At 68.7% G+C, this 55309-nt stretch carries 49 protein-coding genes and 1 other RNA gene (2 of these 50 only partly in view); 17 read left to right on the forward strand and 33 right to left on the reverse strand.

The genetic code is table 11. The features are described 5' to 3' along the window. From EOD73_RS00280 to grpE, 4 genes are all read right to left on the reverse strand, one after another. On the reverse strand, window positions 1-391 hold the start of the coding sequence (locus EOD73_RS00280; protein ID WP_127679736.1) for a response regulator. It extends 1241 nt beyond the left edge of the window; the window shows 391 of its 1632 coding nt (coding positions 1-391); it begins with the start codon at window positions 389-391; its stop codon lies off the left edge, out of view. 112 nt (window positions 392-503) lie between these two features. Beyond that, window positions 504-1649, reverse strand: a complete 1146-nt coding sequence (gene dnaJ / locus EOD73_RS00285) for a molecular chaperone DnaJ (RefSeq protein ID WP_127679738.1) — start codon at window positions 1647-1649, stop codon at window positions 504-506. 71 nt (window positions 1650-1720) lie between these two features. Beyond that, complete coding sequence (gene dnaK / locus EOD73_RS00290; RefSeq protein WP_127679740.1) at window positions 1721-3685, reverse strand: molecular chaperone DnaK; 1965 nt, start codon at window positions 3683-3685, stop codon at window positions 1721-1723. An 80-nt stretch (window positions 3686-3765) separates the two neighbouring features. Next, window positions 3766-4290 (reverse strand): nucleotide exchange factor GrpE, encoded by a 525-nt coding sequence (gene grpE / locus EOD73_RS00295; protein ID WP_127679742.1) that lies wholly within the window; start codon window positions 4288-4290, stop codon window positions 3766-3768. 116 nt (window positions 4291-4406) lie between these two features. On the opposite strand from grpE, the gene EOD73_RS00300 reads away from it, so the two are divergent. Next, window positions 4407-5207 carry a transporter substrate-binding domain-containing protein gene (locus EOD73_RS00300; RefSeq protein WP_127679744.1) on the forward strand — a complete coding sequence of 267 codons (801 nt, stop codon included), beginning with the start codon at window positions 4407-4409 and terminating at the stop codon, window positions 5205-5207. A gap of 24 nt (window positions 5208-5231) precedes the next feature. Here EOD73_RS00300 and EOD73_RS00305 read toward each other — a convergent pair whose 3' ends face one another. From EOD73_RS00305 to argA, 9 genes are all read right to left on the reverse strand, one after another. Beyond that, window positions 5232-5678: an RNA-binding S4 domain-containing protein gene (locus tag EOD73_RS00305; protein ID WP_127679746.1), complete on the reverse strand. Its 447-nt coding sequence runs from the start codon at window positions 5676-5678 to the stop codon at window positions 5232-5234. After that, complete coding sequence (gene hemH, locus EOD73_RS00310) at window positions 5675-6760, reverse strand: ferrochelatase (protein WP_127679748.1); 1086 nt, start codon at window positions 6758-6760, stop codon at window positions 5675-5677. Before hemH ends, EOD73_RS00305 begins: the two co-directional genes overlap by 4 nt. A 1-nt stretch (window position 6761) precedes the next feature. Then, on the reverse strand, window positions 6762-7709 hold the full coding sequence (locus EOD73_RS00315; protein ID WP_127679750.1) for an adenylate/guanylate cyclase domain-containing protein: 948 nt from the start codon (window positions 7707-7709) through the stop codon (window positions 6762-6764). A 109-nt stretch (window positions 7710-7818) separates the two neighbouring features. Beyond that, complete coding sequence (gene rpoD / locus EOD73_RS00320; RefSeq protein ID WP_127679752.1) at window positions 7819-10032, reverse strand: RNA polymerase sigma factor RpoD; 2214 nt, start codon at window positions 10030-10032, stop codon at window positions 7819-7821. Between the two features lie 102 nt (window positions 10033-10134). Continuing rightward, the gene (gene dnaG, locus EOD73_RS00325; protein ID WP_127679754.1) at window positions 10135-11898 is read right to left on the reverse strand and encodes a DNA primase; all 1764 of its coding nucleotides are present in this window, start codon (window positions 11896-11898) and stop codon (window positions 10135-10137) included. Between the two features lie 70 nt (window positions 11899-11968). Next, entirely contained in the window at window positions 11969-12268 is a 300-nt protein-coding gene (locus tag EOD73_RS00330; RefSeq protein ID WP_127679756.1) for an H-NS histone family protein, read from the reverse strand. 89 nt (window positions 12269-12357) lie between these two features. After that, the gene (locus EOD73_RS00335; protein ID WP_127679758.1) at window positions 12358-13407 is read right to left on the reverse strand and encodes an extracellular solute-binding protein; all 1050 of its coding nucleotides are present in this window, start codon (window positions 13405-13407) and stop codon (window positions 12358-12360) included. Between the two features lie 70 nt (window positions 13408-13477). After that, complete coding sequence (locus tag EOD73_RS00340) at window positions 13478-13750, reverse strand: oxidative damage protection protein (protein ID WP_127679760.1); 273 nt, start codon at window positions 13748-13750, stop codon at window positions 13478-13480. 50 nt (window positions 13751-13800) lie between these two features. Continuing rightward, entirely contained in the window at window positions 13801-15144 is a 1344-nt protein-coding gene (argA, locus tag EOD73_RS00345) for an amino-acid N-acetyltransferase (protein WP_127679762.1), read from the reverse strand. 49 nt (window positions 15145-15193) lie between these two features. Between argA and hrpA the strand changes: the two genes are divergently transcribed. The 3 genes from hrpA to EOD73_RS00360 all read left to right on the forward strand — a co-directional run bounded on the left by hrpA (window position 15194) and on the right by EOD73_RS00360 (window position 23240). Next, window positions 15194-19051 (forward strand): ATP-dependent RNA helicase HrpA, encoded by a 3858-nt coding sequence (hrpA, locus tag EOD73_RS00350; RefSeq protein WP_127679764.1) that lies wholly within the window; start codon window positions 15194-15196, stop codon window positions 19049-19051. A gap of 95 nt (window positions 19052-19146) precedes the next feature. Next, on the forward strand, window positions 19147-20853 hold the full coding sequence (locus EOD73_RS00355; RefSeq protein ID WP_127679766.1) for an HDOD domain-containing protein: 1707 nt from the start codon (window positions 19147-19149) through the stop codon (window positions 20851-20853). Next, window positions 20850-23240, forward strand: a complete 2391-nt coding sequence (locus tag EOD73_RS00360; RefSeq protein ID WP_127679768.1) for a protein kinase domain-containing protein — start codon at window positions 20850-20852, stop codon at window positions 23238-23240. The genes EOD73_RS00355 and EOD73_RS00360 overlap by 4 nt, the downstream gene beginning before the upstream one ends. 65 nt (window positions 23241-23305) lie before the next feature. Here EOD73_RS00360 and ffs read toward each other — a convergent pair. From ffs to EOD73_RS00375, 3 genes are all read right to left on the reverse strand, one after another. After that, an RNA gene (ffs, locus tag EOD73_RS00365) (signal recognition particle sRNA small type) lies at window positions 23306-23402 on the reverse strand. Between the two features lie 35 nt (window positions 23403-23437). Beyond that, window positions 23438-24547: an AIR synthase-related protein gene (locus EOD73_RS00370; RefSeq protein WP_127679770.1), complete on the reverse strand. Its 1110-nt coding sequence runs from the start codon at window positions 24545-24547 to the stop codon at window positions 23438-23440. Next, a complete protein-coding gene (locus EOD73_RS00375; RefSeq protein ID WP_127679772.1) occupies window positions 24544-26571 on the reverse strand; it encodes a S46 family peptidase in 2028 nt (675 codons plus the stop codon). The genes EOD73_RS00370 and EOD73_RS00375 overlap by 4 nt, the downstream gene beginning before the upstream one ends. Before the next feature lie 55 nt (window positions 26572-26626). Between EOD73_RS00375 and dnaX the strand changes: the two genes are divergently transcribed. From dnaX to EOD73_RS00400, 5 genes are all read left to right on the forward strand, one after another. Further along, window positions 26627-28588: a DNA polymerase III subunit gamma/tau gene (gene dnaX / locus EOD73_RS00380; protein WP_127679774.1), complete on the forward strand. Its 1962-nt coding sequence runs from the start codon at window positions 26627-26629 to the stop codon at window positions 28586-28588. A gap of 21 nt (window positions 28589-28609) precedes the next feature. Next, on the forward strand, window positions 28610-28936 hold the full coding sequence (locus EOD73_RS00385) for a YbaB/EbfC family nucleoid-associated protein (protein ID WP_127679776.1): 327 nt from the start codon (window positions 28610-28612) through the stop codon (window positions 28934-28936). Window positions 28937-29069: 133 nt separating this feature from the next. Further along, window positions 29070-29651, forward strand: coding sequence for a recombination mediator RecR (gene recR / locus EOD73_RS00390; protein ID WP_127679778.1), 582 nt, complete (start codon window positions 29070-29072; stop codon window positions 29649-29651). Continuing rightward, window positions 29648-30172, forward strand: coding sequence for a GNAT family N-acetyltransferase (locus EOD73_RS00395; protein ID WP_127679780.1), 525 nt, complete (start codon window positions 29648-29650; stop codon window positions 30170-30172). Before recR ends, EOD73_RS00395 begins: the two co-directional genes overlap by 4 nt. 40 nt (window positions 30173-30212) lie before the next feature. After that, a complete protein-coding gene (locus EOD73_RS00400) occupies window positions 30213-30605 on the forward strand; it encodes an MAPEG family protein (protein ID WP_127679782.1) in 393 nt (130 codons plus the stop codon). Between the two features lie 37 nt (window positions 30606-30642). Here EOD73_RS00400 and EOD73_RS00405 read toward each other — a convergent pair whose 3' ends face one another. Continuing rightward, on the reverse strand, window positions 30643-32220 hold the full coding sequence (locus tag EOD73_RS00405) for a transglycosylase SLT domain-containing protein (protein ID WP_127679784.1): 1578 nt from the start codon (window positions 32218-32220) through the stop codon (window positions 30643-30645). A 14-nt stretch (window positions 32221-32234) separates the two neighbouring features. Next, complete coding sequence (gene gloB / locus EOD73_RS00410; protein ID WP_205702389.1) at window positions 32235-33047, reverse strand: hydroxyacylglutathione hydrolase; 813 nt, start codon at window positions 33045-33047, stop codon at window positions 32235-32237. Here gloB and EOD73_RS00415 point away from each other — a divergent pair. The 4 genes from EOD73_RS00415 (at window position 33046) to EOD73_RS00430 (ending at window position 35339) form a co-directional block, all read left to right on the forward strand. Continuing rightward, window positions 33046-33804 carry a class I SAM-dependent methyltransferase gene (locus EOD73_RS00415; protein WP_240660539.1) on the forward strand — a complete coding sequence of 253 codons (759 nt, stop codon included), beginning with the start codon at window positions 33046-33048 and terminating at the stop codon, window positions 33802-33804. The two genes, gloB and EOD73_RS00415, sit on opposite strands and share 2 nt — an antisense overlap. 29 nt (window positions 33805-33833) lie before the next feature. Then, window positions 33834-34295, forward strand: coding sequence for a ribonuclease HI (rnhA, locus tag EOD73_RS00420; RefSeq protein WP_127679786.1), 462 nt, complete (start codon window positions 33834-33836; stop codon window positions 34293-34295). A 53-nt stretch (window positions 34296-34348) separates the two neighbouring features. Next, window positions 34349-34915 (forward strand): dCTP deaminase, encoded by a 567-nt coding sequence (dcd, locus tag EOD73_RS00425; protein ID WP_127679788.1) that lies wholly within the window; start codon window positions 34349-34351, stop codon window positions 34913-34915. Window positions 34916-35000: 85 nt separating this feature from the next. After that, on the forward strand, window positions 35001-35339 hold the full coding sequence (locus EOD73_RS00430) for a hypothetical protein (RefSeq protein ID WP_127679790.1): 339 nt from the start codon (window positions 35001-35003) through the stop codon (window positions 35337-35339). Here EOD73_RS00430 and EOD73_RS00435 read toward each other — a convergent pair whose 3' ends face one another. From EOD73_RS00435 to EOD73_RS00465, 7 genes are all read right to left on the reverse strand, one after another. Further along, the gene (locus EOD73_RS00435; RefSeq protein ID WP_164845904.1) at window positions 35340-36488 is read right to left on the reverse strand and encodes a HupE/UreJ family protein; all 1149 of its coding nucleotides are present in this window, start codon (window positions 36486-36488) and stop codon (window positions 35340-35342) included. Continuing rightward, complete coding sequence (locus EOD73_RS00440; protein WP_127679794.1) at window positions 36466-37602, reverse strand: tetratricopeptide repeat protein; 1137 nt, start codon at window positions 37600-37602, stop codon at window positions 36466-36468. Before EOD73_RS00440 ends, EOD73_RS00435 begins: the two co-directional genes overlap by 23 nt. Beyond that, on the reverse strand, window positions 37599-37868 hold the full coding sequence (locus EOD73_RS00445; protein ID WP_127679796.1) for a hypothetical protein: 270 nt from the start codon (window positions 37866-37868) through the stop codon (window positions 37599-37601). The genes EOD73_RS00440 and EOD73_RS00445 overlap by 4 nt, the downstream gene beginning before the upstream one ends. An 11-nt stretch (window positions 37869-37879) precedes the next feature. Continuing rightward, window positions 37880-39457, reverse strand: a complete 1578-nt coding sequence (locus EOD73_RS00450) for a DUF4331 domain-containing protein (RefSeq protein WP_127679798.1) — start codon at window positions 39455-39457, stop codon at window positions 37880-37882. A 196-nt stretch (window positions 39458-39653) separates the two neighbouring features. Further along, entirely contained in the window at window positions 39654-40475 is an 822-nt protein-coding gene (locus tag EOD73_RS00455) for an anti-sigma factor (protein ID WP_127679800.1), read from the reverse strand. Then, on the reverse strand, window positions 40472-41083 hold the full coding sequence (locus EOD73_RS00460; RefSeq protein ID WP_205702390.1) for a sigma-70 family RNA polymerase sigma factor: 612 nt from the start codon (window positions 41081-41083) through the stop codon (window positions 40472-40474). The genes EOD73_RS00455 and EOD73_RS00460 overlap by 4 nt, the downstream gene beginning before the upstream one ends. Window positions 41084-41131: 48 nt before the next feature. Beyond that, complete coding sequence (locus tag EOD73_RS00465; protein WP_164845905.1) at window positions 41132-43033, reverse strand: hypothetical protein; 1902 nt, start codon at window positions 43031-43033, stop codon at window positions 41132-41134. A gap of 123 nt (window positions 43034-43156) precedes the next feature. Here EOD73_RS00465 and EOD73_RS00470 point away from each other — a divergent pair, with 123 nt between their 5' ends. Continuing rightward, window positions 43157-43720, forward strand: a complete 564-nt coding sequence (locus EOD73_RS00470; RefSeq protein WP_127679806.1) for a YaeQ family protein — start codon at window positions 43157-43159, stop codon at window positions 43718-43720. A gap of 94 nt (window positions 43721-43814) precedes the next feature. Further along, on the forward strand, window positions 43815-45986 hold the full coding sequence (locus tag EOD73_RS00475; RefSeq protein ID WP_240660540.1) for a S46 family peptidase: 2172 nt from the start codon (window positions 43815-43817) through the stop codon (window positions 45984-45986). Between the two features lie 77 nt (window positions 45987-46063). Here EOD73_RS00475 and EOD73_RS00480 read toward each other — a convergent pair whose 3' ends face one another. Beyond that, the gene (locus EOD73_RS00480) at window positions 46064-47209 is read right to left on the reverse strand and encodes an alpha-hydroxy acid oxidase (RefSeq protein ID WP_127679808.1); all 1146 of its coding nucleotides are present in this window, start codon (window positions 47207-47209) and stop codon (window positions 46064-46066) included. On the opposite strand from EOD73_RS00480, the gene EOD73_RS00485 reads away from it, so the two are divergent. After that, the gene (locus EOD73_RS00485; RefSeq protein WP_240660541.1) at window positions 47190-47648 is read left to right on the forward strand and encodes a YbaN family protein; all 459 of its coding nucleotides are present in this window, start codon (window positions 47190-47192) and stop codon (window positions 47646-47648) included. The two genes, EOD73_RS00480 and EOD73_RS00485, sit on opposite strands and share 20 nt — an antisense overlap. Continuing rightward, a complete protein-coding gene (gene rraA / locus EOD73_RS00490) occupies window positions 47645-48136 on the forward strand; it encodes a ribonuclease E activity regulator RraA (RefSeq protein ID WP_127679810.1) in 492 nt (163 codons plus the stop codon). Before EOD73_RS00485 ends, rraA begins: the two co-directional genes overlap by 4 nt. Before the next feature lie 9 nt (window positions 48137-48145). On the opposite strand, the gene EOD73_RS00495 is transcribed toward rraA, so the two are convergent. The 7 genes from EOD73_RS00495 to mfd form a co-directional block, all read right to left on the reverse strand. Beyond that, a complete protein-coding gene (locus tag EOD73_RS00495; protein WP_127679812.1) occupies window positions 48146-48913 on the reverse strand; it encodes a substrate-binding periplasmic protein in 768 nt (255 codons plus the stop codon). A gap of 31 nt (window positions 48914-48944) precedes the next feature. Continuing rightward, entirely contained in the window at window positions 48945-49739 is a 795-nt protein-coding gene (locus tag EOD73_RS00500; RefSeq protein WP_127679814.1) for a head GIN domain-containing protein, read from the reverse strand. Beyond that, complete coding sequence (locus EOD73_RS00505) at window positions 49736-50485, reverse strand: LytR/AlgR family response regulator transcription factor (protein ID WP_127679816.1); 750 nt, start codon at window positions 50483-50485, stop codon at window positions 49736-49738. Before EOD73_RS00505 ends, EOD73_RS00500 begins: the two co-directional genes overlap by 4 nt. 4 nt (window positions 50486-50489) lie before the next feature. After that, a complete protein-coding gene (locus EOD73_RS00510) occupies window positions 50490-51584 on the reverse strand; it encodes a sensor histidine kinase (RefSeq protein ID WP_164845906.1) in 1095 nt (364 codons plus the stop codon). A gap of 78 nt (window positions 51585-51662) precedes the next feature. Next, the gene (serB, locus tag EOD73_RS00515) at window positions 51663-52370 is read right to left on the reverse strand and encodes a phosphoserine phosphatase SerB (protein WP_127679820.1); all 708 of its coding nucleotides are present in this window, start codon (window positions 52368-52370) and stop codon (window positions 51663-51665) included. After that, window positions 52370-52756 (reverse strand): hypothetical protein, encoded by a 387-nt coding sequence (locus EOD73_RS00520; RefSeq protein ID WP_127679822.1) that lies wholly within the window; start codon window positions 52754-52756, stop codon window positions 52370-52372. Before EOD73_RS00520 ends, serB begins: the two co-directional genes overlap by 1 nt. Beyond that, window positions 52753-55309, reverse strand: partial view of a transcription-repair coupling factor gene (gene mfd / locus EOD73_RS00525; RefSeq protein WP_127679824.1) — the 3' portion only. It continues 908 nt past the right edge of the window; only the last 2557 of its 3465 coding nucleotides appear in the window; the start codon falls outside the window, past its right edge; the stop codon is at window positions 52753-52755. The genes EOD73_RS00520 and mfd overlap by 4 nt, the downstream gene beginning before the upstream one ends.

The raw sequence follows: 55309 nt of genomic DNA on the forward strand, positions 1-55309 counted from the left end.
GGGCGGTCTGGATTCGCTCGGCCAGAGACGCCAGCGTGTAAGGCTTGATCAAGTAGCCGTCGAGCGCGGCCTCCGCGGCTTCAGCCACCTTGGCGTAAGTCGCCTCGGCCGTGATCATCATGAACACCGTCGCGTAGGGCAGCAGCCCTTCGCGACGGAGTTCGTCCAGCAGGTCCTGACCCGATTCGTCGCTGCCGTCGAAGTGGTAATCGCACAGGACGAGGTCGTACGGAGCGTTCTCCAGCACGATCCGCGCTTCTTTGACCCGCGCCACCGAGCGCACGAAGCCGCAGCCCAACTCCCGCAACTGCGCCGTGATCAAGCTGCGCGCATTGGCATTGCTGTCAATGATGAGCGCGTTGGCTTTGTGGAAGGTGGCGTCGATCGACATGCCCTGGGGGTGCAGCGCCGTGAAACACAAACAGCCGGATGATCGGCCGGCTGCTGTGATTTCTTGAGAGGGTTGGCCCGCGCTCTGTTGCCATCGCGCCGCAGCCTGTGACTTATTTGAACAAGTCCTTCACCCGGTCGGTCCAACTCTTGCTGCTGGGCGAGTGCTTGTCTCCAGCGTCCCGAAAGCTCTTGTCCAGTTCCTTCAGCAGCTTGCGTTGGTGCTCCGTGATCTTCACGGGCGTTTCGACGCTGACATGGCAATACAGGTCGCCGGGGTAGCTGCTGCGCAGCCCCTTGATGCCTTTGCCCTTGAGCCGGAAAGTCTTGCCGTGCTGGGTGCCCTCTGGCAGGTCGATCTCGGCCTTGCCGCCCAGCGTGGGCACCTCGATGCTGCCGCCCAAGGCGGCCGTGGTCAGCAGCACGGGCACGGTGCAGTGCAGATCGTCCCCGTCGCGCTCGAAGATCTCGTGCTGTTTGAGGTGGATTTCGATGTACAGGTCGCCCGACGGGCCGCCGTTCACGCCAGGCTCGCCGTTGCCCGCCGAGCGAATGCGCATGCCCTCGTTGATGCCGGCGGGGATCTTGACCTCCAGGGTCTTCTGCTTCTTGAGCTTGCCAGCGCCGTGGCAGTTGCCGCAGGGGTCGGGAATGATCTTGCCGCTGCCGTGGCAGTGCGGGCAGGTCTGCTGGATGCTGAAGAAGCCTTGGCGCAGGTGCACCGTGCCGCTGCCGTTGCAATGCCCGCAGGTCTTGGCGCTGGTGCCGGGTTTGGCGCCGGTGCCATTGCAGGTGCCGCAGCTTTCCCAGGTGGGGATGCGGATCTGCGTGTCGGTGCCGCGTGCCGCTTCTTCCAGCGTGATCTCGAGCGAGTAGGACAGGTCGGCCCCGCGGTACACGCGTTGACCCCCGCCGCCGCCCCGCCGCTGGCCGCCAAAGATGTCGTTGAAGACGTCGCCGAACGCATCGGCAAAGCCACCGAAGCCCTCGGGGCCACCTCGGCCGCCGCCCATGTTCGGGTCGACCCCGGCGTGGCCGTACTGGTCGTAGGCCGCGCGCTTTTGCGGGTCGCTGAGCATCTCGTAGGCCTCTTTGGCCTCCTTGAACTTCTCTTCGGCCTTCTTGGCGTCAGCGTCCTCACCCTGGTTGCGGTCCGGGTGGTACTTCATGGCCAGCTTGCGGTAGGCCTTCTTGATGGCGTCGTCGTCGGCGTTCTTGGCGACGCCGAGCACTTCGTAGAAATCTCGCTTGGTGGCCATGGCGGGATGCTCAGATGAAAGTCAAAAGCCCGGGCAGGCGTGCCCGGGCCGTGAGGGAGCCCAGGCGGGGCTTACTTGCTGTCCTTGACTTCCTTGAACTCGGCGTCCACCACGTTGTCGTCGGCCGGCTTGGCGCGGGCGCCTTCGTGGGCTTCCTGCGCGTCGGCGCCGGCCGCAGCGCCCTGGGCGGCTTGCGCCGCTTGGGCTTGCTCGTACACCTTCTCGCCCAGCTTTTGGCTGGCCTTCATCAAGGCCTCGGTCTTGGCTTCGATGGCGGCCTTGTCATCGCTGTCCTTCAAGGTCTCTTCCAAGTCCTTGATGGCGGCTTCGATCTTGGCCTTCTCCTCGGCCTCCAGCTTGTCGCCGAACTCGCCCAGCGACTTCTTGACCGAGTGCACCATGGCGTCGCCCTGGTTCTTGGCCTGGACCAGCTCGACCTTCTTCTTGTCTTCGGCGGCGTTGGCCTCGGCGTCCTTGACCATCTTCTCGATCTCGGCCTCGCTCAAGCCCGAGTTCGCCTTGATGGTGATCTTGTTTTCCTTGCCCGTGCCCTTGTCCTTGGCATTCACGTGCAGGATGCCATTGGCGTCGATGTCGAAGGTGACTTCGATCTGCGGCACGCCGCGCGGTGCGGACGGGATGCCTTCCAGGTTGAACTCGCCCAGGCTCTTGTTGCCATGCACCAGCTCGCGCTCGCCTTGGTAGACCTTGATGGTCACGGCCGGCTGGTTGTCTTCGGCCGTGGAGAAGGTCTGCGAGAACTTGGTCGGGATGGTCGTGTTCTTCTTGATCATCTTCGTCATCACGCCGCCCTGGGTTTCGATACCCAGGCTCAGCGGGGTGACGTCGAGCAACAGCACGTCCTTGCGGTCGCCGCTCAGAACCGAACCCTGGATGGCGGCGCCGACCGCTACCGCCTCGTCGGGGTTGACGTCCTTGCGGGGCTCTTTGCCGAAGAAGGCCTTCACCGCCTCTTGGACCTTGGGCATGCGCGTCATGCCGCCGACCAAGATCACGTCATCGATCTCGCCCACGCTCACTCCGGCATCCTTGATGGCCGTGCGGCAGGGGGCGATGGTGCGCTCGATCAACTCGTCGACCAGGCTCTCCAGCTTGGCGCGGGTAAGCTTGACGTTCAAGTGTTTCGGGCCCGAGGCGTCGGCGGTGATGTAGGGCAGGTTGACATCGGTGCTGGCGGCACTGGACAACTCGATCTTGGCCTTCTCAGCGGCCTCCTTCAGGCGCTGCAGGGCCAGCACGTCCTTCGTCAGGTCGACGCCCTGTTCCTTCTTGAACTCGGTGACGATGTAGTCGATGACGCGCTGGTCGAAGTCTTCACCGCCCAGGAAGGTGTCGCCATTGGTGCTCAGCACTTCGAACTGCTTCTCGCCGTCCACGTCGGCGATCTCGATGATCGAGATGTCGAAGGTGCCCCCGCCCAGGTCGTACACGGCGATCTTGCGGTCGCCCTTGTGGCCCGCGCCGGCCTTGTCCAGGCCGAAGGCCAGGGCCGCGGCGGTGGGCTCGTTGATGATGCGCTTGACTTCCAGTCCAGCGATGCGACCGGCGTCCTTGGTGGCCTGGCGCTGGCTGTCGTTGAAGTACGCGGGCACCGTGATCACGGCCTCGGTCACTTCTTCGCCGAGGAAGTCCTCGGCGGTCTTCTTCATCTTGCGCAGCACCTCGGCGCTGACTTGCGGCGGCGCCATCTTCTTCCCGCGCACTTCCACCCAGGCGTCGCCGTTGTCGGCGGCGGCGATGGTGTAAGGCATCAGGTCGATGTCCTTTTGCACTTCCTTCTCGGTGAACTTGCGACCGATCAGGCGCTTGACGGCGTACAGGGTGTTGCGCGGGTTGGTGACGGCTTGGCGTTTGGCCGGCGCGCCGACCAGCACTTCGCCATCCTCCATGTAGGCAATGATGGACGGGGTGGTGCGTGCGCCTTCCGCGTTTTCAATCACGCGGGTGTTGCTGCCGTCGAGGATGGCGACGCAGCTGTTGGTGGTGCCGAGGTCGATGCCGATGATCTTGCCCATGGAAAGCTCCTGATATCTGGGGGAATGCGAAGGATTTGGGGGAGGGCGCTGGGGATTCAAGACCCCGAGCGCGCCGGGGATTAACGCGGGGCGGAGACGGTGACCAAGGCGGGTCGCAGCACCCGGTCGGCAATCAGGTAACCCTTTTGCAGCACGGCCACCACGGTGTTGGGCTCTTGCTCCACGCCGGGCGCCAGGGGCACGACCGAGATGGCTTGGTGTTGGTGCGGGTCGAACTTGGCCGCGGCAGCCGGGTTGATCTCCAAGACCTTGTTGCGCTCCAGGGCCTGCACCAGCTGGCGGCGGGTGGCGTGCACGCCCTCCAAGAGCTGTTCGGGGGTGGCGTCAGGGCGAGCGATCGCGGCCTCCAGGCTGTCCAGCACGGGCAGCATGGCTTCGGCGAAGCCCTCCACCGCGAACTTGCGGGCCTTGGCAACGTCTTCGTCGGCGCGGCGGCGGGCGTTCTCGGCCTCGGCCTTGGCGCGCAAGTAGGCATCGCTCATCTCGGCCAATCGCGCTTCCAAGGCGACCACCGCGTCGGCTTTGGGTTCGTCGGCGGAGGAGGGCTCTTGCGGCGGCAGGTCCGCGGCTTGTTCGGTCGTCATGGTCGGTGTCAGAAAAAAGGGCCCGCCACCGGGCCGTTGCACGGCCAAATGGGGTCAGCCCAGGGCATTTCAAGGGGGAGAACGGCATTGTCGCTGGCGACCCGCACAATCCAGCCATGTTGTTGATGCGTGCTTGCTTGCTGGGGGCGCTGTGGATCACGGCAGCGCACGCCGCGCCGGGTGGGAGCGCATGCCCCACACCTTTCCGGGTCGCGTTCCTCGACAAGCCCATCCCGGGCATGTTGGCCGGGGAGGGCGCCCAGTTCGCCGACCCGCCGGGCCGCTTCGTGGACTGGTTGGACCAAGCGATGGCCCGACTGGGCTGCAAGGCCGAACGGGTCCGCGTGCCCCAGCGGCGGCTGATGGCCGACACAGCCTCCGACGACACCCAAGTGACCTTCTACTTGGCGCACACCCCCGAGCGGGCGGGCCAACTGGTGTACCCGCAACGGTCGGACGGCGCGCCCGACCGCCGCTTGGCCCTGGCCGAGACCCATTTGGCGCTGTTCGTGCGGGCCGACCGCCGGGACCGGGTGCGCTGGGACGGACGCACCTTGCTGCCGGCGGGGCTGACGGTGGGCATCGTCGGCGGCGGGGTGGAGGAGCCTTTGGCGAAAGCCGCAGGCTGGACGCTGGACCGGGCCTTGAGCCACGCGGGCAGCATCGCCAAACTGCGTTTGGGCCGGGTGGACGTGGCCGTGCTGCCGGCCCTGAGCTTCAGCCCCGACGCTTTGTCGACCCCGCCAGCGCTGGTGGCTTTGGATCCCCCATTGCAGCGCATCGCGTTTTTTGCGCCAGTGAGCCCCGCGCTTTGGGCCAAGCACCCGCAGTTCGTGCGGCGCTTTTGGGTCGCGGTGTGCGAGGCGGCCCGCGACAACCCCGTCAGTTCCGGCCCGTCGCCCACCTGCCAGCCCTGACAGGGCCCCATCGGGCGATTGGGCTCAGCGAGAGGGGCCGCCGCGCCACTCCACGCTCCACCGTTGCCACTCGGGCGATCCGGGGTCTTGCCAGGCGTCGAGTTGGCGTCGATCGCGTTTGGTTGGGCGTCCTTGGTCGCGAGCCGTCGCCGGCTCGGGCGCCAAGCGCCGCTGTTCGGCCGCCGCGGCCGCAGTGAGCAGGCTTTGGGGGGTGTCCCGGTACAAGGTCTGTGCCACCGGGGCCGGACCGCGTTGGGCCGAGAGGCCCAGCACTTCGACTTCGCGCACCCAGCCGGGTTGGGCAATCTGAAGGCGATCCCCAACGCGGACGTCGCGCGAGGGTTTGACCGGTTGGTCGTGCATTCGCACGCGGTGCCGCTCGATCGCTTCGACGGCGAGCGCCCGCGTCTTGAAGAACCGCGCGGCCCACAGCCATTTGTCCAGCCGCAGGGTTTGCAGCGGCTCGCTCAAGCGGGAGCGCCCAGTTCGCGAGCCCGTTGGGCTCGCAGGGCAAGCGCCGGAGCGCTGGGGGTGTCCTGCGTCGGCCAGCCCTGGAGGTGCGACTCCGCGATGTCGGTCATCGCCCGCATGCCCTCGGGACTGTCGTTCAGGCATGGGATGTAGCGCAGCGTGCCGCCACCGGCCTCGCGGAAAGTCTCTTGCCCTTCCATGGCAATTTCTTCCAGGGTCTCGAGGCAATCGGCGGCGAAACCCGGGCACATCACGTCGACGTCCTGGACGCCTTGCGAACCCAGGCGCTTCAACACCGACTCGGTCGAGGGCTCCAGCCATTTCGCGCGCCCAAAGCGGCTCTGGAATGCGATGTGAACGTCTTGCGGCTTCAGCCCCAGGGCCTCGGTCAGCAGGCGCGCCGTCTTGTGGCATTCGCAGAAATAGGGATCCCCCAGGTGCAGCGTGCGCTCTGGCATGCCGTGGAAGCTCAACACCAGGGCCTGCCCGCGACCATGGCGCTGCCAATGCGAGTGCGCGCTGTGGACCAGGGCCTGGAGGTAGGACGGGTGGTCCGGGTAGTGGTTGACGACCCGCAACTCGGGCAGCCATCGCTGTCGCTGCAGCCAAGCGCTGACCTCGTCCATGACGCTGGCCACCGTGGCGGCGCAGTACTGGGGGTACGCGTTGAATACCAGGATGCGCCGCGCGCCTTGCGACTTCAGCACGTCCAGTTGCGAGGCGATGCTGGGATTGCCGTAGCGCATGGCCCAGCGCACTTGGACCCGGTGCCCTCGCTCGCCCAGCCATCCCTGCAATTGCTTGGCTTGCCGTTCGGTATGGACTTTCAGGGGCGCGCCTTCCGGCATCCAAACGCTGGCGTACTTGGCCGCGCTTTTGGCGGGCCGGACTCGAAGGATGATGCCGTGAAGGATGGGCCACCACAGCCACCGCGGAATTTCGACCACGCGTCGGTCACTGAGGAACTGCGCCAAGTAGCGGCGCACGGCAGGCGCGGTGGGGGCGTCGGGGCTGCCGAGGTTGCACAGCAAGATGCCCACCGCAGGGCCTGTGTCTTGCCCGTGTTGGAAGGAGGCGCTCATCTCAGTCTTGGGCTTGGGTTTCGGCGAAGTGAAGCACTTCGAAGCGCACCACGGGCGTGTCCAGTTGGGCGGGTGAACTGCCCAGCCCAATCACGCCGCTGCCATGCAATGGACAACTGGTCCGCCGCAGGGCCAGCACCTCGGTGTTGCCGGAAAAGCGAACGTAGCTGCCGTTGAAGCTCAGATCGGTCAGGTTGAAGCGACCACCGTCCCAGTCGATGCGGGCGTGCTGACGGCTGACCCGGCCATCGGTGATGCAAAACGCCGCTTGCACGCTGCGGCCCAGCACGATGGGGAGCAGGCGGGTGTCGAACATCCGGTCCAGGTCCAGCCAAGTCAGCCGAATGCCATCGGGCTCGGAGGGCGCGAACGAGGGGGCACCGAACTGGGTGGCCACGGCATCGCTGCCGGCTGGGCGCTCGAGCACGTACACCCGCACGGGTTCCACCCGTCCGCGCACGTTGATGCCATCCAGGTTGCGGAACCTTGCCTTGATCGCGTTGGGCAACGCGTCGCGGGCCTCGGCCGTGAACAGGGTTTCGTTGTCGCCGGCGTGGTCCAACAGGCGGGCCGCGACGTTGACCGCGTCGCCAAAGCAGTCCCCCGACATCTCAACGACTTCGCCCAGCGACACCGCCACCTGCAAGCGCAGGGCGCGCGGCCCGCTGACCTGTTCGGCGCGCACGCGTCCTTGCACCAACAGCAGGTCCAATTCGGCGTGCATGAGCACGGCCGCCTCGAAGGCCTGGGCCGGATCGCTGAAAACGGCCATCAAGCCATCCCCCAAGGTCTTGACCGTGCGTCCTTCCGCACGCTGCACTGCATGGCGCACGAGCGCCACCGTTTGCGTGACCACCGCGGTGGCTTCGGCATTGCCCAGGGTCTCGAACAGCGAAGTGCTGCCGCGAAGGTCGGCAAAAAGCACGGTTCTCTGGACGATTTGGGGCATGAAGTGCTGGACAAACGAGGCGGCGCGAGTGTACTTGCGCCCCCGTGGGGCCAAGAAAAAGCCGGGCACATGGCCCGGCTCTCTCGGCTGGATTCCGCCTTGGGGCGGATCAGAGGTTTTCCAAGTACGTGCGGAGCTTGTCGCTGCGGCTCGGGTGCTTGAGCTTGCGGATGGCCTTGGCCTCGATCTGGCGGATGCGCTCGCGCGTCACGTCGAACTGCTTGCCCACTTCCTCGAGCGTGTGGTCGCTCTGCATCTCGATGCCGAAGCGCATGCGCAGCACCTTGGCCTCGCGCGGGGTCAGGCTGTCGAGGATGTCTTTCACCACATCGCGCAAGCCGGCCTGCATGGCGGCTTCCACCGGGGCCACGTTGTTCGTGTCCTCGATGAAGTCGCCCAAGTGGCTGTCGTCGTCGTCGCCGATCGGCGTTTCCATGGAGATCGGCTCTTTGGCGATCTTCATGATCTTGCGGATCTTGTCCTCCGGCATCTCCATTTTCTCGGCCAGCGTGGGCGCGTCCGGCTCGTAGCCGAACTCTTGCAGGTGCTGGCGCGACAAGCGGTTCATCTTGTTGATCGTTTCGATCATGTGAACCGGGATGCGGATGGTGCGGGCTTGGTCGGCAATCGAGCGCGTGATGGCCTGGCGGATCCACCACGTGGCGTAGGTCGAGAACTTGTAGCCTCGGCGGTACTCGAACTTGTCGACCGCCTTCATCAGGCCGATGTTGCCTTCCTGAATCAGGTCGAGGAACTGCAGACCGCGGTTGGTGTACTTCTTGGCGATCGAGATGACCAAGCGCAAGTTCGCTTCGATCATCTCCTTCTTGGCGTCGCGGCTGGCCCGCTCGCCGGCGTTCATGTTCTTGTTGATTTCCTTCAGGTCTTCCAGCGGCACGACGGCCTTGGCCTGGATGTCGATCAGCTTTTGCTGGAGTTCCTGAATGGCCGGCAGGTTGCGGCCCATGACGGCGCTGTAGGACTTGTTGCCCGCAATTTCCTTCTCGGCCCACTTCAAGTTCAGGGCGTTGGGCGGAAAGACCTTGATGAAGTGCTCTTGAGGCATGCCGCAGCGGTCCACCACGATGCGGCGCAGCTCGCGCTCGAAGCGACGGACGTCATCGACCTGACTGCGCAGGATGTCGCACAGGCGCTCGATGGTCTTGACCGTGAAGCGCAAGGTCATCATTTCGGCACTGATGGCCGCCTGTGCCTTGTTGTAAGACGGGCTCTTGTAGCCGTCCTTCTCGAAGGCCTTGCGCATCTTGTCGAAGTTGCTCGACAGCGAGTCGAACTTCACCAGCGCGGCGTTCTTCAGCTCTTCGAGCTTCTTGGTCAGCGCCTTGCTGCCGCCGTTGCCGTCGTCGTCGTCTTCCTCGTCGAATTCGTCGAAGTCCTCTTCGGCCACGTAGTCGTCGGCCTCGTCGGCGGCCACGAAGCCGTCAACGACGTCGGAGATTTGCATCTCGCCCGCACGAATCTTGTCGGCCAGGGCCAGGATCTCGGCGATGGTGGTCGGGCTGGCGCTGATGGCCAGCATCATGGCCTGCAAACCGCCTTCGATGCGCTTGGCGATTTCGATTTCGCCTTCGCGCGTCAGCAGTTCGACCGAGCCCATTTCGCGCATGTACATGCGGACGGGGTCGGTGGTGCGGCCGAACTCGCTGTCGACGGTCGACAGTGCGGCTTCGGCGGCTTCTTCGGCTTCTTCTTCCGAGGCGGCGGCCGTGCTCTGGCCGCTGATCAACAGCGTGGCGGCGTCAGGTGCCTGCTCGTACACCGCGATGCCCATGTCGTTGAGCATCGAGACGATGGCCTCGAGGATTTCCTCGTTGATCAGCTTCTCGGGCAAGTGGTCGTTGATTTCCTGGTGCGTCAGGAAACCCCGCGTCTTGCCCATCTTGATCAGGGTCTTCAGCTCGTGGCGGCGCTTGGCCACTTCCTCTTCGGTGAGCTGGGTGTCGTCCAGGCCGAATTCGCGCATCAGGGCGCGCTCTTTGGCGCGGCTGACCTTCATGCGCAGGGGCTTGGCGGCCTCTTCCGTGCTGGCTTCCACCGCCGCTTCGGGTTCGGCTTCGCCTTCCAACTCCGCGTCGATGTCGGTCAGGTCGACGTCTTCTTCCACCGTGGCGGCCTTCTTGCCCTTCGGGGCCTCGGCCGCCGCCTTGGGCTTGCGACCGCGCTTGGGCTTGTCGTCGTCGGCTGCCGAGGAGGCCTTGGCCGCCGTCTTGCTGGCCTTGCTGGCTTTCGTTTCGGCCTCGGCCGCGGCTTTCGAGGCGGCGGGTTTGGCGGGAGCGGGGGCGGCGGCTTTCTTGGCGGGCATGCAATTCCTTGGTGCTGAACTGCTCCATGAGCAGCGGCGAACCCGCTATTTTACCTTTTTCGCTCTGATTTTCAGGCCGAGGGCCTGGTCGGTGGGCGCGATTCAGGGGTCGAGGACGGGGCGGCGCGGGGGGGCCTGGAAGAAGCCCGTGCGTCCCAAGTTGTCGATGAGCACGTCCAAGTCGGACACCGGGGACTCCAACTGCGCCTGGTGGTCCAGCGTCTCAAGGTCGATGCGCGGCAGTTTGGCCAGGGCCTCCATGGCCTGCGAGTCTTCGGCCAACAACGGTCGCAAGCTGGCCCAGGCCAGCGGACCATGGTCGACGATGGTTCGGTCCAGCCAGCCCAACAACTGGGCATGGGGCGTGTTGCGCTGTAGCAATCGGTCGTGTTGTTCGGCCGACAAGCGCTCCCACCAAGCGGCGTTCACCAACAAAAGGCGGAGCAATTGGTCCTCGGGCGAGGGGGCGACCAAAGGACCTCGAGGACGCGGCGCCTCGTTGAACTTCCGACGTCGTGGCGATTCCTCGTTGCCAGGGTTGACCGATCTGGTGGCACGGGGCGCGGGTGCGGGAGCGCCGCCCAGGACCTCGTGATCTTCGACGCGGGCCAGTCGGGCGAGTTCCCCCACGATCTGGCGCTGCAGGAGCCCGGCGGGCAGCAATTCAAGCAAGGGCTTGGCCTGCGCCAAAAGCCGCGCGCGACCCTCCGGCGTGTCGAGCCGACACCCGTCGGACACCACCTCCAGCAAATGGGCTGAAAGCGGTTTGGCGGCTTCGACCACGCTTTCAAAGGCTGCGGCCCCATGCTCTCTGACATAGGAGTCGGGATCGTGCTCCGCCGGCAGGAACAAGAAGCGAGCGCTGCGGCGTTCGGTCAGGTGCGGAAGTGTGGACTGCAAGGCCCGTGCCGCCGCACGCCGTCCTGCCTTGTCCCCGTCAAAGCTAAAAACCACCTGCTCCGTGAACCGAAACAGCTTGCCCACTTGCTCGGCGGTGCAGGCAGTTCCCAACGTGGCAACGGCGTGGCCGACACCGTGCTGCGCCAGGGCCACCACGTCCATGTAGCCTTCCACCACCAGGGCCATGCCCCGCTGACGAATGGCCGTGCGCGCTTCGTACAGGCCGTACAACTCGGTGCCCTTGCTGAACACCGGCGTTTCAGGGGAATTCAGGTATTTCGGTTCTCCGCCATCGAGAACGCGACCACCGAATCCGATCACGTCCCCCCCCACGTTTCGGATGGGGAACATGATCCGGTCGCGGAAGCGGTCGTAGCGCTTGTCGCTTTGCCCTTCGCCTTGCCCCTGAACGATCAGTCCCGCGGTTTCCAAATCGGGGTCGTCGTACTCCGGGAAACAGCGCGCCAAGGACCGCCAGCCTTCTGGGGCGTATCCCAGCCCAAAGGTCGCCGCAATGCGCCCCGTCAGGCCTCGCCGTTTGAGGTAATCGATGGCCTTGGGCGATTGCTTCAACTGGGCACGGTAATGCGAAGCAGCTTTGGCCAGCAGTTCGCTCAAACTTGATTTCTTGAGTTTGGCGGCTTCGGCTTGCTCCCGTTGCTCGGGCGTTCGCGGATCGCTGGGCACTTCAAGCCCGGCTCGACGGGCCAATTCCTGAACCGCATCGACAAAGCCCAGCCCCTGATGCTCCATCATGAATCGCAGGGCATCGCCATGCGCGCCGCAACCGAAGCAGTGGTAGGTCTGACGCGACGGTGTAACGAAAAACGAGGGTGATTTTTCCCCATGAAATGGGCACAGGCCCTTCAAGCTGGCGCCGGACTTTTTCAAGTCAACGTGGGCACCCACCACGTCAACGATGTCCACGCGTTGAAGCAGTTGGGGAATGAACTCGTTGGGGATCACCTGGGCAGTCTACGCGCCACCAAACAAAACGCCCGGCCAAGGCCGGGCGCTGTGGTGGGAGAGGACCGCCTCAGACGGCGAAATCTTGGAGCTTGGCGCCGGAAGCCAAAGCGGCTTTCAGCCATTTGGGTTGCAATCCCCGACCACTCCAGGTTTCGCCGGTGGCCGCATTGCGGTACTTGGCGGGGACCTTGCCGGTCGGTTTGGCTGCGCCCTTGGTACGCCCGGTCAAGTCCGACACGCTGAGGCCGTATTCCGCCATCAAGGACCGGACCTTGGCCACCGCCGCCGAACGATCTCGGTTCTTGGTTTCTTCAATTTGTTGGTCAAGCGCCGCGCGCTGTGCCATCAGCTCTTGCAAACTGGCCATGAGTCACCTCGATTTGTATGGGATGGTTGCGCCGCTAGGCAGCAGGCAACCAGATCATACTCATATCTTGGGCGCATTCCAAATGGCAGTTACTTGAAGCCGACTTGGTCCAACATTTGTTGCACCTTTGCGATATTGGCAGCGACCGCCGCCACAGGAATGGTTTCGCGCTTGAAGTTGCCCATGCTGTCCAGGGCAGGGTTGCGCAATTGAATTCCAGCGACGACCGGCCATTCGTTATTCCCGTTGGCAAAGTAGGCCTGTGCTTGGGCGCTGGCCAAATACTCTAGGAACTTTTGCGCCGCTGCGGCGTTCTTGCTGTGTTTGGCCACAGCACCCCCGGCAATGTTCATGTGCGTGCCGAAACTCTGCTGGTTCGGCATCACCGCCCCGACCTTGTCGACCACGGCCTGGTCCTCGGGTTTGGTCGACAGTTGCAGTCGCGCCCAGTAATACGAGTTGGTGAGCGCGATTTGGCACTCTCCGCTGGCCACGGCACGAATTTGGTCGGTGTCGCCGCCCTTGGGCGGGCGCGCCATGTTGGCCACGACGCCTTGCAGCCAATTGCGCAAGCCGGCACTGCCCAAGTGCTCGTGCAGCGCGCCGAACAGGCTCAGGTTGTAGGGGTGCGACCCCGAGCGGGTGCAAACCTTGCCCTTGTTTTTGGGGTCGGCCAGGTCTTCGTAGCGGGCCACATCGCCGCGGTTCACGCCCATCTTGTTGAAGACGATCATCCGGGCCCGGGTCGAAAAGCCCCACCAAGCCGTGCCTTCCGCGGTCGGGGTCGCCCGGTACTGCGCCGGAATGGCCGCCTCCAACACCTCGGACTTGAAGGGCTTGAACAGGCCCTCCCGTTCGGCCTGGGCCAGCCGAGCGGCATCGACCAACAGGATCACGTCGGCTGGGCTGGCGCTGCCTTCGGTTTTCAATCGGGCCAGCAGGCCGGCGTCGTCGGTGTCGACCCGGTTGATCTTGATCCCGGTGGCCTTGGTGAAGTTGGCGTACAGCGCTTCGTCGGTTTGGTAGTGGCGCGCGGAGTACAGGTTCAGCACCTGTTCTTGGGCGACCGACGGGACTGCGGCCGACAGGGCGGCCAAGGTCAGGGCGGCAAAGCGGCCGAGGCGGGCGAAGGGGGACATGGGGGCTCCTGGTGCAGGGGCCCGCAGTCTAATTCAAATGCGAATAATTCGCGTTTGAGTGCTTGGGGCCTCAAGCCGCGGGCGGCACGAAGCCGGCCGGGGCTTCCGCACCGCCCCCGAAGAAGAACTGCTCCAACTGCCGGGTCAGGTACTGGCGGGCGCGCAGGTCCGCCAAGTTGAGGCGGTTTTCGTTGACCAGCATGGTCTGGTGCTTGATCCAGGCTTGCCAGGCTTCCTTGCTGACTTCGGCGTACACGCGCTGGCCCAGTGCCGAGGGCATGGGGGGGAAGTCGAGGCCTTCGGCTTCCTTTTTCAGGTAAACGCATTGGACGGTGCGGGCCATGGATCTTCCTCGGGGCAATCTGGTTGGGGGCGGGACTGTAGCGGCGGGGTTCAAACCAGGGGCTTGACCAGGACTTGCGAGCGGCGGTCCCAGTTGTACTTGCGCTTGCGCTCTTCGGGGAGCCACTCGGGGTCGACCTGCTGGAAGCCGCGCTTGATGAACCAGTGCATGGTGCGCGTGGTCAGCACGAAGAGGCTTTTCAGGCCCATGGCCTTGGCGCGCTGCTCGATGCGCTTGAGCAAGCGCTCGCCGTCGCCTTGCCCTTGGCTCAGCGGGCTGACCGTGAGGGCCGCCATTTCGGCCGTGCCGGCTTCCACGTAGGGGTAGAGGGCGGCGCAGCCGAAGATGACGCCGTCGTGTTCGACGATGGTGTAGTGATCGATGTCGCGCTCGATCTCGGTGCGGTCGCGCTTTACCAGGGCGCCCTCGCGCTCGAAGGGCTCGATGAGTGCGATCAGGCTGGAGACGTCGTCGCTGGTCGCCTCGCGCAGGTTTTCCAGCTTCTCGTCCACGAGCATGGTGCCGATGCCGTCGTGGGTGTACACCTCTTGCAGCAGCGCACCATCCACGCTGAAGGGCAGGATGTGGGAGCGGTCCACCCCCGCGCGGCAGGCGCGCACGCAGTGGCGCAGGTAGAAGCCGGGGTCGGTGGGCAGCGCGGGCTCGGGCCAGCGGGCCAGCAGGCGTTCGGCGTCGGCCAGGGCCAGTTCGGTGTCGATCGCGCTGGTGGGGTCGTCGGGCTGCTCGTGGATGCCCGGCGTTTCGGTCATGAAGATCAGCTTGTCGGCCTGCAGCGCGATGGCCGTGGCCGTGGCCACGTCTTCCATGGTCAAGTTGAAGGCCTCGCCCGTGGGCGAGAAGCCGAAGGGCGACAGCAACACCAGCGCGCCGGCGTTCAGGGCGTTTTGAATGCCCACTCCGTCCACCCGGCGCACGTAGCCGCTGTGCTCGTGGTCGATGCCGTCGATGATGCCCACGGGCTTGGCGGTCAGGAAGTTGCCGCTGACCACGCGCAGCGTGGCATTGGCCATGGGCGTGTTGGGCAGGCCCTGGCTGAAGGCGGCTTCGATTTCGAAGCGCAACTGGCCGGCGGCCTCTTGGGCGCAGTCCAGGGCCACGGCGTCGGTCACGCGCAGGCCGCGGTGGTACTTGGCGGGGTGGCCCTTGAGGCGCAACTGCTCGTCCACCTGGGGCCGGAAGCCGTGCACCAACACGATGCGGATGCCCATGGCGTGCATCAAGGCCAGGTCTTGGGCGAAGCTGCTGAGTTTGCCGGCGGCGATCATTTCGCCCGCCATGCCCACCACGAAGGTCTCGCCCCGGTAGGCGTGGATGTAGGGCGCCACGGCACGGAACCAAGGCACGAAGGTGTGGGGAAAGACGAGGCCGCTCATGGGGCGGATTGTGCCGATTGGGATCAACGCGAGGACAATGCGCGCCGCCATGAACGACCGCACCCCCGACAGCCGGCGCGCCCCGCCGGCTGTTTCCGTTTCGCCGCTGCCCCCGATCACCTTTCCCGAGAGCCTGCCCGTCAGCGCGCGGCGGGAGGAGATCGCGCAGGCCATGCGCGAGCACCAGGTGGTCATCGTGTGCGGCGAAACCGGCTCGGGCAAGACCACGCAGTTGCCCAAGATCGCGCTGGCCCTGGGCCGCGGCACGGGCAACGGGGGCAAGCTCATCGGCCACACCCAGCCGCGGCGGTTGGCGGCCACCAGCGTGGCCAAGCGCATTGCCGAGGAACTGAACTCGCCCCTGGGCGAGGTGGTGGGCTACAAGATCCGCTTCAACGACCGGCTCACCGCCGGCGCTTCGGTCAAGCTGATGACCGATGGCATCTTGCTGGCGGAAACGCAGACCGACCCGCTGCTCAAGCGCTACGACACCCTCATCATTGACGAGGCCCACGAGCGCAGCCTGAACATCGACTTCCTGCTCGGCTACCTCAAGCAGATCCTGCCGCGGCGGCCGGACCTGAAGATCGTCGTGACCTCCGCCACCATCGACGCCGACCGTTTCGCCAAACACTTCGAGAGCCGGCGTGGTCCGGCGCCGGTCATCCAGGTGAGCGGCCGACTGTTCCCGGTGGAGCAGCGCTGGCGGCCCTTCGAGGAAAAGCGCGACTACGGCGTGGCCGACGCCGTGCGCGACGCCGTGGACGAGTTATGGCGCACCGCCGGCCCGGGCGACTGCTTGGTGTTCCTGCCGGGCGAGCGCGAGATCCGCGACGTGGCCGAGACCCTGCGCGGCCACCACCCGCCCGGTGTGGAGGTGCTGCCCCTGTTTGCGCGCCTGAGCCAGGCCGACCAGGACAAGGTCTTCCAGCCCCACGGCGCCCCGCGCATCGTGTTGGCCACCAACGTGGCCGAAACCTCGCTGACCGTGCCCGGCATCCGCTACGTGGTCGATGCCGGCACGGCGCGCGTGAAACGCTACAGCTACCGCAACAAGGTCGAGCAACTGCAGATCGAGCCCGTGAGCCAAGCCGCCGCCAACCAGCGCGCCGGCCGCTGCGGGCGGGTCAGCAACGGCATTTGCGTGCGCCTGTACGACGAAAAGGAGTTCGCCCAGCGCCCGCGCTTCACCGACCCCGAAATCCTGCGCAGCAGCCTCGCCGGGGTGATCTTGCGCATGAAGAGCCTGCGCCTGGGCGCGGTCGAAGACTTCCCCTTCCTGGAGGCACCGCCCGGCAAAGCGATTGCCGACGGCTACCAGCTCTTGGCCGAACTGGGCGCCGTGGACGACGCCAACGAGCTCACCGCCATCGGCAAAGAACTGGCCCGCTTGCCCCTGGACCCGCGCGTGGGTCGCATGCTCTTGGCCGCGCGCGACCAGCAGTGCCTGAACGAGATGCTGGTGATCGCGTCCAGCTTGTCCAGCCAGGACGTGCGGGACCGCCCGCCCGAACAGCAGCAGCAGGCTGACGCCAAGCACAAGCCCTTCGACGACGAGCGGAGCGAGTTCAGCGGCCTGCTGAAGCTGTGGAGGTGGTTGCAAGACGTGCGCGGTGGCGACGGCGAGCACAAGCTCAGCCATCGCAAAACCGAAGCCAAGCTGCGCGAGCACTTCATCAGCCCCCGCCGCGTGCGCGAGTGGCGCGACGTGCACCAGCAACTGCACACCGTGGTGGCCGAGCAAGGCTGGCGGCTCAACGGCAGCGAGGCCACCTACGAGCAACTGCACCGCGCGCTGCTCACCGGCCTGCTGGGCAACATCGGCCTGAAGAGCGAAACCGAAGACACCAACGCTTACCTGGGTGCCCGCGGCATCAAGTTCTGGCCCTGGCCCGGTGCGCACCTGAGCAAGAAGCCCGGGCGTTGGATCGTGGCGGCAGAGCTGGTCGAAACCACGCGACTGTGGGGCCGGGGGCTGGCGAACATCGACCCGCAGTGGGTGCTTTCGCAGTGCGGGCACCTGCTCAAAACGAGTTTGAGCGAGCCGCATTGGGAGAAGAAGGCCGGCGAGGTGATCGCGCTGGAGCGCGGCACGCTGTACGGCCTCACCCTGTACCAGGGCAAGCGGGTGAACTTCGGTCGCGTCGACCCGGCCGCCGCCCGCGAGATCTTCATCCGCGAGGCCCTGGTGGGCGGTGAGATCGACTCGGCCTTGCCCTTTTTGGCGCACAACGCCAAACGCATCGCCGAGGTGGAGAAGCTTGAGCACAAGAGCCGTCGGCAGGACGTGCTGGTGGACGACAGCCTGATCGCCGCGTTTTACGACGCCCAGATCCCGCCGGAGGTTTGCAGCACCGCCAGCTTGGAAAAGTGGTACCGCCAGGCGGCCAAAGACACGCCGAAGCTGCTGCACTTCAGCCGCGAAGAGCTGATGCGCCACGAGGCGGCCGGCATCACCAGCGACGCCTTTCCCAAGATGCTGCGCCTGGGTGGCGTGGACTGCCGCTGCGACTACCTGCACGAGCCCGGCAGCGACCGCGACGGGCTCACCGTCACCGTGCCGGTGTTCGCCCTCAACCCGGTGAGCGAGGCCGCCTGCGAGTGGCTGGTGCCGGGCCTGCTGGAGGCCAAGGTCTTGGCCTTGGTGAAGAGCTTGCCGCAAAAGCCCCGTGCGCGCTTGGCGCCCGTCCCCGCCTTCGTGGCCGAGTTCGTGACCGCCACCCCCTTCGGCGAAGGCTCGCTGATCGACGCCTTGCTGGCCGCGGTGAAGGCCAAAGTGCAACTGCCGATCACCCGGGCGGACTTCAAGCTGGAGCTGCTCAGCCCGCACCTGTTCATGAACCTGCGCGTGGTCGATGAACACGGCCGCCAGCTCGGCATGGGCCGCAACCTGGCCGGGCTCAAGGCCGAGTTCGGCAGCCTGGCGCGCAGCAGCTTCCAGGCCCTGGCCGCCCTGAAAGTGGCCGCGCCGGTGGTGGCGCCCGAGCCCGTCGGGCCCCGGGGCCCGAGTCCCGCCAAGGCGCCGGCCGCCGCCGCCCCGGCCATGGACGCCGCCCAGCGCCACACCGATTGGGGCTTTGGCGAGCTGCCCGAGCTGCTGGAGGTGCGCAAGGGCGGGGCCAGCCTGATCGGTTTCCCGGCCTTGATCGACAAGGGCACGCACGTCGAAATCGAGGTGTTCGACGAGCCCGACGTCGCCCAGGCGCAGCACCGCAAGGGCCTGATTCGCTTGTTCGCGCTGCAGCTCAAAGAGCCGCTGAAGTACTTGGAGAAGAGCCTGGGCCAGGAGCTGGTCACCATGGGCGTGGCCTACATGCCCTTGGGCAGCGTGGACGAGCTCCGGGCCCAGGTGCAGTCGGTGGCGGTGGAGCGGGCCTTCCTCGGCGACCCCCTGCCCACCGACGCCACCGCTTTCCAGGCGCGCCTGGCCGAAGGTCGAGGGCGCTTGAACCTGATTGCGCAGGAGGTGGCGCGCCAGGCCAGCACGGTGCTGCTGGAGTTCCAGGCGGCGCAACGCAAGATCAAAGACACCAAGGGCCTGCCCAAGGACTTGGCTGACGACCTGCAGGCCCAGCTGGCGCGCTTGATGCCCAAGCAGTTCGTGACACAAACGCCCTGGACGCAGTGGCAGCACCTGCCGCGCTACCTCAAGGGGGTGCAGCTTCGCCTCGACAAATGGCGCCAGGACGGGGCCCGCGACGCCAAGCTCATGGCCGAGCTGCGCCCGCTGGAGCAGCGCTGGCAGCGCCGCGTGGCCGAGCTGCGCGGCGCGCGCGACCCCCGCTTGGACGACTTCCGGTGGCAGCTGGAAGAGCTGCGCGTGGGCCTGTTCGCCCAGGAGCTGCGCACGCCGCAGCCGGTCAGCGTGAAGCGGCTGGAGAAGGTGTGGCAATCCATGGTGGGCTGAGCCTGCGCGTGGAAAAAGAGGGCCTCCCCCAGGCCAGTCCCGGGGTGGGAGGGCGATGCGGGAGGGTTTAATGGACGGCGTTGTTGCCACGCCCCATGACGTCGCCCGCTGCCCCCCCTCCGCCCACCGCCCCGGTTCGACGCCTGGGCCCGTTCGTGCTGCGTGCCCTGCTCGGCAAGAGCGAGCGTTGCATGCTGTGGCAGGTGCTTGACGAGCGCAGCCAGGCGGATCGCCTCGTGTTGATGCCCCGGGCCAAGCTGCCCGACCCCACGGCCTGGACCACGGCGGCCCGAGCGGCCTTGCGGGTCCAGCACCCCAGCCTGGCCGAGCCCTTGGACCTGGGTTTGGTCGACGGTCACGCCTACCTCGCCTACGACCGCGCCTTGGGGCAGACCCTGGACGAGCGCCTGGCCCGCCATCGCGTGGCCAGCCCGACCGAAGCGGCGGCTTGGGCGGCCGCGGTGGCCCAAGCCTTGGCCCAGGTGCACGAGGCCGGGCACTTGATGGGCGATCTGCAACCCTTCCAATGGCTGCTGGCGGCCGACGGCAAAGCGTTCTTGTTGGGGCAAGGCATGGCTGGACCGGGGCCGGGGGCCGATGGCGCCGCGCGGCAGCGCTTGCGCGACCAGGCTGCCGACGAAGTCTTGTGCCTGGGCCTGCTGCTCAACCGCCTGCTCGGCGGGGCCGCCCCGCTGGAAACCACGGACCCGCAAGAGGTCGTGCGCCGCCTGCCGCCGCACGGCAAGGAGTTCGTGCGCCTGGGGTTTGACGCCGCCCACCCGGTGCCCGAGGCGCTGCGCGCCATCTGCAACCGTGCCACCGCCACCCAACCCAGCCAGCGCTACCCCACGGCGCGGGCCTTGGCCCGTGCGTTGGAGGCTTGGGTTGACCACCAACGCCACCCCGAGGGGGGGACGGTGGGCCAGTTGGTGGACCGTTTGCAGCGCTACGGCGGTTTGCCCGTGACGCGCCCTGAGGCCGTTCGCAACGTGCAAGCTGGGGGCTTGGAGCGGCAGCACAGTGGCGCTTTGGCCGCCTTGGTGCTGCAGGATCTGGCGCTGAGTTTCGAGTTGCTTCGGCGGGTCAACCAGGCCCGGGCACGCGAAGGGCGGGCGTCCGATGGCGCCGTGCTCAGCGTGCAGCGGGCGGTGGCCATGTTGGGCCTGCAGGAGGTGGCCGCGGCTGCTTCGGCTCTGCGGCCCTGGCCAGGGGTCTTGCCGCCCGAGCGCGTGCTGAACCTGCGCTTGGCCCTGGCCCGCGCGCACAAGGCCGCCGACGTGGCCCGCCTGCTGGCACCGGCCGGGTACGAGCCCGAGGTGGTGCGCTTGGTCACCTACACCCAGAACCTGGGTCGGCTGTTGGTGCAGTACCACCTGCCCGACGAGGCCGATCAGATCGAGCGCCTCATGCAAGCCCCGCCCCCGACGGAGGACCATCCCCACCCCACGGGCCTGACCGAGCAGCAAGCCGCCTTCGCCGTGCTGGGCTGCGACCTTGACGCCCTGACCCAGGCCACCCTGCGCCACTGGGGCTTGGCCGATGGCTTGATGAAGATGGCCAGCCGCCCCGACCTCGACAGCCCCATCCACCACCCAGGCAGCGACCCGGAGACCCTGCGCTTGACGGCCGCCTTGAGCATCGAACTCGTCGACGCCCTGGCGCTGCCGGAGCCGCGTCGCCGCCAGCGGATCGAGCAGGTCACCCGCCGTTACGCTCGGGCCCTGGGCCTGTCCGTCCGCGACATCCAACTCGCCCTTTACCCCGAGGCGGCGCAGGCCGCCGTGGACCGCACCCTCTCATGAGCCAAATGCTGGGCCGATTCAAACTCGAACGCGAGCTGGGGCGTGGCGCGCAGGCCGTGGTCTGGCTGGCGCACGACCCGCGCCTGGACCGCGAGGTGGCGCTCAAGATCATGTCGGCCGGGGCCAGCAAAGCCGCGGTGGACGAGTGGCTGCAAGAGGGGCGGGCCGTCAGCCGGCTCAACCACCCGGGCATCGTGCAGGTGTTCGAGGCCGACGTCATCGACGGCAAGCCGGTGCTGGTGTTCGAGCTGGTGCACGGCGGCACCCTGTTGCCCCTGCTGCGCCGGGCGCCTTTGCCGGCGCGTCAGGCGGTGGACCTGATGGTGGCCGTGCTCGACGCGCTGGCCGTGGCCCATGCCGCCGGGGTCGTGCACCGGGACCTGAAGCCCAGCAACATCCTGCTCGACCCGCAGGGCCGACCGCGGGTCACCGACTTCGGCATTGCGGCGCGCGTCACCGACGCCAAGGCCGCGGCCATCGTGGGTACGCCCAGCTACATCAGCCCGGAAGCGGCGCGCGGTGAGCCGCCCCAGCCGCGCATGGACGTGTTCGCCGCGGCCATCATGCTCGGCGAGTTGCTCAGCGGGCAGCGACTGAACCACGATGCCGACCCCATGCGCTGCCTGCAGCGCGTGCTGGCCGAAGACCTGCAACTGCCGCCGATGCCGGGCAGTGACGTGGACGACGAGTTGCGGCTGATCGTGCAACGGGGCCTCAGCCGCGACCCCGGCGCCCGCTGGGACGGGGCGGGGGCGATGCGCGACGCTTTGCTGCGTTGGCTCCAGGGCCCCGAAGGCGACACGCCGGAGTCGGGGGAGGCGCAGGCGGCCGCGCTCGAGTTTTTGATGCGCCGCATGCGCTCCAAGGCCGACTTTCCGGGCCTCTCCGCGTCCATCGAGCGCATCCACCGGGTCACCCAGAGCGACAAAGAAAGCCTGTCCGGGCTGTCCAACGAGATCCTCAAGGACGTGGCCTTGACCAACAAGCTGCTGCGCTTGGTCAACACCGCGCAGTTTCGCCATGCGGGTGGGGGCACGATCAACACGATCAGCCGGGCCGTGGCTTTGATTGGGTTTGCGGGGGTGCGCAACCTGGCCCTGAGCCTGGTGCTGCTCGAGCGCATGCAAGACCGCACGCACGCCGACCAGTTGAAGACCGAGTTCCTGCGCAGCCTGATGGCGGGCTCTTTGGCCCGCGAGTTCACGGGCGGCACCCGCGAGGGCGAGGAGATGTTCCTCGGCGCGCTCTTCCAGAACCTGGGGCGCTTGCTTTGCGCTTTTTACTTTCCCGAAGAGGCGCAGCAGGTTCGGCGACTGGTGCGCGAAGGCGAGGGCACCCGCTCGCCCGTGAGCGAAGCCACGGCCTCGACCCGCGTGCTGGGGATCACCTTTGAAGAATTGGGGGTCGGGATTGCCAAGCGCTGGGGCCTGCCCGACGCCCTGACCACCGTGATGCGCCGTCCTGCGGGCGAACCGCCCGCCAAGGCGGTGGACGTTCCCGCCGAGCGTCAGCGCTGGCTGTGCCGGGCTGCCAATGACACCGCGGACCTGATCCTCAGCACGCCCCCGGAGCAGTTGGCCGGGCCGCTGGGCCGCTTGGCCGAGTCGCACGGCAAGGCCCTGAAGTTGCCGACCAAGGCCTTCGAGGCCGCCTGCGAGGAGGCGCGCAAGCGGCTGGCCAGCATGGCCGATGCCATGGAGATCAAGCTCGAGAAAAAGTCGATTGCCCACCGGCTGATGCCCACCCAAGAACCCGCTGCGCCGGGGGCAGGGGGAGCGCCGGGCGACGACTTGGCCACCATGGTGCTGCCCCCCGATGCGGGGCCAGCGCCGGTCGAGCAAGACCCGGTGGAGCGCCGGGCGCACGCCACCCAGCAGTTGGCCGCCGGGATCCAAGACATCACCGACGCCATGGTCGAATCCCAAGACCTTGGGGCCGTGCTGCGGATGATCCTGGAGACCATCTACCGCGCCCTGGGCGTGCGGCGCGTGCTTTTTTGTTTGCGCGATGCGCGCACCGACACGCTCGTCGGTCGGTTCGGCGTGGGCGAGGCCTTGGACGTGGTGGTGCCACAGATGCGCATCCCGCTGCGCAGCAACGGCCAGCCCGACCTGTTCGCCACCATATGCACCAAGGGCGTGGACACGCTGATCAGCGACGCCACCCAGCCCAGCATTGCGCAGCGGCTCCCTGCTTGGTATGCCAAGCCACCGCTCCAGGCGGGCTGCTTCTTGTTGCTGCCGTTGACGGTGAAGAACGCCCCGCTGGGTTTGATCTATGCCGACAGCGTGGCGCCCGGCGGCATCCAGCTCAGCGAGAAGGAGCTGTCGCTGCTGCGCACCTTGCGCAACCAGGCCGTGATGGCATTTCGCCAGAACGCCGGCTGAGCCAAGGGCCCCAGAAAGCAAACAGCGCGCCGACCGGTGGGTGCGGCGCGTTGGGGCGCGTGAAAGGTGACGACCCTGACCTCGGCACTGGTTGCAACGCTAAGGGCTGCTTGGTTCCCCACCTGACCCGGTTGGGCGCGCTCCCATGCGAGGGGGGCCGTCGGGGCGCAGTGTAGCCGGCCGGCCTTGGCGCGCCCTCAGCGCAACTGCAGGTCGGCGTCGGAAAACTCGATGCCCAGGGGCTCGATGAAGAGCCGCTTCGGGCCGGCCTCCACCGCGCCGGCGTGCCACGCCGCGATGCCCGCGGCCTCGGCGATCCGAACGACCTCGTCGGCTTGCTCCGGCGGCACGAACAAGGCGAACCCCGCGCCCATGTTCAGCGTGGAATAGGCCTCACGGTCGTCCTGGTGGCACTGCTGCTGGATGAACTTCAGCACCGCCGGCACCGGGGGAACGGTGCGGATGCGGTAGGTCAGCTCGCCCGGGTGGCGCAGCAGCTTGCGCCACCCGTGGCCGGTGATGTTGGCGCTGTAGTGCACGGTGATGCCGGCCCGGGCCAGGGCCTCGGTCACGGGGCTGTACAGCGCCGTGGGGGCGAGCAGGGCCTCGCCGTAGCTGAGCCCGGGTTCGATCTCGGTCAGGTAGCCCTGCGGCAGGCGCTCGGCCAGCTTGCGCGCCAGGCTCAGGCCGTTGGCGTGGATGCCGCTGGAGGCCAGCAGCACGATGGCGTCGCCCGCGGCCAGTTGGTCGCCCACGCTCAAGCGGGTCTTGGGGTTGACGATGCCGGTGCACGAGGCCGCCAGGTCGATGCGACCGTCCTCGACGATGCCCGCCAGGGCCGGCGTCTCGCCACCGCCCCAGGCCACCTGGCAGACGTCACAGGCCGCCTTCCAGCCTTTGACCAGCTCTTGGGCGCGCACGGCGTCTTCGAACCAGGCCGAACCGCCTGCCGCCCAGTAGGCCTGCACCACCAAGGGCGTGGCGCCCACGGTGATCAGGTCGTTCACCGCCATGGCGATGGTGTCTTGGGCGATGCCGGCGTAGTAGCTCTTGCCCGTCAACTTGGCCATGTCGTCGGCCACCAGGGTCTTGGTGCCCAGGCACTCGACGATGCTGGCCATGTAGAAGGGGCCGACGTCGACGACGTAGGCCGACTCGCCGCGCGAGGCCTTCACTTCGGTGAAGCCGTGTTGGGCCACGTTGAGGGCGGTGGCGGCGGCGGCGCGCTGGGCGCTGACCTTGAGCGGATCGATCAGGTCGTAGTTGACGCCGGCTTGGTCGTAGGTGAGGGGGGTCGGGGCACTCATGGCCGCGATTGTCTCAGGCCCGACTTGCCCAGTCCCATCTCGTCGGCCAGGTGCTGGGCCGGGTACACCTCCCGCAGCGCCAAGCGGATGGCCGCCAGGCTGACCGACACCGTGCGGGTGCGGGCCTCGTCGAACACGTAGGCAGAAGCCAGGGAGTCCAGGTTGCCGTCGAACACGACCCCCACCCAGTCGCCCGCGGCGTTGAGGATGGGCGAGCCGGAGTTGCCGCCCACGATGTCGGGCGTGCTGATGAAGTTCAAGGGGGTGCGGTCGTCGAGGCGCGGGCGGGCGGCGGCCAGGCGCGGTGCCAAGTCGAACGGCGCCTGGTGCCCGAAGCCGTCGGCCCGGGCCCACAGCCCGCCCACGGTGCTGAACCAGGGCTGGCGCAGGCCGCCCAAGTCCTGCTCGGCCACCCGCCCGAAGGACAGGCGCAGGGTGCCGGTGGCGTCGGGCGGGGCCCCCCGCCCCTGGGCCTGCCAGCGGGCCTGGGCCAAGGCCCGGGCCTGCGCCAGGCGCGGTTGGCGCACCTGCGTTTCCCACTCGTGGCGCAGGCGGTGCAGGTCCGGGTGCAGCGCGCGGGCCAGTTGCACCAGGCGGTCGGGGTGGCGGGCAAGCGCGTCGTCGTCCAGGGTGAGCAAGGCGCGGCGTTGCGCCAGGTCGGTCAGCACCGTGCCAGCCAGCCAGTGGCGGGCGGCCGCGGCGGCATCGGGCTGCCCGGCCAACGCGGTGCGCACCCACGGGTGCTCCCCGCCCAAGTGGGCCTGCATCCAGGCGATGTACTGGGTCAAGCGCACCTGCTCCACGCCCAGGTGCACCGGGCGGTCGGCGCCCAGTTCCTCGGCCTGCTGTTCGGCCTCCCGGTCGTGGAAGCCCTCCAGGCGCTCCTCGGCGGGCCGGTGACGCTCGGCCCGCACCGCCAGCACCTGCAGGACCTGGCCCAGCAGGCTGCCGCCGGGGGCCTGCAGTGCGGTGCGAAGCGGCGCCAAGCGCATGGCGGCGGCCTCGGCTTGAGCCACGGCCTCCCACGGGGCCTGTGAACCGGCCACGCGGCGGATGGCGCTCTCTTCGTCGCGCAGGCGCTGCATCAAGGCCGGCGTGCGCAAGGCCGCGAGCTCGCCGCGGATGACCTTGAGGCCGTTCTCGAGGTTGAGGACCATGTCCATGGTCTGACGCTGGGCGTCCGGGCTCGTTTGCGCGTAGGCCCGCAGGGCCTCGAGCTCCTGGGCCGCGCGGTCGATCCACAGCGGCGTGTGCAGGTCGCGCTCGGCCTCCAGTTGAGCGAGCGTCTTCTGGCGCTCGGTCACGTAGGGATGGCCGGGCACCATCACCGCGTCGTTCAGTTTCAGGTCGTGCCGCGCGGGCCGCAGCCAGTGGGCGGGGCGGTGGGGCTGGCCGTTCGGTTCGTAAACGCGCAAAAGGGCGAAGTCGAAGGCAAACCGGGGGTAAGCGAAGTTGTCGTCGTCGCCACCGAAGTTGGCGGCCTGCGCCTCCGGGGCCATCACCAAGCGCACGTCGTTCCAGGTTCGGTGCCGGTAACGGTGGTGCAGCGCACCGCCGTACAGCGGCACCAACTCGCAGACCTCGCCCTTCGGGCAGTCGGCGCCCGTCAAGCGGTCGATGGCCGCCTTGCGGCCGGCGTTGTCGGCGGGGATCTGGTCGGTGACGTCGTCGATGCCCTGCAGCACCTTGGCCACCAAGCCCGGGCAACGCAGGGCCTGGGCGGGCTTGGCGGCCACGAAGCCGGTGCTTTGCAGGGGCCGCGCCGGCGTGGACAGGTGGTCCAGGCATTCGCTGATCACGTGGTGGTTCGTCAGCACCAGGCCATGGGGCGAGACAAACGACCCCGACGCCCCGCCCACGTTCACCGACACGGCCTGCAGGCGCGCCACGTCCGGCTTCAGGCCGTGAGCCTCCAACGCCGCTTGGGGCAGCAGGTTGAGGGGCCACATGCCTTCGGCGGCGGGCGCTGGGGCCCCGACAAGGGCGCCGGCCACGGCGAGCGCGAGGGAGGGAAGGGGGCGCATGGCAATTCGCAGGCTGATCGAGGCGCCAAGGATAGCGAGGGCAAAATGCCCGTCGATGAGCGCCCACGTCCTTGCCCGCCGCTACCGCCCCCGCCGTTTCGACGAGTTGGTGGGCCAAGACCATGTGGTCCAAGCCCTGGGCAACGCCCTGCGCACTGGGCGCTTGCACCACGCCTACCTGTTCACTGGCACGCGGGGGGTTGGCAAGACGACGATCTCGCGCATCCTGGCCAAAAGCCTGAACTGCATGGGCGCCGACGGGCAGGGCGGGGTGACCGACCAGCCCTGCGGCGTTTGTGCCGCCTGCCGCGACATCGACGCCGGCCGCTTCGTCGACTACATCGAGCTCGATGCCGCCAGTAACCGTGGCGTGGACGAGATCTCGCAGTTGCTCGACCAAGCCGTCTACAAGCCGGTGGTGGGCCGCACCAAGGTCTACATGATCGACGAGGTGCACATGCTCAGCACCCACGCCTTCAACGCCATGTTGAAGACGCTGGAAGAGCCCCCGGAGTACCTGAAGTTCGTGCTGGCGACGACCGACCCGCAGAAGGTCCCGGTCACCGTGCTGAGCCGCTGCCTGCAGTTCAACCTGCGCCCCATGCCCCCGGCCCTGGTGCAACAGCACCTGGGCGCCGTGCTGGCGGCCGAACGCATCGACGCCGAGGCAGGGGCCCTGCGCCTGCTCTCGCGCGCCGCGCGGGGCTCGATGCGCGACGCCCTGTCGCTGACCGACCAGGCCATCGCCTTCGGGGCCGGGCAGCTGCGCGAGGCCGAGGTGCTGCGCATGCTGGGCAGCACACCGCGGGCGCACGTGCTGGCCCTGCTGGACGCGGTGAGCGCTGCCAGCGGCCCCGCCTTGGTGGCCCAGGTGCAAGCGCTGCAGGCCGAAGGGCACAGTGCCCTGGGGGCCGTCGACGAATTGGCCCGCTGGTTGCAGTTGATGGCCCTGGCCCAAGCGGCTCCCGAGGCGCTCGACCCGGCCGATCCCGACACCGCGGACGCCCTGAGCCGATCGGCCCAATGGCCGGCCGATGAGTTGCAGTTGGCCTACAGCCTGTGCCTGCACGGCCGGGCCGAACTGGCGCTCGCCCCCGACGAGTTCGCCGGCCTGACGATGCTCGTGTTGCGCCTGCTGGCCTTCCGCCCGCAAGGCGAGGCTGCCCCGCCGCCGGCGCGCCAAGCGCCCCTGCGGGCCTCCCCAGGGGTCGCCCAGGCCCATGTGGCGGTGCCTGCGGCCGCCTCGCCGGTCGCGGCCCCCGCCGTGGCCGCCGCTCGCGAAATCCCCCGGGTCGAACCCGTGGCGCCGATCGCGCCGGTTCGGCCCGTGCAAGCCCCGGCTCCGCGGCCGCAACCGGTGCCCGCCCCAGCGCCCACGCCGGCCCCGAGCCCCTCGGTGCCGCAGGCGGCCTTGGCGGCGGTGGACGTGGCCGACGACGAGGTGCCCCCGTGGCTCGACCTGCCGCCCGAGGAGGCCGAGGGCCCAGACTTGGCGGCCGACGTCGAGCTGGCGCTTGAGACAGCAGCGCTGCCCGAGGCGCGGGGCCAAGAAGCCCCGGCCGACGAAGCACCCCAGGCTCGCGAAGCGCTAAGGTCCACGCCGGCGTCCGCCGCCACCTTGCAGCCCACCGCCCAGGGCGAGGCCTGGGCCGCTTTGTTGCCGCAGTTGGGGGCGACGGCCCTGGCCCGCACCTTGGCGCTGCAGGCGCAGTGCCTCGTTTTGGAGGCGGGCGAGGCCCAATGGCGGGTCACCTTGCAAGTGGCCAGCGAGGCCTTGCGGGCGGGACCGGCCGTGGCCAAGTTGCAAGCCGTGTTGGAGCAGCATGCCGGCAAACCGGTGCAGTTGCAGGTGCAAGCGGGCGCCGTCACCGACAGCCCCGCCTTGCGCGACGCCGCCGCGGCCCAAGCCCGCCAAGCGGCGGCCGAGGCCGAACTCGAACAATCGCCCGAACTGGCGGCCTTACGCCGTCACTTCGACACCACCCGCATCGCGGCCGGCAGCATCCAGCCGGTCTGATCGTTTCAAGGAACCCACCCCATGATGAAGAACCAACTCGCCGGGCTGATGAAGCAAGCCCAGGCCATGCAAGACAACCTCAAGAAGGCCCAAGAAGAACTGGCCTTCGTCGAGGTGGAGGGCCAAAGCGGCGCCGGCCTGGTCAAGGTGCTGATGACCTGCAAGCACGACGTCAAGCGCGTCACCATCGACCCCAGCCTGCTGGCCGACGACAAGGACATGCTGGAAGACCTGGTCGCCGCGGCCATGAACGACGCCGTGCGCCGCGCGGCCGAGGCGAGCGAGGCCAAGATGAGCAAGCTCACCGCCGGCCTGCCGCTGCCCCCCGGCATGAAGTTCCCCTTCTGAGTCGCCATTGACCGGCTGCGCGACCCCTACTTGACGCTGCGATGCTCGCCGTACCGGTGTACGGCTGCGCTTCTCGCGCCAACCTGGGACCGCTCGCGGCGGTCACTGGACAACTCAGACTGAACCTCGACGCATGGCCGCCCTGGACCAACTGATTGACGCACTGCGCCGGCTGCCCGGGGTGGGGCCCAAGAGCGCGCAGCGCATGGCCTACCACCTGCTGCTGAACGACCGCAGCGGCGCGCAGGCGCTGGCGGCCACGCTGTCGCAGGCGCTGTCTCGGGTGCAAACCTGCGCGCGCTGCCATGGGTTTTCGGAAGACCCGGTCTGCGGCGTGTGCAGCGACACGCGGCGCGACCCGGGCTTGCTGGCCGTGGTCGAAAGTCCGGCCGATCAGGCCGTGATCGAGCGCAGCGGTTCGTACAAGGGCTACTACTTCGTGCTGGGCGGCCGCGTCAGCCCCATCGAAGGGCGGGGCCCGCGTGACATCGGCGCCGAAGCGCTTTTGCACCGGGCCACGGACGGGCAGGTGCGCGAGGTCATCCTGGCCACCAGCTTCACCGCCGAGGGCGAGGCCACGGCCTACCTGTTGGGCGAGGCGCTGAAGGCGCAGGGCCTGTTGGTCACGCGCTTGGCGCGTGGCGTGCCGGTGGGCAGCGAGTTGGAGTTCGTCGACCTGGGCACCTTGGCCCACGCCTTCGCCGACCGGCGATGAGCACGGTTCGCTTGCGCGCCCTGAACCCAGCGGCGCCCAGCGAGATCGAGCGCGTGGCGCAGGGCATGCAGGCGACCTTGATCGAGGTCGAGGGCGAGGCCATGGGCCGCGCCCTGCACAGCCTGGACTGGCTCCGGCAGCGGGTGCAATGGCACCTGGACCACGCCTGCGCCGCCGTGTGGCTCGCCGTGGTCGACGACGAGGTGCTGGGCCACAGCCTCGTGCGCGCGGAGCCGGCGGGTCCGGAAGAAACCTTGGACACGGGCTATTGGGGCTTGATCACGACCAGCTACGTCTGGCCGGCGTTCCGTCGGCGCGGCATTGCCCGGCAACTGCTGTTGCACGACGAGGCCTGGATGCGGGCCCAGGGCCTGAGCCATGCCCGCACCTGGACCGGGGCGAACAACGGCCCGCTCATCGCGCTGTACGAGCGTGCAGGCTATGCGATCGTTCAGCGGGCGGCGCACACGGGCTCGGGCAGCCCCATGGTCTGCCTGGCGCGGGACCTGCGCCTGGCGTGATGCAATCGCGGGCCCCACCCTGGGCCCAAAGGAAGCCTGCATGACCACGATTTCCAATGTTTGTTTGATCGCCGCCGCCTTGCTGCCCATCGTGTGCGCCGGCATTGCCAAGAAGCCGGGCTTCGGCAAGCGCCGCCGCGATGGAGGCTACGACAACCACGACCCGCGCGGATGGCTGGCCAGGCAGCAAGGCGTGTCGGCGCGGGCCAATGCGGCGCAGGCCAATGGCTTCGAGGCCCTGCCCCTGTTCATCGCAGGGGTGCTGGCGGCCCAGCAACAGGGCGCGGCTCAGGGCAGCGTGGACGCCCTGGCCCTGGCCTTCGTGGCCACCCGCATCGTCTACATCGCCTGCTACCTGGCCGACCAGGAAAAGGCCCGCAGCCTCGTGTGGGTGCTGGGCCTGGGCCTGTCGATCGCGCTGTTCTTCGTCTGAGCGGCGCCAGCGCTTGTGACTGACGGCGCCCGCGGGGTCAGCCGCGCTTGACGGGCCGCGTCTTCGCCTTGACCACGTTGCGGGTGGGCGCCTTGGCGCCGCCCTTGTTCTTCTTCGATAGGGCGACGCGCGTGCTGCCGGCTTTCTTTGGCGGCAGTTGCACGGTCACGTTCGTTCCGGCGGCGAACTTGGCCGAGACGCCCACGTCGTTCCACTGGGCCAACTGTTTGGCGCTGACGCCGTAGCGCTTGGCCACGCTGGCCACCGTGTCGCCTTTGCGGGCCTTGTGGGTGATGGTGCGGCGTTGCACCTCGGCGGCCAGGGCCAGGGTGGCGGTGTCGGCCAGGTGCTCGCTCACGTCGTGGTCGCGCTTGGCCGTGCGGGGTACCAGCAGGGTCGAGCCGGCCTTGACCAGCATGCGCGGCGGGATGCGGTTGACCTCGCGCAGCGCGGCCTCGCTCATGCCAATGTGCTGCGCCGCTTCGGCCGGCTTCATCGTGCGCGGCACCTGCCACGCCGTCCAACTGGCCATCGGCCCTTGGTGCTCGGCCAGCGACTGCACGAAAAGGTTCGCGTTGTCGAAGGGCAGCAGCAGGTTGGGCGTGGCCGCGGCCAGCACCACCGGCTTGTTCATTTGGGGGTTGAACTGGCGGAAGCGCTCCACGCTTAAACCCGCCAGGCGGGCGGCCAGGTCCACGTCGATGTCCCGCTCGATGCTCACGCTGACGAAGTACGGGTGGTTGGCCAACTCCGGCAAGCTCAGTCCGAAGGTCTCCGGTCGCAGCACGATGTTCTTGATGGCCTGCAACTTCGGCACGTAGTCGGCCGTTTCGTTGGGCATCCTGAGGCTCTCGTAGTCGGTCGGCAGGCCCTTGGCCGCATTGCGCTTGATGGCGCGGTCGACGTTGCCCATGCCCCAGTTGTAGGCGGCCAGGGCCAGGTGCCAGTCCCCGTCGTACCGCCGGCCGAGCTGCGCCAGGTAGTCCAGGGCGGCGCGGGTGCTCGCCAGCACGCTGCGGCGGTCGTCGCGGAACAGGTTCTGCTTGAGGTCGAAGTCCTTGCCGGTGGCGCTCATGAACTGCCACATGCCGCTGGCCTTGACCCGGCTTTCGGCCTCGGGGTTGAAGGCCGACTCGATGAAGGGCAGCAGGGCCAGCTCCATCGGCAGGTTCCGCTTTTGCACCTCTTCGACGATGTGGAACAGGTAGCGCCCCCCTCGCTCGGTCATGCGCTGCACGTAGTCCGGGCGTTTGGCGTAGTAGGCCTCCCACTTGTCCACCCGGGGCCCATCCAAGTCGCTCAGGGTGAGGCCGGCGCGCACGCGGGCCCACAGGTCGAGCTGCGCCTCGGGCGCCCGCAGGTCCAGGGGCTGGTCGGGGTTGAGGTCGTCCTCGACCCGCTTGACCACGGGCACTGGGGGCGGGGGCGCGAGCGCAGGTTCGAGCGAGCGAGGCGCATCGGCGGCCGGTGCCGGCGCCACAGGGTCGACCCCGCGGGCGTCGGCCGAGGTCGTCCAGTGCCGGCCGGGGGCCGAGCCGGGGCCGGAGGCCGGGTCGACGGCGGCGCAACCGACCAGCGCGAGGGCCAGGGCCAGCAAGGAGAGGCGAGGGGTCATGCGGAACTTCTCCATCATCGAAACACGTTCTTCCAAGCGCGCAGCGCGGTGAACACGGCCACGGGGTCGGACCCGAGGGCGGGTTGTGGCGCACGCTGCGTCGCGGCTTGGATCACGCCGGGCTCGGCCCAGCGCAGGAAAGGGTTGGTGGCCTGCTCGAGCGCCATCGTCGAGGGCAGGGTGGGGCGGCCTTGGCGGCGCAGGGCGTCGCACTCGGCCTGGCGCTGGCGCAGGGCGTCGGAGTCGGGTTCCACGCAGCGGGCGAAGCGCAGATTGTCGAGGGTGTACTCGTGGGTGCAGCAAACCCGGGTGGTGGGCGGCAACGCGGCCAGTTGCGCCAGGCTGGCTTGCATCTGGGCGGGCGTGCCTTCGAAGAGCCGGCCGCAGCCGGCGGCGAACAGGGTGTCGCCACAAAACAAGACGGGTGCGCTGCCATCGCTCGGGGCGTCCAGCACGTAGGCCACGTGTCCCGCCGTGTGGCCGGGCACGTCGAGCACCCGCCATGCCTGCCCCAAGGCGTGCACGCGGTCCCCGCCCTGGACGCGCTCGGTCAAGCCCTCGATGGCCTCTCCCGCGGGGCCGACCACGCGCAGCCCCGGCCACCGCGCGCGCAGGCGGGCCAGGCCGCCCACGTGGTCCCCGTGGTGGTGCGTCACTAGAATCGTTTCGAGCGACAGGCCCTGGTCGTCGAGCGCCTGTTCCAAGGGGCCCGCCTCCCCAGGATCCACCGCCAGGGCTTGGCGTCCTTCCTGCCCAGAGTGCAACAACCAGATGTAGTTGTCCGTCAACGCGGGCACAGGGCTCAGGAACAAGGCGGATGGGGGCATGCAAGAGCGCATGGCAGACGAAGCGGCAATTTTAGAGTTGGAGGCGTGGCTCGACAGCCCGGCCGGCCGCTACCTGTTGGCCTGGGAGCAGGCGCAACTCGACGCCGCCGTGGCCGACGTCTTTGGCTTTCACGCCCTGCAATTGGGCTGGGCCCCGCTGCAAGGCCTTCGGGCCAACCGGATGCCGCAGCGCTGGCTGGCCTTGCCGCACGGCCATGGGGCCGCGCAGTTGGTCTGCGACTTCGACGACTTGCCCTTCGAGTCCAACAGCCTGGACCTGCTGGTGCTGCCGCACACCTTGGAGTCGGCCGCCGACCCGCACCACCGCTTGCGCGAGGCGTACCGGGTGCTGCGCCCCGAAGGACGGTTGATGGTGCTGGGCCTGAACCCCGCCAGCCTGTGGGGCTTGCGCCAGCGCCTGGGCGGGCGCTTTTTGCCGCAGAGCGGCGAGTTCATCGCCTACTGGCGCCTGCGCGACTGGCTCAAGCTCTTGGGCCTGGAGCTGGCGGAGGCGCGCTTTGGCTGCTGGCGCCCGCCTTTGCAGCGGGAAGCGTGGCTGGCACGCTGGCAGGCGATGGACCGCCTGGGCGCCACGTGGTGGCCCGTGTTCGGCGCGGCCTACTTCGTTCATGCCATCAAGCGGGTGCATGGCATGCGCCTGGTGGGCCTGGCCCGCCCCAGTGGCGCCCGCCGCCGCGCGCCCAGCGTGGCGGTGTCGTCCAAGGCCAGCCGCCTTCGCCTGCCGGCCAACGACTGATTTCTCCTGTTTCCTCGACCGAGTACCGCATGACCCTGATCAAGAAGCCCGCCGTGACCCTCTACACCGACGGCGCCTGCAAAGGCAACCCGGGCCCCGGCGGCTGGGGCGCCTGGCTGGTGTCGGGCGAGCACCAGAAAGAGCTGTTCGGTGGCCAGTTGGGCACCACGAACAACCAGATGGAGATGACCGCCGTCATCGAGGCGCTGAGCACGCTCAAGCGCAGCTGCCGCATCCAGCTCTACACCGACAGCGAGTACGTGCTCAAAGGCATGACCGAGTGGATGCCCGGCTGGGTGCGCCGCGGCTGGAAGACGGCGGCCGGGCAGCCGGTGAAGAACGCCGAGCTCTGGCAGCGATTGGCCGCCCTGTGCGCGCTGCACGAGATCGAGTGGCATTGGGTGAAGGGCCACGCCGGCCACGAGGGCAACGAGAAGGCCGACCAACTGGCCAACCGGGGCGTGGAACTGGCGTTGCGCGGCAAGGCCTGACGCCCCGCGGCCAGCCCGGCAGAATCCAGCCCCTTGAACACCACGAGCCCCGCATGAGCATCAAGAGCGACAAATGGATCCGCCGCATGGCGGAAGAGCACGGGATGATCGAGCCCTACGAGCCCGGTCAGGTGCGCGAGATCGACGGCCGCCGCATCGTCAGCTACGGCACGAGCAGCTACGGCTACGACATCCGTTGCGCGCCCGAGTTCAAGGTGTTCACCAACGTGCACAGCACCGTGGTCGATCCGAAGAACTTCGACGAGAAGAGCTTCGTCAGCATCGATGCCGACGTGTGCATCATCCCGCCCAACAGCTTCGCCTTGGCCCGCACGGTCGAGTACTTCCGCATTCCGCGCAACGTGCTGACCATCTGCCTGGGCAAGAGCACCTACGCCCGCTGCGGCATCATCGTCAATGTCACGCCCTTCGAGCCTGAATGGGAGGGCCACGTGACGCTGGAGTTCAGCAACACCACGCCACTGCCGGCCAAGATCTACGCCGGCGAGGGCTGCGCGCAGGTGCTGTTTTTCGAGAGCGACGAGGTGTGCGAAACCAGCTATCGCGATCGCAAGGGCAAGTACCAAGGGCAGCGAGGCGTCACCCTCCCCAAAACCTGAGCAAGGGCATCGGGCGCAGAACTGGGTGGTTTTCCCCCCGTTCCTCCGCCTCAAGTTCGGCGTGGACCTGGGCAGCATGGTGCCCATGGTCCACCTTCTGCCCTCCGCCCCCTATGCCCATGACGTCGCCGGGGCCGCGTGGTTCGACGAACGCCTGGATGGCCTGTTTGATGGCTTGGCCGGCCTCGGGGGATTGAGCACCGGTGCGCGCTTGGACGACTTGCAGCGTTTCGCGCGCCTGATGCAAACCCAAGGCCAGGGCGTCGAGGCTACGCGCATGCTTTACGACATGCCCTACGCCCGGGCGGCCTTGGACGAGGCCCTGCTCACCCCCTGCGCGCCATTGCAGCAAATGGCCCACCGCTTGAACGACCAGTACGAGCGTGCGGGGCAGTGGTTGGGCTTGGGCGTTTTCACGGCCTGATCAGGCCAGGCGCTGCCACACCCAGGCCGTGCCCAGCGCGGCCGCCAGGGCCGACCCCAGGCCTTGCACCCATCGGACGTAGCCCGACCAGCGACGCAGGCGCCACAAGGCCGCCACAGCTACGGCCACCACGCCGAGTTGCGCGAATTCCAGTCCAAGGTTGAACTGCAGCAAGGCCCAGGCCAACTCCTGCGCGGGCAAGTCGAGTTCGCCCAAGGCGCCGGCGAAGCCAAAACCATGCACGAGACCGAAGCCCAGGGCCACGCCCCAGCGGGGCAGCCCCAACAACCGGTGCAAGAAGGGTCGCAGGTTGTCCAGCGCCGCCAGCACGATGGAGGCGGCAATCAAGGGCTCGATCACCGCGCCGGGAAGGCGAATGCCGGCCAAGACCGCCAAGCCGAGCGTCACGCTGTGGGCCAGGGTGAAGGCCGTCACCCAGCCGACGATGGGGCGCAGGGTTTGCGTCCATTCGCCGGGCCCGGCGAGGGCGTTTGCGCCGACAAGGTGACGCCGGGGCAGGGCGGGGAGCAACAAGCAGAGCAGGAACAAGAGGTGGTCGTGGCCCGTGAGCAAGTGGTGGATGCCTTCTTGCCAAAAGGCGACGGGCGGAGCGGGCTCGGTGTTGGGCATTGGCGCACGCGACGGGCTGAGCAAGGTAGCTTGCCGCGCTTGGCCGGAACGTTCGGTGCGGAGCAGGGCGCGGTGGGTGGGGTCGACCTCGGCCAGCAGGTGATAACGCAGGGAAGCGTTGCCTGACAAGGGACAGGCGGTGGTCAGCACGAGGCGGGTGTACAGGCCGTCACTGCGCTCTACCAGCGACAGGGGGCTGGGCTGCCAGTCGGCGGTGCAGTCGCTCAGACCGACGCCCTGCGACACCCAGCGTTGGAGGCGCGACTGTGCCTGGCGCAGTTCGCCCCAGGTCAGCAGCCCGTCGCCGTCGGCATCGAGGTCGAGCGCGGCGTCGAGGTCGCGCAGTGCGAGGTCGGCCTGCAGCCGGCTGTGGGTGGCGTCGCCGCTGAGCTGCAGGTAGGCCTGGCTGCCGGCGTGGGCCTGCGTGGGCGGCGGCCAAAGGAGCAACAGGGCCATGGCCCAGGCCAACAGGCCCAGGCGGCCAGCGGCAAGGGATTCAGAGCGCAGGCATGCGGGCATCCCGGATCTCCAGTCGAGCGGCGGTTTGCAGGGCATGGCGCAGTGCTTGCGGCTGCCCGGCGGCCTGGGCGGCACGGGCCCAAATCAAGAGGTCGATGGGCTCGCGCTGGGTCTGCGCATTGCGCTCCGCCAGGGCCAGCGCGCGGGCGGGGTCGCGCGTCAACCACCACCAGGCCTGTTCGCGACCGTGGGTCGGCGCCAGGCCCAGGACCTGGCGCTCGTCGGCCTGGGTCTGTCGGGCCTGGAGTTCGTTGCGCCAATCCGCAGTTCGGGGATGTGCCAGGCGTTCGCCCCAGTGGGTCAGGCGGACCAAGACGGCGTCGCTGAGGGCGAGGGGCAGCAGCAGGTCCAGGGCCTCGCGCAAGCGGGTCGTTTGCTCGGCCAGCAAATCGGCCAAGAGCACCCGGGTGTGGGGCTCGTCGTTCAGGCTCAGTGCTCGGCGCAGGCTCGCTTCGGCCGCGTGGACCTGACCGGCCCGCCACTGCTGCTCGCCCTTCGAGGCCCAGAGCCACGCTTGGGTGGGGGCATCCAGCCCTGGGGTGCCGATCAGGGTCTCCCAGCGCGCGAGGCCTTGGCTGGGCTGCCGGAGGCCCTGGTTTTCCAGGCGGCAGGCGCTGGCGTGGAAGCGGGCGCCGGACGCGGCCAGACCGTCGCAAGCGCGGTCGCTTTCGGCCAGGCGGCCTTGGGTCCGGTGGATGCTGGCCAGCAGCAGCCAGCCCTGAGGCGGCAGTGGGGGGCGGGTGGGGCTGGCTTTCAGGAGGGCGATGGCCTCGTCGAAACGGTGCAAGTGCTGGAGCAAGGTGGCGCGCAAGACCGCCACCTCGACGGGCGGGTCGTCGCCGAACGGGGCCAGGGCCGCCAGGGCTTGCCCGGCAGGGCGGGCATCGCCGAGGCGGCGCGCTTCATGCAGCCCGTGTTGGGCCAGGCGCAGCGCGGTGGCGCGGTCGAGGGGGTTCTGGCGCAGCTGCTGCCGCCATTGGCGGACGGTGGCCCGGGGCCCGGCATCGCCGTCCAGGCGCAGCAGCACCTGGGCGTCGTCGGTGGGGGTCACCGGCATGGCGTGCAAGAGCGTGGCCGTCAGCAGCCCGGCCAGTGGCAGCAGCAAGTGCTTCACTCGACAGGCTCCTCGGTGTCGCTGGTGGCCAGTTGGGCGTCGCCCAAGGCCAGGGGCTCGGCACTGTCGTTGTCCATCGCGCTGGCCGTGGCCACGAAGGCGGTGGCACCGGCACTGCTGACGGTCGCGCTGGTGCGCACGTCGGTGCCGGCGATCAGTGGATCGGGGTCGACCGGGGGGGCCATTTCGGCCTCGCGACCGCCGCCGCAGGCGCTCAGGGCGCAGGCCAGCGCCAGGGGCGCCGCACGCAAACGAAGGGGGCTCATGGCATCGCTCCTCACAGGTTCTTCGCGCCAGGCAGCGGCGTGTTCAGGTAAGGGAAGGCGCCGCGGTAATCGCTGGCGCGGGTGCGGCTGCCATCGACGAAGGGCACACTGCCATCAGGGGCGTCGGCCGGTTTGCAGCCGACCTTCAACGCGTCGGCGTCGCCCGTGAGCACGCACAGGGCGCCCATGGCCACCCGCAGAGAGACGTCCACGACGTCGTCGCCCGGGCGGCGGCCGTTGGGGAAGCCGGCCAGGTCGCCTGCGGCCACGCCGAGCGGGTGCTGCGCGGCGATGGGGGTGGGTGCGGTGCTGGTGTTCAGGCGCAGCATTTCGGCCAGGGGACCGCCTTGGCCCAGGCCGGTGATGTTGCTTGGGCGGTTGATGCCCGGCAGGCCGGTGAGGAAGGCGGTGAGCAGGTCGGTGCGGGGGTAGTTCGTGGGCGCCTTGGCGCCGAACAGCACCTCGATCAGCGTGGGCAGGGTCGGATGGGTCACGTAGTCGGCGAACTTGCTGGCGTCGTCCTTGGGCTTGGCGCCATTGAACTTGTCCTTGTCCTTCAGGCCGATGACCACCTCGTTGACCAGGGGCATGCCCAAGCGAGACACCTGGGTCCAGGCGCCGCCGGTCTTTTCGCTGGCTTGCAGGCCGCTGGCGGGCTTGCCCGAAAGCAGGCGCGCTTGGCGCAGGCTGGCCGTGGTCCAGGCGCCGATGACGGGCTCGCCGGTGCGGGTGACGCAGCTCGCGGGCAGCTCCAGTGCCAGCGTGGTGACGTTCTTGTCGGCGATGGTGCCGGCGCCGAAGGCGGCGGCGTTGGCCTCGTTGGTGATCACGGCACCTGGCGCGTTGACCAGGTCGAAGATGGTGCCCAGCGTGACCGGGAACGGGTCTTGTCGCTGGCCGACGAAGACCTTGCTCGGCGCGCTGCAGCCGGGGATGTTGACGCTGTAGACGTGGCGGCCGGCGTAGGCCTCGTAAGCCATGGCATTGCCCAGGGTCTTTTCGCCGATGTAGTCGATCGGCTTGTCAAAGCGGCTGCTGCCGCCGTTGGCATTGGTCAGCAGCTGGCGGGTGCCCATGCGGCGATCGCCGCGCACCAGGGTGACCTCGAAGCTTTCGCGGTAGCTCAGGGGGTCGTTGGCCGCGCCCGTGACCGGACCGGCCTGGCGCAGCGGGATGGCCACCGACTTCTGGTTGCCTTGGGGGCCGATGTTGAGCGCGACGCCGTTGCCGTTGTTGGCCAGGGTGTTCTGGAAGCGGAACTGGAAGGTCAAGTCCTCGACGCCGTCGCCGTTGTTGTCGATGTGGATTTCGTACAGCGCGTTGGGGTCGAGGCTGAAGTAGTTCGGGCCGCCATAGGCGTCCTGCAGCGGCAGGTAGTTGGCGATGAAGGTGACGTGGCCCGTGCGGCCGGCCTCGTAGCTGTTGAAGGCGTAAAAGTCGGCGCCATCGACCTTGGGCTGCGTGGTGATGAACGGGGCCTCGCGGTGCGAGGAGGCCTGGCTGGGCAAGGCCATCGCCGTGCATCCCAGGGCCAGCAAGGCCAGGGCAACGGGGCGAACGGGAAGGCGGGGGCGACGTGCACGTGACATGGGGTTCTCCTGAGCGAGGCCGAAGCGGGCCACGACTCAGGTACGCCGCAGCAGAAGCCCCAGATGTCAACGGATGTGAAAACCATCCCCGAGGAAGTCTGTGCATCCGGTGGGCGGGGCGGGGCGTAGCGGCCCAGAAGCAACGACGCCCCGTTGCCCTGGCGGGCCAACGGGGCGTGCGTCGGGCGCGGTCGGGTCAGACGCCGAGCACCGCGCCCTTGAACAAGACCGGCCCGGTGGGACCGCGTTCGCTGGGCACGCCGCCCAGGGGCTCCAAGCTCACGGCCAGCACGCGCTGGTCGTTCACGTCGGTTTGGGCCGCTGCCAGCTGTGCCCGCGTCTGGCGCCCCAGAACCCCCAAGCTCTTGGGGGCTTGGCCCGGCGCGAGGGTCCAGAGTTGCAGCGACTTCTCGTCGGCTTCTTGGTAAGTGCCCACGCGCTTGACCTGCAGTTGCTGGCGCTGCGGGTCGAAGGTGACCAGCAAGGCCGCGCCGGAGCGTTCGTCGCTGAGCACAGCCACCTGGCCCACGCGGTGGATGTTGGCCAACTCCGCCTGCGCCTGCTGGGCGGCTTGCGCCTGTCCGACGAGTTGCTGGCGCAGTTGCCCCAGGTCGCCTTGCCAGCGCCGCTCTTGCAGCTGCCCCCAACCCACGGCAGCGACCAAGGCCAGGCCCAGCCCGGCACTGACCCAGCCCCAGCCCAGCGCCCGCGCGCCGCCGCGCGCACCGGGCCGCGGCGCGTTGGGCCGTGGGGCCGTGGCCGACACGGCCCCTCCGCGGCGCAGGGCCAGGTCGGCCCGCAACACCGCTTCGATGCGCGGCCACAGCGCGGCCGGCGGCGCCACCTCGGGGACCAATTCGGTCAAGCCCGCCAAATGGTGCTGCCACCGCAGCACGGCCTCGCGCACCTCGGGGTGCTGGCGGGCCAGGGTTTCGAGCCGGCGGCGGGCACCGCCCTGCAGCGTGCCCAGCACGTAGGCGGCGGCGATCAGTTCGAGGCGTTCTCCTTGCAGCTTCATGCCAGGCCTCCTGCAAAGGCGCTGAGGCAGCCGCGCAACTGCAGCAGCCCACGGCGCACCCAGCTCTTGACCGTGCCCAAGGGGACGCTGAGCTGGGCGGCCAGTTCGCTGTGGCTCAGGTCGCGAAGGTAGGCCAGGGCCACGGCGTCGCGTTGCTTGGCCTCGAGCTTGCTTAGGCAATGGTGGAGGGTGCGCGACAGCTGGCTGGCCTGCAGGCGCTCGTCGGGTCCGGCCTCGGGGTCCACCAAGCGGGCCGCCAAGGGCTCTTGCTCGCCGTCGCCGTCGTCGTCCAGGGACACGGCATCGGCCCGCGCCGACTGCCGGCGTCGCCGCAGGTCCAGCGCACGGCTGCGCACGATCATGCCCAGCCAGGCCATGGGAGGCGACAAGCTGGCGCGGTAGTCGCCCGCGTTGCGCCAGACCTGCAAAAAGGCCTCTTGCAGCGCGTCTTGCGCCAAATCACGGTGCTGCAGCACCTGCAAGGCCAGGCCGTACAGCCGGGGCGCGGCCGCGTCGTAGAGCTGGCGCAAGGCGTCGGCATCGCCGGCGGCCACGCGGTCCAAGACCAGGACCAGCTCGTTGTGGGAATCGGATGAAATGGGGTTCATGGCTGGCATACGACCGCCGGACGGGTTTGGATGCAGGGGCGCGCCGATTCAGGGGGCCAAGGTGTAGCGCGTGAGCAATTGTTGTCCGCGCACGTCTTCGGCCACCAGCCAAATCTCATGCCCCGTGGGCGTGCCGTTGCTGGCGCTCACCCCGGGCAGGCGCACCTCGGTTTGGTCGTCGATCACGAGGAAGAAGGTGTCGGCCCGGTTGGCGTACCGGATGACGATGCGCAACTCGATCAAGCGCAAGTCGGGCTGGGCGGCCACCCAGGGGCCCCATTTCAGGCTCAGGCCGTTGGCCAGGCCGGCCACGGTGAGTGGGGCGCTGGTGCTGGGGCCGTCCAGGCTGGGGTGGCGGGCCGCGGCGGGCAGCAGCACGGTGGCGGGCAAGAACGCCCGGCGCGATTCGCTGACCGTGCCGCGCAGGTAGCTCAAGGTGTAGCGGGCACCGCGCTGGGCGTCCACGCCCGTCAGCCAACTGGTGGTGGTGGCCTGCAGGAATTGGTCCAGCAGGCCGCCGGTGGACAAAGTGCTCGTCGCCCCTGGGGTCGACAGGCACATGAGCGGGCGCAGGCAGGTGGCCAGGGGCACGGCGAAGCCCGAAGGGGCTTGGGCGGTGGTTTGCGTCAGGCCGCTGTCGGGCACCTCGATGGCCACGCCGGCGCTGGGGTTGGGCAGGCTGGTTTCGCTGCGCCCCTGGGCGTCCAGGCGCAGCAGGCTGCTCGGGCGCAAGGCCAGGGCCACGTACTTGCCGTTGCCGATGAGCTTCCAGCGCTTTTGTGTCGTGTTGTAGGTGACGGCGTTGAGCAGCCGGGCCTTCACGGCGCCGTTGCGGTCGGTCAGGGCGCCGGCCACCAGCACGCGAAGGCAATCGCCGGTCTTGGCCACGTCGTCGGCGCAGCCCGTCACCTGCAGCGGCCCCAGTTGGAGGCCGGCGGCCCCCCAGGCGGCGAACTGGGCGGCCAAGGCGTCGCTGTCGACCCCGTCGTGGCGCTCGTAGCCGTACAGCACCGCGTTGGTGTCGGTCACGGTGGAGCCGGTGCGCAGCGCCTTGTAGTCGTCGGCCGGTGCCGCGCGGGCCAGCATGGGGTTGACCGTGGTGGCCACGCCGTCGATCAGGCTGGCGTTGGTCAGCACCGTGGCCGCGCCGCTGGTCACCTTGAGCGTGCTGGTGATGGCATTGGCGGGCACGGCCCCCGTCGTTTTCAGCAGTTCGGCGCGCGCCGTGGCCAGGTCGATTTCCACCTCGGCCGCCGGCGAGGCCAAGAACTTGCTCGACAGTTGCAGCTTCGGGCTGCTGTTGCCGTCCAAGCCCACCCGCAAGGCCTCGAGCAGCAGGTCGGCAGGGCTCTTGGCCGTGGCGAAGCCGCTGTTGCTGAGGAGGTCCAGGGCCGTGGCCGTGATCTTCAAGTCGCCCAGCGAGGTCTTGATCACGGTTTTCAAGAAGTCGGAGGCCGCGGTGCTCAGCGCCGTGGTGGCCGTGGGCAAAGCACTGTCGGCGGGCTTGAGGAAGGCGGCGTGGGGGTCGGCGCCCAGCACCAAGGCGGCATGGGCCTGGGTGAGCGGGGTGATGTGCGCGGTGGTGCTGGCGCTCAGTTCGGTCAGCACGGTGTGCAGCATCACCCACTGGCCGGCGGCATCGCGGCCCCGCGCCTGCAGCAACAGCGGCAGGGTGGGCGTGGCGGTGTTGAGGGTCAGCGAATAGCTGCCGTCCGTCGGGTGGGCGGTGGCGCTGCCCACGGCCGTGCCCTTGGCGTCCACCACCGCCACCAGCGCCCCCCCCAGCGGGGCGCCCACCGAGGCCACGCCACGCAGCACGGCCGCGCTGGGCGCCGGCGTGGACGCGCCAGGGCTTGTCGTCGCGGCCCCGCCGCCTCCGCCCCCCCCGCATGCGGCGAGCAAGGCCGAAGCGGCAAGGGCGAGAAGCCAGGAAAGGGCGGTCGGGCGCATGGCGGCGTGGGGGTCGAAAGGGTGCCCCGATTCTCAAAGCCATGCCCGCGCGCCCCGCCGAGAAATGGGCGGTCCTGGCCCTGCATTTCCGCCGCCCACGGGGCGGCCACCGATACTGCCGCCATGGCCCTCAAGAGCACGATCTTCAAAGCGAACCTGGCCGTGGCCGACATCGACCACGCCTATTACGCCGACCACAACCTGACCCTGGCTCGCCACCCGAGCGAAACCGACGAGCGCATGATGGTGCGCTTGGTGGCCCTGGGCCTGCACGCCCACGAGCTGCAGACCCGCTGCAACGGCGACGCGACCCTGGCCTTCGGGGCCGGTCTGAGCGACGCCGACGACCCCGACGTGGTGCTGACCGACTACACCGGCGCCAAGCGCCTGTGGATCGAGGTCGGCCAGCCCGACGACAAGGCCTTGCAAAAGGCCTGCAGCAAGGCCGAGGCCGTGGTGGTCTACGCCTTCGGCCCCACGGCCGAGGTGTGGTGGCGGGGCATCGAAACCAAGCTCACCCGCCTGGACAAGCTCCAGGTGTGGCGACTGCCTCACGCGGCGATGGCCGAGTTGACCGCCTTGGCCGAGCGCAGCATGCAATTGCAGGCCACGGTGCAAGAGGGCCACTTGATGCTGACCGGTGGCGCCGGCGGCAGCGTGGATTTGGAGCCGATTCGCTGGAAGTAAGGGTCGTGCGGTGTGGCGCGCCATGGCCGATGGCACATGCGCGCCGCCCGAAAGCTGGGTAGCGTGCCGGGTTTTGCTTTTTCGCTTGCCCACCATGAGCCCCAAGACCCTGGCCCGCGCGCTGCGCTGGGCGCCCCTGACCCTCGCCATCGGCCTGGCGCATGCCAACGAAGGCATGTGGATGCCCGCCCAGTTGCCCGTGATCGCCAAGGACCTCAAGGCCACCGGCTTGGCCCTGGACCCGGCCAAGCTCACGCAACTGACCCAGTTCCCCATGGGCGCGATCGTCAGCCTCGGGGGCTGCACGGCGTCCTTCGTGTCGCCCCAGGGCCTGGTGGTCACCAACCACCACTGTGCCTACGGCAGCATCCAGTTCAACAGCAACCCGCAGCGCGACCTGCTGAAGAACGGCTTCTTGGCCGCCAGCTTCGCCGAGGAACTGCCGGCCGCGCCCGGCAGCCGGGTGCTGGTGACCGAGGCCGTGCGCGACGTGACGGCCGAGGTGCTGACCCCCGCCGTCAAGGCCTTGCAAGGCAAGGCCCGCGTGGACGCGATCGAAGCCCGCCAAAAGGCCCTGGTGGCCGAGTGTGAAAATGCCCAGGGCTACCGCTGCAACGTGGTGTCGTTCTACGGCGGCCTGCAGTACCAGCTGTTCACGCAGTTGGAAATTCGCGACGTGCGCCTGGTGCACGCCCCGGCCGACATGGTTGGTCGCTTTGGCGGTGACACCGACAACTGGATTTGGCCCCGCCACACGGGCGATTACAGCTTCTACCGCGCCTACGTGGGCCCGGACGGCAAGCCGGCCGACTTCAACGCCGCCAACAAGCCCTACACGCCCAAGCACCACCTCAAGCTCGCCAGCAGCCCGCTGAACGAAGGCGACTTCGTCATGGTCACCGGCTACCCTGGCCGCACCAGCCGCCACGCGCTGCCGGCGGAGGTGGACTTCACCTTCGGCTGGCTGCGTCCGCGCAACATCCAGGCCTTCGGCGATTGGCTCGACATCATCAAGCGCGAGACCACCGGCCGCCGCGACGCCGAGATCAAGCTGGCCAACACCGTGGCCGGCTTGGGCAACGCCCACAAAAACTGGGAGGGCCAGCAGGCCAGCTACGAGGGCAGCGACATCCTGGCCCGCAAGCAGGCACAGCACGAGGCCCTCAAGGCCTGGGTGCAGGCCGACGCCAAGCGCCAGGCCGAGTTCGGCGCCAGCCTGGCGCGCATCGACGCCCTGCTGGCCGAAGGCCAAGCGCAGAGCAAGCGCGACTTCCTGCTGAGCCTGAGCGCGCCCGCCCTGTTGGGCACTGCCCGCGACCTGCTGCAAAACGCCCACCAGCGCGCGCTGCCCGACGCCGAGCGCAAGGCCGGCTTCCAAGACCGCGACCTGCCCCGGCGCAAGGCCGGCCTGGAGGCCTTCGAGCGCCGTTTTGACGCGCAGACCGAAAAGGCCAAGGTCGTGCATTTCCTGACCCAGTACCTGGCCCAACCGGCCGAGCTGCTGAACGCCGGCTACTTGCAAGCCCTGGGCCTGCAAGCCGGCATGAGCGCCGAGGCCGTCAAGGCGCGCGTGGAGGCGCTGCACGCGCAAACCCAGCTGACCGACAAGGCCGAGCGCTTGGCCTGGCTGAGCCGCACGCCGGCCGAGTTCGCGCAAAGCAGCGACCCCTTCATCGCCGCCGCGGTCGCCCTGTATGCCGACGACCAAGCCCGCGAAGCCCGCGCCAAAGAGCTGGCCGGCCAGGTCCAGCAGGCCTATGCCGACGTGATGAAGGCCCGCATCGCCCACAAGGCGAGCCAGGGCCAGGCGGTGTACCCCGACGCCAACGGCACCCTGCGCGTGAGCTTTGGCAAGGTCGCCGGCCGCGAGGGCCCGGACGGCAGCGTCTGGACGGCGTTCACCACGCTGCGCGGCATCACGGCCAAGCACCAGGGCAAGGGCGACTTTGACGCCCCGGCCGAGCAACGGGCGGCCATCCAGAAGGGCGAGTTCGGCCCCTACGGCGTCAAGTCGCTGAACAGCGTGCCGGTGAACTTCCTGGCCACCCTGGACACGACCGGTGGCAACTCCGGCTCGCCCGTGCTCAACCGCAAGGCCGAGCTCGTGGGCCTGCTGTTCGACGGCACGCTGGACGCCGTGATCAGCGACTGGGACTTCAACCCCAAGACCACCCGCAGCATCGTGGTGGACGCGCGCTACATGCAGTGGCAGATGCGCTATGTGGACAAGGCGGATCGCCTGCTGAAGGAAATGGGCGCGCTGTGAGCGTTGCCCGTTGAAGGTGAAAGGGGCCCTCTTCGGAGGGCCCCTTTCTTTGTGGGCGCGCCGCCGCTCGAAGGGCGTCAGCGGCGTGCCGACGCCAACACCCGCCCATCCACCTCCACCAAGCGCCGGTGCCCACAAAACGCCATCGTCAGGTCCAGCTCCTTGTGCAGGATCTCCAGGCACTTCGTGACCCCGGCCTCGCCCATCGCCCCCAACCCGTACAGGAACGGCCGCCCGATGTAGGTGCCCCGCGCCCCGAGCGCCCAGGCCTTGAGCACGTCCTGCCCGCTGCGGATGCCGCCGTCCATGTGCACCTCGATCTCGCGCCCCACCGCCTGCACGATGCGCGGCAACACGGCGATGCTGCTTTCCGCGCCGTCCAGCTGGCGTCCGCCGTGGTTGCTGACGATCAGGGCGTCGGCACCGCTGGCCACGGCCAAGCGGGCGTCTTCTTCGTCCAGGATGCCCTTGAGGATCAGCTTGCCGCCCCAGCGTCGCTTGATCCATTCGACGTCGCCCCAGTTCAGGGCCGGATCGAACTGCTCGGCCGTCCAGCTCGACAGGCTGCTCAAGTCGCCCACGCCTTTGGCGTGGCCGACGATGTTGCCGAAGCTGCGCCGCGGCGTTTGCAGCATGTTCCAGCACCAGCGGGGCTTGGTGGCCAGGTTGATCAGGTTGGCCAGGGTGGGCTTGGGCGGGGCGGAGAGGCCGTTCTTCAGGTCTTTGTGGCGTTGCCCCAAGATTTGCAGGTCCAGGGTCAGCACCAGCGCGCCGCAGCCGGCGGCCTTGGCGCGGTCGATCAGGGCTTCGATGAAGGCGCGGTCCTTCATCACGTAGAGCTGAAACCAAAAGGGCTTCGTGGTCACCGAGCGCACGTCCTCGATGGAGCAGATGCTCATCGTGGACAGGGTGAAGGGCACGCCAAAACGCTCGGCGGCACGCGCCGCGAGCATCTCACCGTCGGCGTGCTGCATGCCGGTCAGGCCGGTGGGGGCCAAGGCCACGGGCATGGCCACGGGCGTGCCCACCATGGTCGCGGCGGTGCTGCGGTTCTCCAAGTTCACGGCCACGCGCTGGCGCAGCTTGATGGCCTGGAAGTCGGCCTCGTTGGCGCGGTAGGTGCTCTCGGTCCAACTGCCGGCGTCGGCGTAGTCGTAAAACATGCGCGGCACACGCCGTTGGGCCAGGCGGCGAAGGTCTTCGATGCAAGTGACGACGGGCATGGGCGGCGACCCCGGGTGGCAAGATGGCGCCATGTTGCCGCAAGCGCCCGAGGTTCCTGCCACGCCCGCCAAGCCACGTCCCTGGCGCGTGCTGTGGATCGCTGCGGGCTTTCTCAGCTTGGCCCTGGGCCTGCTTGGGGTGGTCACGCCGATCTTGCCCACCGTGCCCTTCGTGCTGCTGGCCGCCGCTTGCTTTGCCCGCGGCAGTGCGCGCTGGGAGGCCTGGTTGCTGGCCCACCCGCGGTGGGGGCCGATGGTGCGCGACTGGCGCGCCACGCGCAGCGTGCCCCGTCGGGCGAAGTGGTGGGCCAGCGGCATGATGGCCCTGTCCTGCGGCCTCGCCGCCTGGCGAGCGCCCTGGTGGGCCTCGCTGCTGGCCGCGCTGATGTGCCTGAGTGTGGCCACTTGGTTGTGGCGCTTGCCGGATTCGAAACGATGAACCTCTCCACCTGCGATCTCTGCGACCTCCACAAAGGCGACGACCCGGGCGTGTTCCGGGTGATGCCGGGCAGCCGATGGCGCTCCTACGGCGGCGCGCCCGGCATGGCGGGCCTCATCAGCACAGTGCGCTGCCTGGAGGACAACACCCAGGTCAAGGCCGCCGTGGAAGGCCCGGGCCAGGGCCGGGTGCTGGTGGTCGACGGGGGCATGAGCCTGCGCCGGGCACTGCTGGGGGGCAACCTGGCCGCCGCGGCCGCGCGAAACGCGTGGGCGGGCCTGTTGATTCACGGGGCGGTGCGCGACTTGGCCGAGTTGCGCGCGCAGCCGATCGCCATTTGGGCGCTGGGCCACGTGCCTTTGCCCACGGAGCGCTTGGGGCAGGGCCTGCGCGACGTGCCGCTGCTGATCGACGGCACAGCCATTCGCCCCGGCGAGTGGCTGCTGGCCGACGAGGACGGGCTCGTCGTGCACCCCACGCCTCTGTGAGGGCCGGCCTCAGGGCGGGGACGCGGGCGCGTAGCGGTCGAGGATGCGCTGCACCTCGCCCTCGGCCATCAAGGCCTTGAGGGCGGCGTTGATGGCCTTCAGCGACAGGCTGGACTTGGGCGACAAGGCGCAGGGCGCGACAAAGCGGCCAACGACCAACTCCTCGCGCAGGCCCAGCTCTGGGTGGCGGCGTTGCAGGTCGCTCAACACGAGGTGGTCGGTCAGGGCGTAGGCCATGCGCCCGGCCATCAGCTTGCGCAGGTTGGCCGTCATGTCGATCGCGTTGTCGCGCCGGAAGCCTGGCCCCAGCGCCTTTTCCACCTCGGGATGGTGGTAGCCCAGCACGGTGCCAAGGGGCTGGTCGGCCAACTGGCGCAGTTGGTGCAAGGCCGGCGCATCGCCCCGGGCGGCCACCACCTCGGCGTTGGGCAGCACCGGCACCGTGAACAGGAAGTCGCTGCCGATCCACTGCGGCCGGGTGTAACAAAGCAGGTCGCCCGCGCCATCGCGCAAGGCTTGGGGGGCTCGCTTGCTGGGCAGGCTGAGGTAGCGGGCCCGTAGGCCCAGCCGTTGGGCCAGCGCATCGCCCAGGTCCTTCACGATGCCGCCGCTCAGGCGCTCGCCCGTGAAGGTGGACAGCGGCGCCGTGTGATTGGTGGCGGCGATGAAGACCACCTCGCCCGGGGCGGCCGCGACCCGGAGGGCCATGGCCGTTGCCGTGGCCAGGGCGAGCAGGGCCTTCAGGCGGAAGCGGCGGGCGGCGGGTCGGAGGGCCATGGTGTCCGCCAGTCTTGCACAGGCCAGCGCGTCAGGGGGCCGGCGGGAACACCGGCACTGGGGGCAAGGCCGAAGGCGGCGGCACGGGCGTGGGGCGGGGGCCTCGGTCGGTGTAGCGCGTCACGCCACTGGATTTCTTGCTGACCACGGGCGTGCCGAAGTACTCCACGGTGCCGATGCCGGTGATGCTGGCATCCAAGGTTTTGTGCACCCACAAGCGCGCCTTGCCCAGGCCGCTGATGCTCACCTTGGCTTGCTGAGCCTCTAAATCGGCGCCGAAGAAGTCGCCCTTCCCCGCGATGTTCACGGTCAGGGTGGGGGCCCGTCCGGTGAAATGCCCATCGCCGGCCCCTGAGACCGAGAACACCAAGCGCTCGGTTTGAAGTTTGTCGAACCGGGCCACCGCCGCCCCAGAGATGTCGACCTGCAGTTGCGCCAGCGTGACGGGTTCGGACGACACAAAGTTGGCCGCGCCCGAGATCTTCAGCGAGCGAAGGTCACGCGCCACCAGGACCATCCGTGTGCGCTGCTGTGTGCTTCGCCAGAACTTCCAGGAGCCGCGATTGCGCACCACCAAGCGCTTGCCCTCCAGGGTCACGTCAACCTCACCCAGCACTTCGGCGTCGCCTTCCACGAACAGTTCGTCGCGGTCGCCCTGAAGGAAGCGCACGGTGGCCACGCCCGTGAGGTAGACGCTGTCGAAGGGGCCTGGCGCGAAGGTCTTGCCGGGCACGGCCTCGAGGTTGGCGCGCGCCGGCGCGGCGATCAGGCCCACGCAGCCCACCAGGACCCAGGCGAAACGCAGGCGATGCGAAGCGCGGGTCATAGCGACTGGGCCCGAAGTTCCTTGGACACCTCGCGGCTGGCCGTGAAGCGGCTGCCGTCGCGCAGCTGCACCACGAGTTGCGAGCTGTCGTCGGGCGTCATGCTGTCGACGAAGTCGAGGTTGACGATGCAGCTGCGGTTGACCTTGAGGAAGCGCTGCGGGTCCAGGCGCTGGCCAAAGTGCGTGATGGGCAGGCGCACCAGGTAGGTCTTGCCGCCGGTGACGATGGCGGTGTACTTCGTGTCGGAGCGCAAGTGCTCGATGCGGTCCACGTGCAGGGGCACGATGCGCCCCATGTCCCGCACCAGCAGGCGCTGCAGGGGCTCGGGGCTCTCGCTGCTGGCGGCTTCCAGCGCGCGCAGTGGCTCGGCGCCGGTGTTGCCTTGTTGCGCGATGACGTGCTGCACCGCCTCTTCGAAACGGTCCCGGGCGAAGGGCTTGAGCAGGTAGTCGACCGCGTGCAACTCGAAGGCGGTGAGTGCGTGTTCGTCGTAGGCCGTGGTGAAGATCACCGCGGGCAGGCGCCGCTCGGGGTCGCTGGCCAGCGCGCGCAGCACCTGCAGGCCGGTCATTCCCGGCATCTGGATGTCCATCAGCACCAGGTCGGGCTGGTGCTCCTCGATGGCGGCCAGCGCGCGCACGCCGTCGCCCACCGCGTCCACCAGGCTCAGCTGGGGCATGGCTTGCACCCACTCCACCAGGCCTTCGCGGGCCAGGGGTTCGTCTTCGGCGATCAAGGTTCGCATGGGCTCAACTCCGGGGGAGGTGGATGTCGACGGTGAAGCCCTGGCCCGGGGCGCTGCTCACCGCCCAGCCGGCGCGGCCGTCGTAGTCGAGTTCGAAGCGACGCTGCAGGGCCGAGAGACCGATCCCGCGGCCGGTGGGGCTCGCGTCGCTCGGGCGGGGCCACTCGCAGCCGGCGCCGTCGTCCTGCACGCGCAGGTGCAAGGCTTGCGGGCTGCATTGGGCGCGGATGGTCAGCAGGCCGCCGTCCACCTGGGGGGCGATGCCGTGACCGACGGCGTTCTCCACCAGGGGTTGCAGGCTCAAAGGGGGCAAGGCTTCGTCTTCGGCCTCGGGGGCAATGTCCCACTCGACGCGCAGGCGCGGCCCCAGCCGCAGTTGTTCCAGCGCCAGGTAGTCGCGCACGAAGCCCAGTTCCTCGCGCAGGCTCACGCGGGCGTCGGGCAGGCGGGTGCTATCGAGCACGTAGCGCATCATGCGCGAGAAGCCCAGCAGGGCCGATTCCGCCCGCGCCGGGTCGCGGCGGACCAGCATCAAGAGCGAGTTCAAGGTGTTGAACAGGAAGTGCGGGTTGAGCTTGCCGCTGATGGCCGACAGCTCGGCGCGCACCAAGGCGGCCTCGGTCTGGGCGGCCTTGAGCGCCGCGCTGTGGGCCCGCTGCGCATTGAGCACACCGCCGAAGCCGAAGACCAGCACGCCGTAAACGAACAGGCCCCAGGCCCCGCGCCACACCAGGCCTTGCTCGAAGGTGGCCGAGGCGTGCGCGGCGCCGAAGAACAGCCAGGCCGTCGCCACGTCCAAGCCCTGCCACAGGGCGGCAAACACCACGGCCCCCAGCGCATGCCAGCCCAAGCGCACCGCCAGCCGGCGGGGGCGTTGTTGCAGCGCCCGCGTCCAGGGCCAGGCCAGGGGGCCCAACAGGAAGGCCGGCCCCAGGTTCCAGGTGGCTTCGTACAGGCCGAACCAAAAGCGCCCGGCGTCCCGCTGCCAATCGGTGCCGGCCACGGCGTAGAGCAGCCAGCACATCAGGCACAGCAGCGCGTAGGCCAGCCACAGCCGGCGGAAGGGCCGGCGTTGGGGCAGGGCGTGGGCGGGGGGCATGGCGGTCATCCTAGGCAGGCCTTGCTGCGTTCGCAGCTGCGCTGCGACGAAATGCGACCCCGAGGGCGGCAAGTGCGGTCAGGCGAAGGCCTCGAGCAAGCGGTCCAGGCCGCCGGCTTGGATGGCCACGGTCGCCTGCTCGCGCACCTTGGGCTTGGCGCAGTAAGCGACCGACAGCCCGGCCACGCCCATCATGGGCAGGTCGTTGGCGCCGTCGCCCACGGCGATGGCCTGGCGGGGGGACAGGCCCCAGCGGGCGCAGTGCTCTTCGACGAATCGGCGTTTCTCGGCGCCGTCGACCACGTCGCCCCAGTCTTGTTGCACCACCCGGCCGGTCAGGCGGCCGTCGGCGACCTCCAGCGCGTTGGCGCGCACCACGTCCATGCCCAACTCGGCCGCCACAAAGCGCGTGAAGTGCGTGAAGCCGCCCGACACCAGGCCCAGGCGCAGGCCCGCCGCCTTGAGCGCGGCGCACAGCTCGCGGGCCCCAGGGTTGAAGCGCAACCGCTCTTTCAGCACGCGGTCCAGCAAGGCCTCGGGCTGCCCGGCCAACAGGGCCAGGCGGCGCGACAGGGACTCGCGAAAGTCGGTGATTTCGCCGCGCATCGCGGCCTCGGTGATGGCGGCCACCTGCTCGCCCACCCCGGCCAATGCGGCGATCTCGTCGATGCACTCGATCGCGATCAAGGTCGAGTCCATGTCAAAGGCGGCGAAGCGGTAGTCGCTCAGGCGCGGTCGGGGGCCGCGCAGCCACAGGTCGGGGGCCAGTTCCAAGGCAGGGGGCATCACTTGAGTTCTTTGCGAAGTTCGGCGGGCAAGCAGGTCCAGTCGCCGTTGACGGGGCCGAAGACCGTGCGCTGCCCGTCGGGGCTGCGGGCGGCGACGATGTAGACGGTGCCGTCCTTGGCACGCCAGCCGATGCGGTACCAGTGGCCTTTGCCGAGGGTGGCCGGCTCTTGCAGCACGACGTTGACGTCCAGGTCGTTCATCGCGCCCGGCGCCACGGGCAGCCGAGGCAGGGTCGGGATGTCGGCCTTGGGGATGCAGTAGCGCAAGAAGGGCGCGATCTCGTTGAGCGCCGACGAGCGCCAGGCGTTGTCGGCGATGACCAAGGGCTTGGCCCCGGCCACCGACGCCAGGCCCAGGAGGGCCAAGGGGATCCACGCTTTCATGCCAACTCCTTCGGTGGACCGATCAATCGCAGGATTTCGCGCACGCAGTGGGCCCGGTCCATGGGGTCCGACAGCGACTTGTCGATGCGCAGTTTGTCGTTGCCCACCAGCTTGATGCTCGGATTTTTCTGCACCAGTTGGATGACCCGCATCGCTTCGATGGGGGGATTGGGCTTGAACAAGATGTTGATCACGCCCGGTGCGGCGTCAATCCTGACCACGCCATAGGGTTGTGCCAGCACGCGCAGGCGGTGGGTGTCAAAGAGGGTCTGGCCCTGCGCCGGCAGCTTGCCGAAGCGGTCGGTGGTCTCTTCCAGCAGCGCGTCGATGTGCTCGGCCTTGCTGGTGCTGGCCAGGCGCTTGTACAGGCTCAGGCGCACGTGCACGTCGCCGCAGTAGCCGTCGGGCAGCAGGGCGGGGGCGTGGAGGTTGATCTCGGTGGTGGCCGGCAGGGGGTTGGCCAGGTCGGGCTCGCGGCCGCTCTTGAGCGCCCGCACGGCCTCGGCCAGCATGTCGTGGTAAAGCTGGTAGCCCACCTCCATCATGTTGCCGCTCTGCTTCTCGCCCAGCACCTCGCCAGCGCCGCGGATCTCCAGGTCGTGCATGGCCAGGTAGAAGCCGCTGCCCAACTCTTCCATGTCTTGGATGGCCTGCAGGCGCTGCGCGGCCTGCTTGGTCAGGCCCTCGATCTCGGGCACCAAGAGGTAGGCGTAGGCCTGGTGGTGGCTGCGGCCCACGCGGCCGCGCAGCTGGTGCAGCTGCGCCAGGCCGAATTTGTCGGCGCGGGCGATGACGATGGTGTTGGCGCTGGGCACGTCGATGCCGGTCTCGATGATGGTCGAGCACAGCAGCAGGTTGTGGCGCTGGGCCACGAAGTCGCGCATCACGCGCTCGAGCTCGCGCTCGGGCATCTGGCCGTGGGCCACCGCGATGCGCGCCTCGGGCACCAGCTCTTCGAGCTTTTGCCGGCGGTTCTCGATGGTGTCGACCTCGTTGTGCAGGAAGTAGACCTGCCCGCCGCGCTTGAGCTCGCGCAGGATGGCCTCGCGGATGGTGCCGCTGCTCTCGTTTCGCACGAAGGTCTTGATGGCCAGGCGGCGCTGGGGCGCGGTGGCGATCACCGAGAGGTCGCGCAGGCCTTCCATGGCCATGCCCAAGGTTCGCGGGATGGGCGTGGCGGTCAGCGTGAGCACGTCCACTTCCGCGCGCAGGGCCTTCATGGCCTCCTTGTGGCGCACCCCGAAGCGGTGCTCTTCGTCGATGATGACCAGGCCCAGGCGGGCGAACTTCGTGTCGGGGCTCAGCAGCTTGTGCGTGCCCACCACGATGTCGATGGTGCCGTCCTCCAGGCCTTGCTGCGCCGCCTTGATTTCCTTGGCGGTGCGGAAGCGGCTCATCTCGGCCACCTTCACCGGCCATTGGCTGAAGCGGTCGGCGATGTTCTGCGCGTGCTGCTCGGCCAGCAGGGTGGTGGGCGCCAGCACGGCCACCTGCTTGCCGCCCATCACGGCCACAAACGCCGCGCGCAGGGCCACCTCGGTCTTGCCAAAGCCCACGTCGCCGCACACCAGCCGGTCCATGGGCCGGGGGCTGATCAGGTCTTGGATCACGGCGTGGATCGCGGCGCGCTGGTCCACCGTTTCTTCGAAGCCAAAGCTGGCGGCAAAGGCCTCGTAATCGTGCGGGCTGTAGCGGAAGGCGTGGCCTTCGCGGGCCGCGCGGCGGGCGTAGAGGTTCAGCAGCTCGGCGGCGGTGTCGCGCACCTGCTCGGCGGCCTTGCGCTTGGCCTTTTCCCACTGGCCGCTGCCCAAACGGTGCAGCGGGGCCTCTTCGGCGCTGACGCCGGTGTAGCGCTGGATCAGGTGCAACTGGGCCACGGGCACGTAGAGCACCGCCTCGTCGGCGTAGGTCAGGTGCAAGAACTCGCTCGCCCCTTGGCCGATGTCCATGTGCTTCAGGCCTTGGTAGCGGCCGATGCCATGGCTCAGGTGCACCACCGGGTCGCCGACCTTGAGCTCGCTCAGGTCCTTGATCAGGGCCTCGACGTTGCTGGCCTGCTCCTGCCGCCGCCGGCGTCGCGTGCTGGGCGTGGTGGCGAACAGCTCGGTCTCGGTGACCAGCTGCAACTGGCGCAGTTGATCCCCTGAGCCCTCGATCCAAATGAAGCCCTGCGCCAGGGGCGCGGCCAGCAGGGCGAACTTCTCGCCGCTGGCGTCGAACTCGGCCAGGTCCTTGACGCTGGGCGCATCCAGCTTGTGCTCGCGCAGCAGGTCCAGCAGGCTTTCGCGGCGGCCTTCGCTTTCGGCCAGCAGCAGCACCTTGTGCGGCGTGGTGTCCAGGTGCCGGCCCAGGCGCGCCAAGGGCTCTTGCGCGCCGCGCTCGATGCTCACGTCGGGCAGGGGGCGGGCGTAGTCCACCGGCTCGCTTCCGCGCACTGTCAGCGTCGCCAGGGGCTGGGTGCAGGCGAACAGCTGTTCGGGCCGCAGGAAGAGGCTTTCGGGCGGCAGGATGGGCCGCTCCGGGTCGGTCACCAAGAGCTTGTGGCGCTCGCGC

The sequence above is a fragment of the Inhella crocodyli genome, assembly GCF_004004565.1.
GTDB lineage: Bacteria > Pseudomonadota > Gammaproteobacteria > Burkholderiales > Burkholderiaceae_C > Inhella > Inhella crocodyli.

What these genes read in the sequence shown, in the direction of transcription:
- dnaJ (WP_127679738.1), bottom strand. Translation starts at nt 1,649, where the DNA reads ATGGCCACCAAGCGAGATTTCTACGAAGTGCTCGGCGTCGCCAAGAAC.
- dnaK (WP_127679740.1), bottom strand. Translation starts at nt 3,685, where the DNA reads ATGGGCAAGATCATCGGCATCGACCTCGGCACCACCAACAGCTGCGTC.
- grpE (WP_127679742.1), bottom strand. Translation starts at nt 4,290, where the DNA reads ATGACGACCGAACAAGCCGCGGACCTGCCGCCGCAAGAGCCCTCCTCC.
- EOD73_RS00300 (WP_127679744.1), top strand. Translation starts at nt 4,407, where the DNA reads ATGTTGTTGATGCGTGCTTGCTTGCTGGGGGCGCTGTGGATCACGGCA.
- hemH (WP_127679748.1), bottom strand. Translation starts at nt 6,760, where the DNA reads ATGAGCGCCTCCTTCCAACACGGGCAAGACACAGGCCCTGCGGTGGGC.
- EOD73_RS00315 (WP_127679750.1), bottom strand. Translation starts at nt 7,709, where the DNA reads ATGCCCCAAATCGTCCAGAGAACCGTGCTTTTTGCCGACCTTCGCGGC.
- rpoD (WP_127679752.1), bottom strand. Translation starts at nt 10,032, where the DNA reads ATGCCCGCCAAGAAAGCCGCCGCCCCCGCTCCCGCCAAACCCGCCGCC.
- EOD73_RS00330 (WP_127679756.1), bottom strand. Translation starts at nt 12,268, where the DNA reads ATGGCCAGTTTGCAAGAGCTGATGGCACAGCGCGCGGCGCTTGACCAA.
- EOD73_RS00335 (WP_127679758.1), bottom strand. Translation starts at nt 13,407, where the DNA reads ATGTCCCCCTTCGCCCGCCTCGGCCGCTTTGCCGCCCTGACCTTGGCC.
- EOD73_RS00340 (WP_127679760.1), bottom strand. Translation starts at nt 13,750, where the DNA reads ATGGCCCGCACCGTCCAATGCGTTTACCTGAAAAAGGAAGCCGAAGGC.
- argA (WP_127679762.1), bottom strand. Translation starts at nt 15,144, where the DNA reads ATGAGCGGCCTCGTCTTTCCCCACACCTTCGTGCCTTGGTTCCGTGCC.
- hrpA (WP_127679764.1), top strand. Translation starts at nt 15,194, where the DNA reads ATGAACGACCGCACCCCCGACAGCCGGCGCGCCCCGCCGGCTGTTTCC.
- EOD73_RS00355 (WP_127679766.1), top strand. Translation starts at nt 19,147, where the DNA reads ATGACGTCGCCCGCTGCCCCCCCTCCGCCCACCGCCCCGGTTCGACGC.
- EOD73_RS00360 (WP_127679768.1), top strand. Translation starts at nt 20,850, where the DNA reads ATGAGCCAAATGCTGGGCCGATTCAAACTCGAACGCGAGCTGGGGCGT.
- EOD73_RS00370 (WP_127679770.1), bottom strand. Translation starts at nt 24,547, where the DNA reads ATGAGTGCCCCGACCCCCCTCACCTACGACCAAGCCGGCGTCAACTAC.
- EOD73_RS00375 (WP_127679772.1), bottom strand. Translation starts at nt 26,571, where the DNA reads ATGCGCCCCCTTCCCTCCCTCGCGCTCGCCGTGGCCGGCGCCCTTGTC.
- dnaX (WP_127679774.1), top strand. Translation starts at nt 26,627, where the DNA reads ATGAGCGCCCACGTCCTTGCCCGCCGCTACCGCCCCCGCCGTTTCGAC.
- EOD73_RS00385 (WP_127679776.1), top strand. Translation starts at nt 28,610, where the DNA reads ATGATGAAGAACCAACTCGCCGGGCTGATGAAGCAAGCCCAGGCCATG.
- recR (WP_127679778.1), top strand. Translation starts at nt 29,070, where the DNA reads ATGGCCGCCCTGGACCAACTGATTGACGCACTGCGCCGGCTGCCCGGG.
- EOD73_RS00395 (WP_127679780.1), top strand. Translation starts at nt 29,648, where the DNA reads ATGAGCACGGTTCGCTTGCGCGCCCTGAACCCAGCGGCGCCCAGCGAG.
- EOD73_RS00400 (WP_127679782.1), top strand. Translation starts at nt 30,213, where the DNA reads ATGACCACGATTTCCAATGTTTGTTTGATCGCCGCCGCCTTGCTGCCC.
- EOD73_RS00405 (WP_127679784.1), bottom strand. Translation starts at nt 32,220, where the DNA reads ATGACCCCTCGCCTCTCCTTGCTGGCCCTGGCCCTCGCGCTGGTCGGT.
- EOD73_RS00415 (WP_240660539.1), top strand. Translation starts at nt 33,046, where the DNA reads ATGCAAGAGCGCATGGCAGACGAAGCGGCAATTTTAGAGTTGGAGGCG.
- gloB (WP_205702389.1), bottom strand. Translation starts at nt 33,047, where the DNA reads ATGCCCCCATCCGCCTTGTTCCTGAGCCCTGTGCCCGCGTTGACGGAC.
- rnhA (WP_127679786.1), top strand. Translation starts at nt 33,834, where the DNA reads ATGACCCTGATCAAGAAGCCCGCCGTGACCCTCTACACCGACGGCGCC.
- dcd (WP_127679788.1), top strand. Translation starts at nt 34,349, where the DNA reads ATGAGCATCAAGAGCGACAAATGGATCCGCCGCATGGCGGAAGAGCAC.
- EOD73_RS00430 (WP_127679790.1), top strand. Translation starts at nt 35,001, where the DNA reads ATGGTCCACCTTCTGCCCTCCGCCCCCTATGCCCATGACGTCGCCGGG.
- EOD73_RS00435 (WP_164845904.1), bottom strand. Translation starts at nt 36,488, where the DNA reads ATGCCCGCATGCCTGCGCTCTGAATCCCTTGCCGCTGGCCGCCTGGGC.
- EOD73_RS00445 (WP_127679796.1), bottom strand. Translation starts at nt 37,868, where the DNA reads ATGAGCCCCCTTCGTTTGCGTGCGGCGCCCCTGGCGCTGGCCTGCGCC.
- EOD73_RS00450 (WP_127679798.1), bottom strand. Translation starts at nt 39,457, where the DNA reads ATGTCACGTGCACGTCGCCCCCGCCTTCCCGTTCGCCCCGTTGCCCTG.
- EOD73_RS00455 (WP_127679800.1), bottom strand. Translation starts at nt 40,475, where the DNA reads ATGAAGCTGCAAGGAGAACGCCTCGAACTGATCGCCGCCGCCTACGTG.
- EOD73_RS00460 (WP_205702390.1), bottom strand. Translation starts at nt 41,083, where the DNA reads ATGAACCCCATTTCATCCGATTCCCACAACGAGCTGGTCCTGGTCTTG.
- EOD73_RS00465 (WP_164845905.1), bottom strand. Translation starts at nt 43,033, where the DNA reads ATGCGCCCGACCGCCCTTTCCTGGCTTCTCGCCCTTGCCGCTTCGGCC.
- EOD73_RS00470 (WP_127679806.1), top strand. Translation starts at nt 43,157, where the DNA reads ATGGCCCTCAAGAGCACGATCTTCAAAGCGAACCTGGCCGTGGCCGAC.
- EOD73_RS00475 (WP_240660540.1), top strand. Translation starts at nt 43,815, where the DNA reads ATGAGCCCCAAGACCCTGGCCCGCGCGCTGCGCTGGGCGCCCCTGACC.
- EOD73_RS00485 (WP_240660541.1), top strand. Translation starts at nt 47,190, where the DNA reads ATGCAAGTGACGACGGGCATGGGCGGCGACCCCGGGTGGCAAGATGGC.
- EOD73_RS00480 (WP_127679808.1), bottom strand. Translation starts at nt 47,209, where the DNA reads ATGCCCGTCGTCACTTGCATCGAAGACCTTCGCCGCCTGGCCCAACGG.
- rraA (WP_127679810.1), top strand. Translation starts at nt 47,645, where the DNA reads ATGAACCTCTCCACCTGCGATCTCTGCGACCTCCACAAAGGCGACGAC.
- EOD73_RS00495 (WP_127679812.1), bottom strand. Translation starts at nt 48,913, where the DNA reads ATGGCCCTCCGACCCGCCGCCCGCCGCTTCCGCCTGAAGGCCCTGCTC.
- EOD73_RS00500 (WP_127679814.1), bottom strand. Translation starts at nt 49,739, where the DNA reads ATGACCCGCGCTTCGCATCGCCTGCGTTTCGCCTGGGTCCTGGTGGGC.
- EOD73_RS00505 (WP_127679816.1), bottom strand. Translation starts at nt 50,485, where the DNA reads ATGCGAACCTTGATCGCCGAAGACGAACCCCTGGCCCGCGAAGGCCTG.
- EOD73_RS00510 (WP_164845906.1), bottom strand. Translation starts at nt 51,584, where the DNA reads ATGCCCCCCGCCCACGCCCTGCCCCAACGCCGGCCCTTCCGCCGGCTG.
- serB (WP_127679820.1), bottom strand. Translation starts at nt 52,370, where the DNA reads ATGCCCCCTGCCTTGGAACTGGCCCCCGACCTGTGGCTGCGCGGCCCC.
- EOD73_RS00520 (WP_127679822.1), bottom strand. Translation starts at nt 52,756, where the DNA reads ATGAAAGCGTGGATCCCCTTGGCCCTCCTGGGCCTGGCGTCGGTGGCC.